The 50,702-nt window shown below is 54.4% G+C and carries 76 protein-coding genes and 2 pseudogenes (2 of these 78 cut by a window edge); 38 read left to right on the top strand and 40 right to left on the bottom strand.

Annotated features, from left to right (window positions below):
* On the bottom strand, positions 1 to 168 hold the start of the coding sequence (locus Q9R34_RS12950; protein WP_485894182.1) for a mannosyl-3-phosphoglycerate phosphatase-related protein. 642 nt of this gene lie to the left of the window's left edge; the window shows 168 of its 810 coding nt (coding positions 1-168); its start codon is at positions 166 to 168; its stop codon lies off the left edge, out of view.
* A gap of 344 nt (positions 169 to 512) precedes the next feature.
* Positions 513 to 746, bottom strand: coding sequence for a DUF2525 domain-containing protein (locus tag Q9R34_RS12945; RefSeq protein ID WP_485894180.1), 234 nt, complete (start codon positions 744 to 746; stop codon positions 513 to 515).
* A gap of 359 nt (positions 747 to 1,105) precedes the next feature.
* Between Q9R34_RS12945 and Q9R34_RS12940 the strand changes: the two genes are divergently transcribed.
* Together Q9R34_RS12940 and dsrB are read left to right on the top strand one after the other, a co-directional pair.
* Positions 1,106 to 1,264: a YqaE/Pmp3 family membrane protein gene (locus Q9R34_RS12940; RefSeq protein WP_033749833.1), complete on the top strand. Its 159-nt coding sequence runs from the start codon at positions 1,106 to 1,108 to the stop codon at positions 1,262 to 1,264.
* A 54-nt stretch (positions 1,265 to 1,318) separates the two neighbouring features.
* On the top strand, positions 1,319 to 1,513 hold the full coding sequence (gene dsrB, locus Q9R34_RS12935; protein ID WP_434123061.1) for a protein DsrB: 195 nt from the start codon (positions 1,319 to 1,321) through the stop codon (positions 1,511 to 1,513).
* A gap of 100 nt (positions 1,514 to 1,613) precedes the next feature.
* On the opposite strand, the gene Q9R34_RS12930 is transcribed toward dsrB, so the two are convergent.
* The 15 genes from Q9R34_RS12930 to fliF form a co-directional block, all read right to left on the bottom strand.
* Entirely contained in the window at positions 1,614 to 3,326 is a 1,713-nt protein-coding gene (locus Q9R34_RS12930; protein ID WP_485894177.1) for a methyl-accepting chemotaxis protein, read from the bottom strand.
* 135 nt (positions 3,327 to 3,461) lie between these two features.
* On the bottom strand, positions 3,462 to 4,097 hold the full coding sequence (gene rcsA / locus Q9R34_RS12925; RefSeq protein ID WP_033749830.1) for a transcriptional regulator RcsA: 636 nt from the start codon (positions 4,095 to 4,097) through the stop codon (positions 3,462 to 3,464).
* A gap of 635 nt (positions 4,098 to 4,732) precedes the next feature.
* The gene (gene fliR / locus Q9R34_RS12920) at positions 4,733 to 5,518 is read right to left on the bottom strand and encodes a flagellar biosynthetic protein FliR (RefSeq protein ID WP_434123063.1); all 786 of its coding nucleotides are present in this window, start codon (positions 5,516 to 5,518) and stop codon (positions 4,733 to 4,735) included.
* Positions 5,518 to 5,787 carry a flagellar biosynthesis protein FliQ gene (fliQ, locus tag Q9R34_RS12915; protein ID WP_434123064.1) on the bottom strand — a complete coding sequence of 90 codons (270 nt, stop codon included), beginning with the start codon at positions 5,785 to 5,787 and terminating at the stop codon, positions 5,518 to 5,520. Before fliQ ends, fliR begins: the two co-directional genes overlap by 1 nt.
* 25 nt (positions 5,788 to 5,812) lie before the next feature.
* The gene (gene fliP, locus Q9R34_RS12910; protein WP_434123324.1) at positions 5,813 to 6,544 is read right to left on the bottom strand and encodes a flagellar type III secretion system pore protein FliP; all 732 of its coding nucleotides are present in this window, start codon (positions 6,542 to 6,544) and stop codon (positions 5,813 to 5,815) included.
* Positions 6,544 to 6,933 carry a flagellar biosynthetic protein FliO gene (gene fliO, locus Q9R34_RS12905; protein ID WP_434123326.1) on the bottom strand — a complete coding sequence of 130 codons (390 nt, stop codon included), beginning with the start codon at positions 6,931 to 6,933 and terminating at the stop codon, positions 6,544 to 6,546. Before fliO ends, fliP begins: the two co-directional genes overlap by 1 nt.
* Before the next feature lie 5 nt (positions 6,934 to 6,938).
* Positions 6,939 to 7,343: a flagellar motor switch protein FliN gene (fliN, locus tag Q9R34_RS12900; RefSeq protein WP_033749826.1), complete on the bottom strand. Its 405-nt coding sequence runs from the start codon at positions 7,341 to 7,343 to the stop codon at positions 6,939 to 6,941.
* Positions 7,336 to 8,343 (bottom strand): flagellar motor switch protein FliM, encoded by a 1,008-nt coding sequence (fliM, locus tag Q9R34_RS12895; RefSeq protein WP_123799740.1) that lies wholly within the window; start codon positions 8,341 to 8,343, stop codon positions 7,336 to 7,338. The genes fliN and fliM overlap by 8 nt, the downstream gene beginning before the upstream one ends.
* 4 nt (positions 8,344 to 8,347) lie before the next feature.
* Positions 8,348 to 8,833: a flagellar basal body-associated protein FliL gene (gene fliL, locus Q9R34_RS12890; protein ID WP_434123065.1), complete on the bottom strand. Its 486-nt coding sequence runs from the start codon at positions 8,831 to 8,833 to the stop codon at positions 8,348 to 8,350.
* Between the two features lie 129 nt (positions 8,834 to 8,962).
* Complete coding sequence (locus tag Q9R34_RS12885) at positions 8,963 to 10,228, bottom strand: flagellar hook-length control protein FliK (protein ID WP_485894173.1); 1,266 nt, start codon at positions 10,226 to 10,228, stop codon at positions 8,963 to 8,965.
* The gene (gene fliJ / locus Q9R34_RS12880; protein ID WP_434123067.1) at positions 10,225 to 10,668 is read right to left on the bottom strand and encodes a flagellar export protein FliJ; all 444 of its coding nucleotides are present in this window, start codon (positions 10,666 to 10,668) and stop codon (positions 10,225 to 10,227) included. Before fliJ ends, Q9R34_RS12885 begins: the two co-directional genes overlap by 4 nt.
* A gap of 26 nt (positions 10,669 to 10,694) precedes the next feature.
* On the bottom strand, positions 10,695 to 12,047 hold the full coding sequence (gene fliI / locus Q9R34_RS12875; RefSeq protein ID WP_033749819.1) for a flagellar protein export ATPase FliI: 1,353 nt from the start codon (positions 12,045 to 12,047) through the stop codon (positions 10,695 to 10,697).
* A complete protein-coding gene (gene fliH, locus Q9R34_RS12870) occupies positions 12,047 to 12,739 on the bottom strand; it encodes a flagellar assembly protein FliH (protein WP_434123068.1) in 693 nt (230 codons plus the stop codon). The genes fliI and fliH overlap by 1 nt, the downstream gene beginning before the upstream one ends.
* The gene (gene fliG / locus Q9R34_RS12865; protein WP_216491743.1) at positions 12,732 to 13,724 is read right to left on the bottom strand and encodes a flagellar motor switch protein FliG; all 993 of its coding nucleotides are present in this window, start codon (positions 13,722 to 13,724) and stop codon (positions 12,732 to 12,734) included. The genes fliH and fliG overlap by 8 nt, the downstream gene beginning before the upstream one ends.
* Positions 13,721 to 15,436, bottom strand: a complete 1,716-nt coding sequence (gene fliF, locus Q9R34_RS12860) for a flagellar basal-body MS-ring/collar protein FliF (RefSeq protein ID WP_485894169.1) — start codon at positions 15,434 to 15,436, stop codon at positions 13,721 to 13,723. The genes fliG and fliF overlap by 4 nt, the downstream gene beginning before the upstream one ends.
* A 232-nt stretch (positions 15,437 to 15,668) precedes the next feature.
* Between fliF and fliE the strand changes: the two genes are divergently transcribed.
* Positions 15,669 to 15,980 (top strand): flagellar hook-basal body complex protein FliE, encoded by a 312-nt coding sequence (gene fliE, locus Q9R34_RS12855; RefSeq protein WP_434123070.1) that lies wholly within the window; start codon positions 15,669 to 15,671, stop codon positions 15,978 to 15,980.
* A gap of 35 nt (positions 15,981 to 16,015) precedes the next feature.
* On the opposite strand, the gene Q9R34_RS12850 is transcribed toward fliE, so the two are convergent.
* From Q9R34_RS12850 to Q9R34_RS12755, 20 genes are all read right to left on the bottom strand, one after another.
* A complete protein-coding gene (locus Q9R34_RS12850) occupies positions 16,016 to 17,293 on the bottom strand; it encodes an Arm DNA-binding domain-containing protein (RefSeq protein WP_485894166.1) in 1,278 nt (425 codons plus the stop codon).
* Between the two features lie 32 nt (positions 17,294 to 17,325).
* The gene (locus Q9R34_RS12845) at positions 17,326 to 17,583 is read right to left on the bottom strand and encodes an excisionase family protein (RefSeq protein ID WP_485894164.1); all 258 of its coding nucleotides are present in this window, start codon (positions 17,581 to 17,583) and stop codon (positions 17,326 to 17,328) included.
* 96 nt (positions 17,584 to 17,679) lie between these two features.
* Positions 17,680 to 17,991, bottom strand: a complete 312-nt coding sequence (locus Q9R34_RS12840; RefSeq protein ID WP_293649119.1) for a hypothetical protein — start codon at positions 17,989 to 17,991, stop codon at positions 17,680 to 17,682.
* Between the two features lie 44 nt (positions 17,992 to 18,035).
* A complete protein-coding gene (locus Q9R34_RS12835; protein ID WP_485894162.1) occupies positions 18,036 to 18,278 on the bottom strand; it encodes a hypothetical protein in 243 nt (80 codons plus the stop codon).
* Positions 18,279 to 18,483: 205 nt separating this feature from the next.
* On the bottom strand, positions 18,484 to 18,750 hold the full coding sequence (locus tag Q9R34_RS12830) for a DUF5405 family protein (RefSeq protein WP_485894160.1): 267 nt from the start codon (positions 18,748 to 18,750) through the stop codon (positions 18,484 to 18,486).
* A gap of 58 nt (positions 18,751 to 18,808) precedes the next feature.
* On the bottom strand, positions 18,809 to 19,066 hold the full coding sequence (locus tag Q9R34_RS12825) for a hypothetical protein (RefSeq protein ID WP_485894158.1): 258 nt from the start codon (positions 19,064 to 19,066) through the stop codon (positions 18,809 to 18,811).
* Between the two features lie 45 nt (positions 19,067 to 19,111).
* Complete coding sequence (locus Q9R34_RS12820; RefSeq protein ID WP_485894156.1) at positions 19,112 to 19,351, bottom strand: hypothetical protein; 240 nt, start codon at positions 19,349 to 19,351, stop codon at positions 19,112 to 19,114.
* On the bottom strand, positions 19,348 to 19,776 hold the full coding sequence (locus Q9R34_RS12815; RefSeq protein WP_485894154.1) for a hypothetical protein: 429 nt from the start codon (positions 19,774 to 19,776) through the stop codon (positions 19,348 to 19,350). Before Q9R34_RS12815 ends, Q9R34_RS12820 begins: the two co-directional genes overlap by 4 nt.
* The gene (locus Q9R34_RS12810) at positions 19,773 to 20,162 is read right to left on the bottom strand and encodes a hypothetical protein (protein ID WP_485894152.1); all 390 of its coding nucleotides are present in this window, start codon (positions 20,160 to 20,162) and stop codon (positions 19,773 to 19,775) included. Before Q9R34_RS12810 ends, Q9R34_RS12815 begins: the two co-directional genes overlap by 4 nt.
* Before the next feature lie 34 nt (positions 20,163 to 20,196).
* Entirely contained in the window at positions 20,197 to 20,547 is a 351-nt protein-coding gene (locus Q9R34_RS12805) for a hypothetical protein (protein ID WP_485894150.1), read from the bottom strand.
* A gap of 25 nt (positions 20,548 to 20,572) precedes the next feature.
* Positions 20,573 to 21,043: a single-stranded DNA-binding protein gene (gene ssb, locus Q9R34_RS12800; protein WP_485894148.1), complete on the bottom strand. Its 471-nt coding sequence runs from the start codon at positions 21,041 to 21,043 to the stop codon at positions 20,573 to 20,575.
* A complete protein-coding gene (locus Q9R34_RS12795) occupies positions 21,043 to 21,534 on the bottom strand; it encodes an HNH endonuclease (RefSeq protein ID WP_485894147.1) in 492 nt (163 codons plus the stop codon). Before Q9R34_RS12795 ends, ssb begins: the two co-directional genes overlap by 1 nt.
* A complete protein-coding gene (locus Q9R34_RS12790; RefSeq protein WP_293649104.1) occupies positions 21,534 to 22,406 on the bottom strand; it encodes an ATP-binding protein in 873 nt (290 codons plus the stop codon). Before Q9R34_RS12790 ends, Q9R34_RS12795 begins: the two co-directional genes overlap by 1 nt.
* A gap of 14 nt (positions 22,407 to 22,420) precedes the next feature.
* Positions 22,421 to 22,576, bottom strand: coding sequence for a hypothetical protein (locus Q9R34_RS12785; protein WP_293649101.1), 156 nt, complete (start codon positions 22,574 to 22,576; stop codon positions 22,421 to 22,423).
* Positions 22,573 to 22,767 (bottom strand): hypothetical protein, encoded by a 195-nt coding sequence (locus Q9R34_RS12780; protein WP_485894144.1) that lies wholly within the window; start codon positions 22,765 to 22,767, stop codon positions 22,573 to 22,575. The genes Q9R34_RS12785 and Q9R34_RS12780 overlap by 4 nt, the downstream gene beginning before the upstream one ends.
* Entirely contained in the window at positions 22,764 to 23,108 is a 345-nt protein-coding gene (locus tag Q9R34_RS12775; RefSeq protein ID WP_485894142.1) for a hypothetical protein, read from the bottom strand. The genes Q9R34_RS12780 and Q9R34_RS12775 overlap by 4 nt, the downstream gene beginning before the upstream one ends.
* A gap of 106 nt (positions 23,109 to 23,214) precedes the next feature.
* Entirely contained in the window at positions 23,215 to 23,370 is a 156-nt protein-coding gene (locus Q9R34_RS12770; protein WP_485894140.1) for a hypothetical protein, read from the bottom strand.
* Between the two features lie 18 nt (positions 23,371 to 23,388).
* Positions 23,389 to 23,637 (bottom strand): hypothetical protein, encoded by a 249-nt coding sequence (locus tag Q9R34_RS12765; protein ID WP_485894138.1) that lies wholly within the window; start codon positions 23,635 to 23,637, stop codon positions 23,389 to 23,391.
* Positions 23,638 to 23,740: 103 nt separating this feature from the next.
* On the bottom strand, positions 23,741 to 23,959 hold the full coding sequence (locus Q9R34_RS12760) for a hypothetical protein (RefSeq protein WP_485894136.1): 219 nt from the start codon (positions 23,957 to 23,959) through the stop codon (positions 23,741 to 23,743).
* A 104-nt stretch (positions 23,960 to 24,063) separates the two neighbouring features.
* A complete protein-coding gene (locus Q9R34_RS12755) occupies positions 24,064 to 24,438 on the bottom strand; it encodes a transcriptional antitermination N peptide (protein ID WP_485894134.1) in 375 nt (124 codons plus the stop codon).
* A gap of 332 nt (positions 24,439 to 24,770) precedes the next feature.
* On the opposite strand from Q9R34_RS12755, the gene Q9R34_RS12750 reads away from it, so the two are divergent.
* Positions 24,771 to 24,977: a hypothetical protein gene (locus Q9R34_RS12750; protein WP_033748118.1), complete on the top strand. Its 207-nt coding sequence runs from the start codon at positions 24,771 to 24,773 to the stop codon at positions 24,975 to 24,977.
* A gap of 285 nt (positions 24,978 to 25,262) precedes the next feature.
* Here the strand turns inward: Q9R34_RS12750 and Q9R34_RS12745 are convergent, their stop codons facing one another.
* The 3 genes from Q9R34_RS12745 to Q9R34_RS12735 form a co-directional block, all read right to left on the bottom strand.
* Positions 25,263 to 25,757, bottom strand: coding sequence for a hypothetical protein (locus Q9R34_RS12745; RefSeq protein ID WP_485894131.1), 495 nt, complete (start codon positions 25,755 to 25,757; stop codon positions 25,263 to 25,265).
* Positions 25,754 to 26,062, bottom strand: a complete 309-nt coding sequence (locus Q9R34_RS12740; RefSeq protein WP_485894129.1) for a hypothetical protein — start codon at positions 26,060 to 26,062, stop codon at positions 25,754 to 25,756. The genes Q9R34_RS12745 and Q9R34_RS12740 overlap by 4 nt, the downstream gene beginning before the upstream one ends.
* Positions 26,063 to 26,141: 79 nt before the next feature.
* Positions 26,142 to 26,774: a LexA family protein gene (locus Q9R34_RS12735; protein WP_239315308.1), complete on the bottom strand. Its 633-nt coding sequence runs from the start codon at positions 26,772 to 26,774 to the stop codon at positions 26,142 to 26,144.
* Between the two features lie 98 nt (positions 26,775 to 26,872).
* Here Q9R34_RS12735 and Q9R34_RS12730 point away from each other — a divergent pair, with 98 nt between their 5' ends.
* From Q9R34_RS12730 to Q9R34_RS12565, 34 genes and pseudogenes are all read left to right on the top strand, one after another.
* Entirely contained in the window at positions 26,873 to 27,091 is a 219-nt protein-coding gene (locus Q9R34_RS12730; RefSeq protein WP_239315307.1) for a helix-turn-helix domain-containing protein, read from the top strand.
* A gap of 151 nt (positions 27,092 to 27,242) precedes the next feature.
* Positions 27,243 to 27,521 carry a CII family transcriptional regulator gene (locus Q9R34_RS12725; RefSeq protein WP_033748108.1) on the top strand — a complete coding sequence of 93 codons (279 nt, stop codon included), beginning with the start codon at positions 27,243 to 27,245 and terminating at the stop codon, positions 27,519 to 27,521.
* Positions 27,522 to 27,560: 39 nt separating this feature from the next.
* On the top strand, positions 27,561 to 27,704 hold the full coding sequence (locus tag Q9R34_RS12720; protein ID WP_158086851.1) for a hypothetical protein: 144 nt from the start codon (positions 27,561 to 27,563) through the stop codon (positions 27,702 to 27,704).
* Positions 27,701 to 28,465: a replication protein gene (locus Q9R34_RS12715; protein WP_485894125.1), complete on the top strand. Its 765-nt coding sequence runs from the start codon at positions 27,701 to 27,703 to the stop codon at positions 28,463 to 28,465. Before Q9R34_RS12720 ends, Q9R34_RS12715 begins: the two co-directional genes overlap by 4 nt.
* Before the next feature lie 108 nt (positions 28,466 to 28,573).
* Complete coding sequence (locus Q9R34_RS12710) at positions 28,574 to 30,457, top strand: toprim domain-containing protein (RefSeq protein WP_485894123.1); 1,884 nt, start codon at positions 28,574 to 28,576, stop codon at positions 30,455 to 30,457.
* Entirely contained in the window at positions 30,454 to 30,798 is a 345-nt protein-coding gene (locus tag Q9R34_RS12705; RefSeq protein ID WP_485894121.1) for a hypothetical protein, read from the top strand. The genes Q9R34_RS12710 and Q9R34_RS12705 overlap by 4 nt, the downstream gene beginning before the upstream one ends.
* Positions 30,795 to 31,061 carry a hypothetical protein gene (locus Q9R34_RS12700; RefSeq protein WP_485894119.1) on the top strand — a complete coding sequence of 89 codons (267 nt, stop codon included), beginning with the start codon at positions 30,795 to 30,797 and terminating at the stop codon, positions 31,059 to 31,061. The genes Q9R34_RS12705 and Q9R34_RS12700 overlap by 4 nt, the downstream gene beginning before the upstream one ends.
* Positions 31,058 to 31,234, top strand: coding sequence for a hypothetical protein (locus Q9R34_RS12695; protein WP_485894117.1), 177 nt, complete (start codon positions 31,058 to 31,060; stop codon positions 31,232 to 31,234). The genes Q9R34_RS12700 and Q9R34_RS12695 overlap by 4 nt, the downstream gene beginning before the upstream one ends.
* A gap of 187 nt (positions 31,235 to 31,421) precedes the next feature.
* Positions 31,422 to 31,625, top strand: a complete 204-nt coding sequence (locus Q9R34_RS12690) for a hypothetical protein (RefSeq protein WP_485894115.1) — start codon at positions 31,422 to 31,424, stop codon at positions 31,623 to 31,625.
* Positions 31,591 to 32,046 (top strand): YbcN family protein, encoded by a 456-nt coding sequence (locus tag Q9R34_RS12685; RefSeq protein ID WP_485894113.1) that lies wholly within the window; start codon positions 31,591 to 31,593, stop codon positions 32,044 to 32,046. Before Q9R34_RS12690 ends, Q9R34_RS12685 begins: the two co-directional genes overlap by 35 nt.
* Positions 32,039 to 32,410, top strand: coding sequence for a hypothetical protein (locus tag Q9R34_RS12680; RefSeq protein WP_485894111.1), 372 nt, complete (start codon positions 32,039 to 32,041; stop codon positions 32,408 to 32,410). The genes Q9R34_RS12685 and Q9R34_RS12680 overlap by 8 nt, the downstream gene beginning before the upstream one ends.
* The gene (locus tag Q9R34_RS12675) at positions 32,394 to 32,564 is read left to right on the top strand and encodes a NinE family protein (protein WP_485894109.1); all 171 of its coding nucleotides are present in this window, start codon (positions 32,394 to 32,396) and stop codon (positions 32,562 to 32,564) included. Before Q9R34_RS12680 ends, Q9R34_RS12675 begins: the two co-directional genes overlap by 17 nt.
* Positions 32,565 to 33,156: 592 nt before the next feature.
* The gene (locus tag Q9R34_RS12670) at positions 33,157 to 33,465 is read left to right on the top strand and encodes a hypothetical protein (RefSeq protein WP_485894107.1); all 309 of its coding nucleotides are present in this window, start codon (positions 33,157 to 33,159) and stop codon (positions 33,463 to 33,465) included.
* Positions 33,458 to 34,042: a recombination protein NinG gene (locus Q9R34_RS12665; RefSeq protein ID WP_485894105.1), complete on the top strand. Its 585-nt coding sequence runs from the start codon at positions 33,458 to 33,460 to the stop codon at positions 34,040 to 34,042. Before Q9R34_RS12670 ends, Q9R34_RS12665 begins: the two co-directional genes overlap by 8 nt.
* Before the next feature lie 172 nt (positions 34,043 to 34,214).
* Positions 34,215 to 34,343, top strand: coding sequence for a YlcG family protein (locus Q9R34_RS12660; RefSeq protein ID WP_485894103.1), 129 nt, complete (start codon positions 34,215 to 34,217; stop codon positions 34,341 to 34,343).
* Positions 34,330 to 34,818, top strand: a complete 489-nt coding sequence (locus tag Q9R34_RS12655) for an antiterminator Q family protein (RefSeq protein ID WP_485894101.1) — start codon at positions 34,330 to 34,332, stop codon at positions 34,816 to 34,818. The genes Q9R34_RS12660 and Q9R34_RS12655 overlap by 14 nt, the downstream gene beginning before the upstream one ends.
* A gap of 365 nt (positions 34,819 to 35,183) precedes the next feature.
* Positions 35,184 to 35,426: a phage holin gene (locus Q9R34_RS12650; protein ID WP_033772838.1), complete on the top strand. Its 243-nt coding sequence runs from the start codon at positions 35,184 to 35,186 to the stop codon at positions 35,424 to 35,426.
* A 3-nt stretch (positions 35,427 to 35,429) separates the two neighbouring features.
* Positions 35,430 to 35,939: a lysozyme gene (locus Q9R34_RS12645; protein ID WP_485894098.1), complete on the top strand. Its 510-nt coding sequence runs from the start codon at positions 35,430 to 35,432 to the stop codon at positions 35,937 to 35,939.
* Positions 35,923 to 36,393 (top strand): lysis protein, encoded by a 471-nt coding sequence (locus Q9R34_RS12640; RefSeq protein ID WP_485894096.1) that lies wholly within the window; start codon positions 35,923 to 35,925, stop codon positions 36,391 to 36,393. The genes Q9R34_RS12645 and Q9R34_RS12640 overlap by 17 nt, the downstream gene beginning before the upstream one ends.
* 671 nt (positions 36,394 to 37,064) lie before the next feature.
* The gene (locus Q9R34_RS12635) at positions 37,065 to 37,556 is read left to right on the top strand and encodes a DNA-packaging protein (protein WP_377795235.1); all 492 of its coding nucleotides are present in this window, start codon (positions 37,065 to 37,067) and stop codon (positions 37,554 to 37,556) included.
* Positions 37,525 to 38,973 carry a phage terminase large subunit family protein gene (locus Q9R34_RS12630; protein WP_485894093.1) on the top strand — a complete coding sequence of 483 codons (1,449 nt, stop codon included), beginning with the start codon at positions 37,525 to 37,527 and terminating at the stop codon, positions 38,971 to 38,973. The genes Q9R34_RS12635 and Q9R34_RS12630 overlap by 32 nt, the downstream gene beginning before the upstream one ends.
* Before the next feature lie 2 nt (positions 38,974 to 38,975).
* Complete coding sequence (locus Q9R34_RS12625) at positions 38,976 to 39,248, top strand: hypothetical protein (protein WP_325954673.1); 273 nt, start codon at positions 38,976 to 38,978, stop codon at positions 39,246 to 39,248.
* Between the two features lies 1 nt (position 39,249).
* Positions 39,250 to 40,905: a portal protein gene (locus Q9R34_RS12620; RefSeq protein ID WP_485894091.1), complete on the top strand. Its 1,656-nt coding sequence runs from the start codon at positions 39,250 to 39,252 to the stop codon at positions 40,903 to 40,905.
* 17 nt (positions 40,906 to 40,922) lie between these two features.
* Complete coding sequence (locus Q9R34_RS12615) at positions 40,923 to 41,207, top strand: Bbp19 family protein (RefSeq protein ID WP_485894089.1); 285 nt, start codon at positions 40,923 to 40,925, stop codon at positions 41,205 to 41,207.
* On the top strand, positions 41,200 to 41,880 hold the full coding sequence (locus tag Q9R34_RS12610) for a hypothetical protein (protein WP_485894087.1): 681 nt from the start codon (positions 41,200 to 41,202) through the stop codon (positions 41,878 to 41,880). Before Q9R34_RS12615 ends, Q9R34_RS12610 begins: the two co-directional genes overlap by 8 nt.
* A 14-nt stretch (positions 41,881 to 41,894) precedes the next feature.
* A complete protein-coding gene (locus tag Q9R34_RS12605; protein WP_485894085.1) occupies positions 41,895 to 42,893 on the top strand; it encodes a major capsid protein in 999 nt (332 codons plus the stop codon).
* 11 nt (positions 42,894 to 42,904) lie between these two features.
* Positions 42,905 to 43,303, top strand: a pseudogene (locus tag Q9R34_RS12600) (Bbp16 family capsid cement protein); the annotation flags it as partial.
* 54 nt (positions 43,304 to 43,357) lie between these two features.
* A pseudogene (locus Q9R34_RS12595) lies at positions 43,358 to 43,606 on the top strand (Ig-like domain-containing protein); the annotation flags it as partial.
* 52 nt (positions 43,607 to 43,658) lie between these two features.
* On the top strand, positions 43,659 to 44,261 hold the full coding sequence (locus Q9R34_RS12590) for a phage connector family protein (protein ID WP_485894083.1): 603 nt from the start codon (positions 43,659 to 43,661) through the stop codon (positions 44,259 to 44,261).
* On the top strand, positions 44,262 to 46,571 hold the full coding sequence (locus Q9R34_RS12585) for a phage nozzle protein (protein ID WP_485894081.1): 2,310 nt from the start codon (positions 44,262 to 44,264) through the stop codon (positions 46,569 to 46,571).
* Positions 46,568 to 47,011 carry a hypothetical protein gene (locus tag Q9R34_RS12580; protein WP_485894079.1) on the top strand — a complete coding sequence of 148 codons (444 nt, stop codon included), beginning with the start codon at positions 46,568 to 46,570 and terminating at the stop codon, positions 47,009 to 47,011. The genes Q9R34_RS12585 and Q9R34_RS12580 overlap by 4 nt, the downstream gene beginning before the upstream one ends.
* Positions 46,986 to 47,465 carry a hypothetical protein gene (locus Q9R34_RS12575; protein WP_485894077.1) on the top strand — a complete coding sequence of 160 codons (480 nt, stop codon included), beginning with the start codon at positions 46,986 to 46,988 and terminating at the stop codon, positions 47,463 to 47,465. Before Q9R34_RS12580 ends, Q9R34_RS12575 begins: the two co-directional genes overlap by 26 nt.
* 7 nt (positions 47,466 to 47,472) lie before the next feature.
* A complete protein-coding gene (locus tag Q9R34_RS12570) occupies positions 47,473 to 50,079 on the top strand; it encodes a hypothetical protein (RefSeq protein WP_485894075.1) in 2,607 nt (868 codons plus the stop codon).
* Positions 50,076 to 50,702, top strand: the start of a protein-coding gene (locus tag Q9R34_RS12565) for a hypothetical protein (protein WP_485894073.1). It continues 1,044 nt past the right edge of the window; 627 of the gene's 1,671 nt are visible here — the first part of the coding sequence; the start codon lies at positions 50,076 to 50,078; its stop codon lies beyond the right edge, outside the window. The genes Q9R34_RS12570 and Q9R34_RS12565 overlap by 4 nt, the downstream gene beginning before the upstream one ends.

Below are 50,702 nucleotides of genomic sequence, written 5' to 3'. Positions count from 1 at the left end.
CGGCGCGATTTCCGCAGCGGTTTTACTGGAGCAGAGCACGACCGGTACCTGCTGGCGCTGCAGCTCGGCCAGCCAGTCTGCGGCGGCATCCCAGCGGTAGGTATGATGATCGAGCAGGGAACCATCCAGATCGGTAATCACTAACAGCGGCTGTTGCAAACTGGGCATAGCAGGCTCCTTGCGACATTAACTGGCGGATTTTCAGTATTATAGCTGATGGAGAATTGCGCCTGCTTTTCTCCTGACGGGCGGCACTTCCAGGATAATTCTTAAAACGCAGCGGTAAAGCGAAACGGGATGCACAAAAAACGCATGGTGCAAAGCGCCTGAAGTCAGGCTGTTTCCGGTAACATCAGAGGGTATAAACAAAAAGGGCAGCAGTATTGTGCATAGCCAGGAGTTGTCTTAATGCCGGTCAGGCGTATTCTGCAAAGGTATTAAGTATTTCCTGATGTAACGAATTTACGTAATTACTTTCCCGGCGCTCCCTGCCGGGTTTTTTTGGCCTGCGGTTAGCGGTTCATCTCGTTACAGGTACAGTCGCGAATATCAAGTTCATATTCGTCCGCCAGCTCAATACTGCTTCCCCAGGCTCGGCCGCCGGTTCTGAGATGGCGGCTGTTGTCCGCCTCGGGAAGGGGTTGCGTGAGAACCGCCGTGCTGCGCGGCAGGCTGTCGAGCAGCGATTCCACATCAGAGTTTTCATCGGGCTGAAGGTCAGGGCTACCCTGTTTGGTTTGCGCCATCATCGCTCTCCTTTTGTCTAAAAGGATAGTTTGCTTCTCTCCGACCACAGAGTGCGACGGATCGACTAAGTATAGACGGCGGTCTGGGCAGGCGAATAACTTTGCGGCGGGAAAAGCAGCAGGCAAAAAAAAGCCCGCGCTGCGCGGGCAAAATCCTTGTTACTTTTAGGTTGACTGCCCCTTTGGGGTGGAGCAGTAAAAGAAGTGTAAAAGGTTACCGTGTCAGAACTCTTGTAGCGAAACGTTAAGAAAGCGAAAAAGTGCCCGCTTACGTAAATTTACCTGGTTTTTCCTTTGTAATCAGCGGCATCGTCTATAGTTACAGGCGAAGTTAACCCATAACGCGACAAGGAGAGACCATGGATCTGTTACGCATTATTATCGCCATTATTTTGCCGCCGCTGGGCGTATTTATGCAGGTCGGTTTTGGCGGCGCCTTCTGGCTCAATATTCTCCTGACGCTGTGCGGCTATATCCCCGGCATTATTCATGCGGTTTGGGTGATTGCGCGTCGCTGAGGCGGGCCTCATCGTTTACACTGATGCACAGGAAAATCATCAGGAGCAACGCGCATGAAGGTCAATGACCGCGTCACCGTGAAGACCGATGGCGGCCCGCGCCGCCTCGGCACTGTTCTCGCCGTAGAGCCATTCAACGAAGGGGTTATGTATCTGGTGGCGCTGGAAGATTATCCGCTCGGCATCTGGTTTTTTAATGAGGGCGACCATCCGGAAGGAATATTTGTTGAGCCTTATCTGGCGGAATAGCGGCACAGCGCTTTGCTTTTATTCTCTCTGAACATTGCAGCAATAATAAGGCGCCTGACGGCGCCTTATTTTATGCTGATTCAATACGGATAAAGGCGCCTCAAAACGTTTCCCAGTTATCGTTGCCGGGCGTCGCCAGCGCCGGGCGTGGCGACAGGCCCGGCGATTTCAGCGCGGGCGCGGCAGCGGCGGCCGTTGCCGTTGTCAGCGTCGGGTTGTCCTGCAGACGAAAAGCGGCGACAGCCCTGGTGAGTTTGCCCGCCTGATCTTCCAGCGATGCGGCGGCTGCCGAGGCCTCTTCCACCAGCGAGGCGTTCTGCTGCGTGACGTTATCCATCTCGGTAACCGCCTGGCTGACCTGCTGAATGCCGCGGCTCTGTTCATCCGAGGCGGCGGCGATTTCCGCCATAATATCGGTCACGCGGCGTACCGCTTCGACGATCTCACCCATGGTTTCGCCCGCTTCACCTACCTGATGCGAACCGTCTTTAATCAAATTGACCGACTCAGCAATCAGCGACTCAATCTCTTTGGCTGCCTGGGCGCTGCGCTGCGCCAGGCTGCGCACCTCGCTGGCCACGACCGCGAAGCCCCGGCCCTGCTCGCCCGCGCGCGCCGCTTCCACCGCGGCGTTCAGCGCAAGAATATTGGTCTGGAAGGCGATACTGTTGATGACGTTGGTGATTTCGGCGATTTTCTTTGAGCTGCCGGAGATATTGGTCATGGTTTTCACCACGCCGCTCACCAGCTCGCCGCCGCTGCGGGCTTTGCCTGAGGCATCTGCCGCCAGCTGGCTGGCGTGATGCGCGTTTTCGGCGTTTTGTTTTACCGTGGCGGTCAACTGCTCCATGCTGGCAGCGGTCTGCTCCAGCGCGGCGGCCTGCTGTTCGGTACGGGAAGACAGGTCGGTATTCCCGGCAGAGATTTCGCCGGAACCCTGATAGATCGCCACCGCGCCTTCACGCACCGTGCCGACGGTTTTCACCAGCGAATCCTGCATCAGCTGCAAATTATGCAGCAGCGTGCCAATTTCACTGCGGCCGTGCGGTTCCGGCGGGGCGGTGAGGTCGCCCTTGGCAATGCGCTCAATACGCGCGACCGACTGGCGCAGCGGGCTGATCACCACGCGACGCAGGAATACAAAGGTCATCAGCGTCAGCAGCAAGGCGATGGCGAAGGCGACCGCCATCGCGATAAAGCCGATACGCGACTGATGCTCCGCCATGGCGTTAATCGCCTCGGCGCGCTGAGTACGCAGTTTGATCGCCTGGAGCAGCACCTCGTTATAAGCATTATCGAGTTTGCGCGTGACGTCGGTCTCCTGCGCAATAATGCCTTCGAAGCTGCCCTGCTTGCCGGCGTTGATCATCGGCTTCAGCCCCTTTTCGACATAGTCGTTGAAGCGCGCCGTCAGCGGGGCATCAAGTGCAATATCTTCGGGGTTTTTAATTTTACGTGCCAGATAAATCTTAAAGCCCTCCTGCGCCTGCTGAATACGTTTCTCAGTAGCGGCGACGCTGGCTCGAAACTCATCCATCTCGCCGATGCGGGCGGCGGCGCCCGCCTGAATAATATAGAGGCGCGCGGTGCGCAGGTGGTTAGAGCTGTTAGAGAGCCCCATACGCACCTGGATTTCGTCAGTGGCATCCTTAAGCGACTGATTGCTCTGGATGAGAAAATAGCTGGCAAGGGCGATACAGAGGGCAAACAGCAGCAGAATACCGCCGAAAATCATACTGAAAAGCGGCACCAGGCGCAGGTTGCGCCAGAGGCCAGCTTTGGACGGCGTGGATGAATCCAGTAGTGTGTTCATATCCTTGATCTCATGTCGGGGTTATGAAACTAACATCGGCAGAGAAGGGGAAAGGGTTAGGGAGCGGAGTGAGATCTGGCTCGCAAAAAAGGCGAAAAAAAAACCGGCCTGGCGGCCGGTTCTTTCGCGAGTTGATTATCTCACATTGACATAGATACCTGACGTCACATTGTCAGTTAAACGCACTACATGATAGATAACCTGTTTGTTATGGGTTTTAATCTTGCGTTTAATATTTCCTTTGTGTGACGAAACCGTCTTGGCCTTAATTTGCATCTTGTCTGAGATCTGAATGGTGTCATGGCCTGACATCCACATTTTCAGCATATTTGACTCCGTCTGACTTAACGTCAGAGGGTGTACATCCAGACCTGAAGAAATACGGGTAGACGCATTGAGCTTTTTCTGCAAATAGGTGCTGAGTAATGAGTCAAGTGTCGTTGTTTTTATCGATTTTGATGTAATAATCAAGTTCTTACGAACGTAGAGGTATTCCTCAAAATGGATATTAGAAATAGCCATGAAGATGAAAAACAGCGTTTCCGGGTGCTGCATAATAATATTTCTAATGCGGTCGCTGGAATCGGATTCATGGATGAAACATTCTTCGTTAATAAACACTACGCCAGGTTTTAACTGTTCGCAGCGCTGCTGTAATTGCTCAATATCGGAGACAGAAAAGATGTTTTTCTTTTTGACTCCCTTACAGGACATATAGTCCGATAATCCCAGGCGTGTGTAGTTGCATGAATCCATAATAATCGTTGGCATGTTTAGCGACCCTCACCAATTTGTTATCCGTTTAAATCAACGATGAATTACGCGTTGCGGTACGAGAGAGATTTCTAAGACACTTTTTTATTCTGCTCAGCAGTCTGGCGACAGGCCATACGCCTGCCAAAAGTATTCTTCCCTGACCCGTTTCTGCAAAGTTGTTTTTGTGCTGCCTTGACGTCACTTATTCCGCCAGTGATAGCGGGAATCGCTGGCGGTTTGCAATAAGCGTGCATAACACCCTGTTTTGAGATCCTCGTCACTATCGCGCATATCAGAGTCAATGCTGATAGGACGATTCTTAAAAACATTTGATTCGCGAAAATGTGACGTTTTAGCGAGTGTTGACAATGCCGGAAAAAAATGGTCCTGACAAGAAAAATCGTTAAAGGATTTTTTTTGTTCCAAAACAACCTGTTGCCGATATTGTCAATGATTCCACCGGGTTAGCTGTGCCGGGAATCTGTGAAATAAAATACTTGAAGCGGGGTTTAATAAGAATAATTTTCAGAGTCGCTTCTCAATTATCAGAATTTCCTTAGTTGATTTCTGAGAAAACTGGTTTGAAAAATGCACAGAATGTTTTAGCTGGCTTAAGTATCACTTCAGAGTGATAGTAAGATACTTAATCATCAGGGGTGAGAGAGTTCCGAAAGAAACTGGGCGAGTAAATCAAAGACTTCGCTGAACAGATGCTCACAGAAGGGCGCAACCAGAGGCATCATCAGCCCCATAGTCAAAATTCCCACTGTTAAGGTAATCGGGAAGCCCACGGCGAAAATAGAGAGTTGAGGTGTAACACGGTTTAACAAACCCAGTACCAGGTTTACCAGAAGCAGCAAAACGATTAAGGGTAGCGCTAACATCATGCCATTAAGGAAAATTAAACCGCCTGCTTTGACCAGTGCGTTAAAGGCGTTGGCGTTTAACGGCTGTCCGCCAATTGGCAATGTATGAAAACTATCCGCCAGCAACGAGATCAGCCAGAGGTGCCCGTTGAAGGTAAGGAACAGCAGCATCGCCAGCATGTCGAGAAAACGGGCCAGAACCGGCATATTTAAACGACTGCCTGGATCGAAAAAGGTGGCGAAAGAGAGGCCCATCTGCAGACCAATCACCTCGCCAGAGAGGCGCACTGCAGCAAACGCCAGCTGCATCGTGAACCCCAGCCCGATACCAATCAGCATCTGCTGCAGCAGCAGCCAGAAGCCAGCGGGCGAAAACAGCGTGACCTCGACGGAAGGCAGCGTTGGCACCATTATCCAGGTGATTAACGCCGCCAGGCCAATTTTGACGCGTTTGCTGATAGCACGCTCGCTCAGCAGTGGCGCCGTGGCGAACAGCGCCAGTATACGCGCCAGCGGCCAGAAAAACTGACTGACCCAGTGAACCAGCTGGCCGCTGTCGAGAGTAACCATTAGCCGATCATATAAGGCAGGTTGCTGAAGAGGGTGCGGATATAGTCCAGCACCAGATTTAGCATCCAGGGTCCGGCAATCACGCCCGTCGCTGCAACGGCCAGCACTTTCGGTATGAAGGAAAGTGTCTGCTCGTTCACCTGGGTTGCGGCCTGCAGCAAACTGATAATCAGGCCGCTGACCAGCGCCGCCAGCAGCAGCGGCGCGGCGAGCATTAGCGCCAGGCGCAGCGCATCCTGGCCCATTGACATCACGGATTCTGGCGTCATTTGTTTCTCCGGGAAATCGGAATAATCAGGAATAGAAGCTCTGTGCCAGTGATCCGACCAGCAGTTGCCAGCCATCCACCAGTACAAACAGCATCAGTTTGAACGGCAGCGAGATCGTCGCTGGCGGCACCATCATCATCCCCAGCGCCATCAGCACGCTGGCGACCACCAGGTCAATAATCAGAAACGGGATAAAGACGGTAAAGCCGATCTGAAACGCGGTCTTCAGCTCACTGGTGACGTAGGCGGGCAGCAGAATGCGCATCGGCACCGCTTCCGGCCCGTCGATAGGCGGGGTATTCGCCAGTCGGGCGAACAGCGCCAGGTCCGCTTCGCGCGTCTGACGCAGCATAAAGTCGCGTAGCGGCTGCGCGCCTTTCTCCAGTGCGACGTCCATGCCGATCTTGTCCTGGCTAAAGGGCAGATAGGCGTCGTTGTAAATCTTGTCGAAGGTCGGCGCCATAATAAAAAAGGTCAGAAAGAGCGCGAGGCCGAGCATCACCTGATTCGGCGGCGCGGAGGGCGTGCCGAGGGCGTTGCGCAGCAGGCCGAACACGATGATGATGCGGGTAAAGCTGGTCATCATCAGCAGTACGGCAGGAATAAAGGTCAGCGAGGTAATAAAAACCAGCGTCTGCACCGGCAGCGACCAGCTTTGTCCACCGTTGGGCAACGCATGGCTTACCAGTCCCGGCAGCTGGGCATGAGCGACCGGCGCCAGCAGTAACAGCGGCAGAAGAGAGAGCAGTCGACGCATCATTGGGGTTTTCCGGGACGTTTAACCAGGTTTTGTAACAGCTGACGGAAATCTTGCGGCGCGGCCGCGGCGGCCGGACGGGCATCCGGCGCGACCGGCGGCAGCGTGTGCAGATGGGTAATCTGCGCCGCCGTCACGCCCAGCACCAGGCGCGCCTCAGCGGTATCCACAATCACCACGCGTTCGCGCTGGCCGACCTGCACGCTGGCGCTCACCTTCAGCGCCTGGCTGCTTACCGTCTTCGGCGCGAAGCCGAGGCGGCGCGCCAGCCAGGCGCAGGCGAGGATCAGCAGAACAATCACGGCCAGCACGCTGCTGACCTGGGTCACAACGGAACCGCCAGAGATAGCCGGTGCGGCGGGCTGCTGCGTGTGGGATTGGGTATTCATCATATTTAGCGGCTCAGACGACGCATACGTTCAGACGGCGTAATAATGTCAGTGATGCGTACGCCATATTTATCGTTAACCACCACCACTTCGCCCTGGGCGATCAGGTAGCCGTTGATCAGGATATCGAGCGGCTCGCCCGCCAGACCGTCCAGCGCTACCACGGAACCCTGCGTCAGGCGCAGCAGCTCTTTGATGGTCATTTTGGTGCGGCCCAGTTCGACGGTCAGCTTGACCGGGATATCCATAATCAGGTCGATGTCCTGCAGCGAGCCGGCGGCGGCGCTGCTTTCGAACGTTTTGAAGACGTCGTCGGCCTGCGGCGCGCTGCTAACGGCCTGCTCATTCATCGCCTCAGCCCACAGATCGTCCGCAGAGATGTCGTCGGACGGTTTATTGCTGTCACTCATTGGGCTGTTCCTCATTCAGCGAATTCAAAATCGGGTTAATCAAATGCTCGACGCGCAGGGCGTACTGGCCGTTCATGGTGCCGTACTGACTGGTCAGTACCGGAACGCCATCGACGTGCGCGATAATGCGCTCTGGCTTCTCAATCGGCAGCACATCGCCGGGCTTCAGCTGCAAAATGCGCGACAGCCGCAGCGAGGTTTCAGCAAAGTGGGCGATCAGCTCCAGTTCCGAATGCTGCACCTGTTTCACCAGGTTCTCACGCCAGTGGTTATCCTCGGTGCGGGAGTTCTCCAGCGGCGGGTTAACCAGCAGCTCGCGCAGCGGCTCAATCATCGAAAACGGAATACAGATGTTGAACTCACCCACCAGGTTGCCAATCTCCACCTGGAACGGCGTGTTAACCACGATATCGTTCGGGGAGGTGGTGATATTGGTGAACTTCACCTGCATTTCGGAGCGAACATATTCCACCTCTAGCGGGTAGATCGCCTTCCACGCGTCGCTGTAGCCTTCCAGCGCCAGCTTTAGCATGCGGCGGATCACGCGCTGCTCGGTATGGGTGAACTCCCGGCCTTCCACCTTGGTGGGGAAGCGGCCGTCACCGCCGAACAGGTTATCCACGGCGATAAACACCAGGCTCGGCGAAAACACCACCAGCGCCGTTCCGCGCAGCGGTTTCAGGTGGATAAGATTCAGGTTGGTCGGCACCGGCAGGTTGCGGGCAAACTCGTGATACGGCTGAATCTTGATCGCACCGACGCTGATATCCGGGCTGCGGCGCAGCAGGTTAAACAGCGCCATACGGAAATGTCGGGCGAAACGCTCGTTAATAATCTCCAGCGCCTGAAGACGCTCGCGCACCACGCGACGCTGGGTATTAGGGTCGTAAGGACGAATGTCGCCTTCCGGCCCGCTTTGACTCTTTTCATCTACCGCGCTGTCACTGTCGCCATTAAGCAGCGCGTCAATTTCAGCCTGGGAGAGAATGCTATCGCCCATTGGTTTACCTCAAAATGAAGGCGGTAAACAGTACGTCATTTACCACCTGCGCAGGCTGTCCTTTCACCAGCGGAGGTGACAGCACCTGCTTAATCTGTTCAATCAGCGCTTGCTTTCCTTGCTCCGACGCCAGCGCGGCGGCGCTCTGTCGCGAGAGCAGCAGCAGCAGGCGGCTACGCACTTCCGGCAGATAATCACTCATCCGACGACGGGTATCCTCGTCCGGCAGACGCAGGGTAAAGCCTACGTACAGCACGCGGTCCGGATCGTTGTCGGGATTGACCAGGTTGACCGTAAAGGTGTCAAGCGCAAAAAAGACGGGAGCGGGTGGCGGCTCTACTTTCGCAGCTTCCGGGGTACCACTCTCATGTTTATTCATCATTCGCCAGACTGCATAGCCTGCCACGCTACAAGCGGCCAGCGTTACAATGAGCAACACCGGAATTAAGAGTGAACGTTTGCGGCCTTTTGCTTTCGCGTTATCAGACATTTTTGCAGTAAATTCCTGTGAATTATGGGCAAACCTCTCGGTTTGCCTGGACAGATTATCCCGCGTCTTAAGTCAAACAATGGGAAGAAAAGACGCGGGTTTTACGCTTACCTTCAGCGTTTGTCGCTGTCAGGCAAAAGTATCGACAGCGCCGGTGCCGAGGATGCGCGCCTGAAGGGCGGCGGGAACGGCGATCGGCGTTATCTCGCTATCGTCATTCTGGGAGAGAGAGAAGGTGCCGTGCTGTCCGTCGCGGCGCGCCTCCTGCTGCTGTTGCTGCTGCTGGAAGCCCTGGCTCTGCGCGAAGCTGTCACTGCTTACCTGACTCTGTCCCAGGTTAATGCCGCTTTCCGCCAGCGCGTTACGCAGCTGGGGAAGGGCGGCTTCCAGCGCGGCCCTGACGTGGCTGTGGCTGGAGGCCATATTGATTTGCGCCTGGTCGTTATCCAGCTTCAGGCTGATCTGGATGGCGCCCAGGTCAGCCGGATGCAGCCGCAGCTCGGCGTTTTGCTGGCCGTTGCGGGTGAACATGACAATCTGCTGGCTCAGAGCCTGCTGCCATTCGTCGCTGCCCAGCTGCGCATTGAGCATCGGCGTTGACGGCGTGCTGGTCGTGGCCGAAGCGGTCTGCGTCATCAGCGGCGCGGCGCTGCTGCTGATCGGCGCGCTGGTCAGCGCATTGCTGTCCGTTTGCGTCAGCGGCGCGCTTTTTTCATCCTGTCGGCTGATGTGGCTCAGCGCCTGCTGAAAGCTGCCGTCCAGCGTCAGCGGCACACCGGCGCTGGCCGTGTTCGCTGCCGCGCCCGCTGATGCGGCGTTCAGCTGCGTTGGGCCCGCCTTCGTCTCAGCGTGCGCTGGCGCGCTGGTCGATGCCGATGGCGACGCGCTTAGCGCCTGGCTCAGCGTGGAGAGCGCATTGCCAGCGAGCGCGCCGCGGCGCGCGTCGGCACCTGACTCGGCGGTGACGGATGCGGCGGAAACATTGCTCTGCGCAACCGGCGAGGTCGGCAGCATGGCAAACAGCGCCTGCATCGCCTGCGCCTCTCGACTGGTTAAGGTTTCTACGCTCGCCTTATCCTTATCATCGGCGGATTTGGTGGCGGCTTTAATATTTTCCGGCGTCAGCAGCGCATTCAAATCCGCTTTTTTACCAAAGGCGTTCAGCAGGGCGTCAAGCTGGCCCTTCGCTGCAGGCGCATCTTCAGTTTCCTCTGCGCTTTCAGCAGATTGCGCTACGTTTCCCTGCTGTTTCGCCATCGTCAGCAGGCGGTTGCCCAGCTCGGTCAGAAACGCCTGCGGCAGCGATTTGACGCTGTGCAAAACCTCAGCGGAATCTGAACTTTTCAGCTCGCCTTTCGCGCTGGCGGCGGTGACAATATTTGGCAGCGTAATCATTCGCCTTTCCTCAATGCGGCCCGTTGGGCGTATTCATCCATCCGTTTCTGATCGAGACGGTTTTCTACTCGTAATGCGTTGTCTGCCGCGCGGCTAATCAGCGTCTGATAGGCATTAAGACGCTGCTGCTTTTCGCGCCAGCTGGCGAGCGCCTGATCGAGGCGCTGGTTCCACTGTCTCAGCTGAGCGCGATGCTGCTCGATCGCCTGCTCCAGCGTCTGAATAAACTGGTGGTAGTTGGTCCAGCGCGTCGTGGCGATGCCGCCCGACATATCGCTGTTTAGCTTGTTGCGGTACTCATCCTGGTAGTCGAGCAGCATGGTGAGCTGCTCGTCCGCCTGGCGCACGCCGCGGCGCATATCGCCGAGGTGGATCACCGCTTTTTCCAGATCCTGCTCCGCTAAATCGCGCAGCGTGTCGATGGCACTGGCGCTCTTCATTGCTTACTCCTCCCGTTACGCCGCCGTTAGCCGAACAGCGCATGCAGATGCAGGCAGGCGTCGTCATAGTGGCTGCGCTCAAAAATGCCCTGTTGCAGAAAAGCTTCCATCTGCGGATAAAGGCGGATCGCCTTGTCCAGCATGGGATCGCTACCTGCGGCGTAGGCGCCGACGCTCACCAGATCGCGGTTGCGCTGGAAGCTGGAGAGCAGCTGTTTAAACTGACGCACCCGTGCGTAGTGATCCTCGTCGATCAGGGCGGTCATGGCGCGGCTGATAGAGGCCTCAATGTCGATCGCCGGGTAGTGGCCCGCTTCGGCCAGCCGACGCGACAGCACGATATGACCGTCGAGAATGGCGCGCGCCGAGTCGGCGATAGGATCCTGCTGATCGTCGCCTTCGGTCAGTACGGTATAGAAGGCGGTAATTGAGCCGCCGCCGTGCGTGCCGTTGCCGGCGCGTTCCACCAGCGCCGGCAGTTTGGCGAACACCGAAGGCGGATAGCCTTTGGTGGCGGGCGGCTCGCCGATGGCCAGCGCAATCTCACGCTGCGCCATGGCGTAGCGCGTCAGCGAGTCCATGATCAGCAGCACGTGCTGGCCGCGATCGCGAAAATCTTCGGCGATGCGCGTGGCGTAGGCGGCGCCCTGCATGCGCAGCAGCGGCGAGACGTCCGCGGGCGCGGCGATCACCACCGAACGCGCGCGGCCTTCTGCGCCGAGAATATTTTCAATAAAGTCTTTTACTTCGCGGCCGCGCTCGCCGATCAGCCCGACCACGATGACGTCCGCCTGGGTATAGCGCGCCATCATGCCGAGCAGCACGCTCTTGCCGACGCCGGACCCGGCGAACAGGCCCATACGCTGGCCGCGACCCACGGTCAGCAGGGCGTTAATGGCGCGGACGCCGGTATCCAGCACGTCGGTAATCGGCGTGCGCTGCAAGGGGTTGAAGGGCGGCGTGATCAGCGGCGCGCGGTAGCCGGTATCGGGCGACGGAAGGCCGTCAAGCGGCTTGCCGCTGCCGTCGAGCACCCGGCCCAGCAGCTCCGGGCCGAGCAGCAGCTGTTTGCCGCTGTGGCCGCTGTCGCGTGCATAAACGCGGGCGCCGGGCAGAATGCCGTCGACCTCTTCCAGCGGCATCAGAAAAAGCTTCTGGCCGTTGAAGCCCACCACTTCGCTTTCGACTTCGGTCAGGTTCTTGCCGTCGTTGCGTTCGATAACGCAGGTGGCGCCGAGCGGTAGCTGCAGGCCGGTCGCCTCCAGCACCAGGCCGGTGGCGCGCGTCAGGCGGCCATAGCGGCGCACCGGCTGCACCTGCGCGATACGGGTTTCAAAGGCGTCGAGCGCGCCCAGCCAGCGAGAGAGTCGCGAGGTCATTAAAATTCTCCAGGCGCGGCGAGACGGCAGAGCTCCTGCCAGCGCGTCGCCACGCTGGCGTCGAGATCGCCATCCTCAGCGCTCAGCTTGCAGCCGCCAGGATGCAGCGTGCTGTCGGCCAGCAAACGCCAGCCGTGCAGATCGAGCGTTGGACCGAGGGTCTGCTCAATACGCTGCAGATCGTCAGGATGCACGCGCAGCTGCGGTTTGCCGCTAAACATCGGCTCCTGCTGCAGCAGCTGCTGAATTTGACGCAGCAGGGCGCTGCCGTCCACCGTGGTCGCCTGGCCAATGACCTGACGTGCCGCCTCCAGTGCGAGCTGCATCAGGCGCGAAGCGATCACGCTGTCGAGCGCCTCCAGCGAGTGCTGAAACTCAGTGACCAGCTGCTGCATACGCGCCTGCAGCGGTGCCTGCTGCTGCTGCGCATCGGCCAGCCCCTGCTGAAAACCGGCGTCGTAGCCCGCTTTCTGGCCTTCAGCGAAACCCTGCTGATGGCCTTCGTTATAGCCCTGCGCCTGCGACTCTTTGCGGGCCTGCTGCTGCATATGCTCGAAGTGCTGCTGCTGTTCGTCGACCTCTGATTCGAATGCCTCCGGCTCCGGCAGCATCTCCGGCTCCGGTTCGTCGCGGCGACCTAAATCATCAGGCTGCCAGAGCTGCCACGGGCGGGCGGAAAAAGCGTCAGACATAGGTTTCCTCGCCGCCGCCAATCACCATCTCGCCCGATTCCGCCAGACGGCGCACGATAAGCAGGATAGCTTTCTGTTCGTTTTCCACCGCCGACATACGTACCGGCCCGCGGTTGGCGAGGTCGTCGCGCAGGATATCGGCGGCGCGCGCCGACATGTTCTTGAGGAACTTCTCGCGCAGCGGCTGCTCGGCGCCTTTCAGCGCGACCAGCAGCTGCTCCGACTCCACTTCCTGCAGCAGGCGCTGGATGCTGCGGTCGTCCACTTCCACCAGGTTTTCGAACAGGAACATCTCGTCGATAATTTTCTGCGCCAGCTCGCCGTCGAAGTCGCGAACCGCTTCGATGACCGCCTCTTCCTGCTGCGTTTTCATCAGGTTGATGATTTCCGCTGCGGTTCTCACGCCGCCCATCTTGGCGCGCTTGAGGTTGGTGCCGTCCAGCAGGCCGTTGAGCACTTCGGTCAGCTCCGCCAGCGCCGCCGGCTGTACGCCGCCGAAGGTGGCGATACGCAGCATGACGTCGTGACGCAGGCGCTCGTCGAACAGCGCCAGAATATCCGCTGCCTGGCCGCGTTTGAGGTGCACCAGGATGGTCGCGATGATCTGCGGATGCTCGTCGCGGATAAGATCGGCGGCGGCCTGCGGCTCCATAAAGTTGAGCGTTTCCATGCCGCTGGTGGTTTCGCGGGACTCGAGAATATCCTCCAGCAGGCTGGCGGCGCGCTCTTCGCCCAGCGCTTTGGTCAGCACCGAACGCAGATACTCGTTGGAGTTGAGGCTCAGCGCCGCGAACTGCTCGGCGTCGCTCTCGAACTCACGCAGGATCTCGGTAAGCTGCTTGTGCGACACCTGGCGCATATTCGCCATTGCGGCGCTCAGGTGCTGCACTTCACGCTGGTTGAGGTGCTTGAACACCTCGGCGGCGCGCTCTTCGCCGATGGTCATCATCAGGATGGCGCTTTTTTCAGTTCCGGTCAGACTCATAGTTCTTTACTCATCCATTCGCGGATAACCAGCGCGACGACGCGCGGATCGTTCTCGGACATATCGCGGATGCGCTGGCTCATCACCTCGGCGCTCATGCGGTTGTTAGACTTACGCTCGGCATCCTGCTCATCTTTGCTGAGCTGTACGCTATAGGCTTCTTCTTCCTGCACGGCGGCGGCACGCTGTTCTGCGGCTTCCACAGCGGCTTTTTCCGCTTCGCGTTTACGCATCAGCTGCGGACGCACCATTTTGCGGTAGAGGATGAAGGCGACCAGCGCGATCAGCAGCCATTTGCCGATGTTCATCATCTGATCGAAGAAGGCCTGCTGCTGCCAGAAGGGCAGGTCGCCGCTGGTCGGCTCGGCGGCGGTGAATTCCGAGTTCACCACGTTGACGCTGTCGCCGCGCGGCTGGGAGTAGCCCATCGCCTCGCGCGTCAGATCTTCCACCTGCTTCATCTGCTGTTCGTTCAGGGCGATCGCCTTGCCTTTATCGTCGGCGCGATAGTTCACCACTACCGCGACCGAGAGACGCTGCACGTCGCCAACGTTCATTTTGGTGTGGCGAATGGTGCGGTCCAGCTCGTAGTTCACGGTATCGTCGCGACGCGAGTTGGTCGGCACGCTGCTGCTGGCGGTGCTGGTAGCTGTGCCGTTGTTCGCGTTGTTCTGCTGGCCGTTCTGCGCGTTTTGCCCATTTTGCGCGTTCGGCGCGTTGACCGGCGCGGTGTTAGCAGGCGCTGGCTGGTTAGAAAGGGCGCCCGGCACGCCGCCCGGATACGGGCTGCCGGTCTGATCGCTGGTGCTGGTCTGACGCGAGCGAATAGCGGTGTTGCTCGGATTGCCGTTCGGCTGATACTTCTCGTCGGTCTGCTCGCTCTTGTCGAAGTTGATCTGCGCCGTTACCTGCGCGTGTACGTTGCCCTGGCCGAGAATCGGGTTCAGGATCGCTTCGATGCGCTGCTGGTAGCGCGCTTCGACTTCGGCGGTATATTTCAGCTGTGCGTCGTTAAGGTCGCGGCCTTCGCTGTCTGAACGCGTCAGCAGACGTCCGCTCTGATCGACCACGGTGACGTTGCCCGGCGGCAGGCCCGCCACGCTGCTGGAGACCATATGCACGATGGCCTGAATCTGGCCCTCATCGAGCGCGCGGCCAGGCTGCAGGTTCAGGGTGACCGAGGCGGAAGGCGCTTTCTGCTCGCGCACGAACAGCGTCGGCTTGGGCATCGCCAGATGCACGCGCGCGGTTTTTACCGGCCCTAAGGTTTCGATAGTGCGCGCCAGCTCGCCTTCCAGCGCGCGCTGGTAGTTGACCTGCTCGCTGAACTGGCTGATGCCGAACTTCTCCTGATCGAGCAGCTCGAAGCCCACTGAGCCGCCTTTCGGCAGTCCCTGCTGTGCCAGGCGCAGGCGCAGTTCATGCACCTTTTCCGCCGGCACCATCAGCGCGCCGCCGTTGTCGGCGAAGCGATAGGGGATGTTCATCTGGGTGAGCTGGGTAACAATCGCGCCGCCATCTTCATCAGAGAGATTGTTGTACAGCACACGGTAATCGGGCGCTTTCGCCCACAGCACCAGCGCCATCACGATGGCGATAGCGGCGGCGGCGGCAACGATAAGGGGGATACGCGGATTAGCGCGCAGGCGAGCGATAAGGTCACCGAAACCTTTTTTGGCTGAATCCTGTGGGGCGGCTGCGCTCGCGTTCATGACCTATTCCTGCCTGACATAATTGACCGGGTTTGTTGTAGTGACAAAACAGACTCCCTGACACTGCGTAAATGAAACTCCACTTCAATGCATGGCATTATTTTCTTTATCGCAAAATTCGATGGGCGAATAAGCCGGGTTTTTTGCTGTTATTTAGCGCCTTTGTCTCATTGACATTGTGATAAATTTTTGAGCGTAGAAAATTCCATCTCTCTTTCAATGAGGTAACGGCATGTCCATTCAGGCAATCGACGGCGTTTTACAGCAGCTTCAGCTGACTTCGCTGCAGGCCAGTAACAAAAACAGCGAGGCGACGCAGCCGGTCGACTTCGCCGCCACCATGAAAGCGGCGCTGGATAAGATCAGCGAAACGCAGAACACCGCCCGTACGCAGGCGCAGGATTTTGAAATGGGCAAGCCAGGCATCGCGCTCAACGATGTGATGGTGGATATGCAGAAGTCTTCTATCTCGATGCAGATGGGGATTCAGGTGAGGAATAAGCTGGTGGCGGCTTATACCGATATTATGAATATGCAGGTTTAGGTCAGCTAACTAACTAATTAATATAAAATTAAAGGTTAGATCGCTTTGGTGTGGGGCATGGATGGGACAAACTCGTTCAGTTTTTCGTTGAGCAGGCTCCTTTGTGCTTCGTCATTTTCCTTCATCCAGGATCCGTATACCTGATACACCATCTGCGCATTAGCATGCCCCATCTGACTGGCGATGAAGTTGGGGTTTGCTCCTGCAGACAATGACCAGCACGCGTATGTGTGTCTGGACTGATATGGCTTTCGGTAAGTAATGCCGGCGCGTTTGATAGCAGAACGCCACGTCTGAGGAATAGACGCTACCGTGTAGTAATCGTCGCTGGCTTTATTGACGGCGGTGACTTTGGGATTAAAAACGAAGGTAAGCTCTTCTTTGCTGCTTTTACCGTACTCGCGGGAAAGCATAGTGACCGATGCCGGCGGCCGCATGCGCGTCAGTTCTAACTGGTCTTTCAGCACCCTGACCGCTGAATCAACCAGGAAAACTGTTCGCTCTCCGGATTCCGTCTTAGGCGGGGTAAAATCGTCCTGAATGGTCAGGTTGCGTCTCACCGTAACCGTTCCCTTAATCAGGTCGATGTCTTCCCATGCCAGCGCGCAAAGCTCACCGTGTCGCATGCCGCTGTAGACCGCGAGTGACCAGAAGTTTTTCAGCTGGCGAGACTGGCAGGCGTCAATCAGCCTGGTAAATTCCTCCCGGGTTAACGGGTCAGGCTGCGGCTTGTCCTTTTTAAGAGGCGACAGAGTAGAGATTACATTGCGATCGGCATAGCCGTTCTCGTGAGCGAATTTGAATAGCGAATGCAGGTCTGACATGCAGGTATTGACGTAAGCCACTGACCGACCCTTACCATGCATATTCTTGCCGCGCCCGTAGACGTAGCTGCCTTTCAGAAGCTCCATGCGCATGCGCTGAATATCTTCTGTCCTGATGGCGCGTATCATCCTGTCGGCGCCAATTATGCCGATGGTTGTGCTCAGCCTCGTTCTGTATGAGGCCAGAGTGTTGCGGCTTATCTCTGACTCCTTTATTGCGAGCCAGCGCTCTGCCATCTCTTTTACGCTGAGCTCTTCTTTTATTGCGCAGAAGCGAGAAAGGTTGGCTGATTCGGGAAAGGTCTTCTGATAACTGAACGAGCCGGTCTTTATCTCGTAGACGATGTTAGCCCGCAGCTCGCCGGCCGACTTCCTGTTTTTGGCAGTATCGGGAATGCCGAGCGACTCTCTCACTCGCGCCCCCTGATACTGGAAGCTGATGCGCAAGAACCCTCCGTGGTTCTCAACACCTTTTGGGTATGCTGCCATTTTTTATCCTCTGGGTGAAAAGGGCGATCAGGTTATGCTTTTTTTCGCTCTCTCGCATCAGGCTGCTTCTTCAGCTGCGACTCGATCCATTTGTCGATAGCCTCGCGGTTATACATGCACTGACTGTTCAGCCCCGGCTCACCCTCAGGTGAGAACAGCAGATATTCCCTTCCTTGCATCCACGCCTTCTCGCGCGCCCGCTTAATCGTGCCGGGACGCATCCCTGTTACAGCCATAAGCACTGATTCAGTCACCCACTTATTGGGAGCTAGCTGAATTACGTTTTGCATATCACTCCTTATCCGGCCATAGACAGGCCAGCGCAATACAAATAAAAACGGCGAGCCACAGAGTGAACTCGCCGGGGGAGATGTCGTTGAGGGTATTCATAGCCATTTACCAACGCTAGCAGCGAGATGGGTAATCGCTTTTCTTGTAAGGCTCATGATGTTTGGACCATCAATCTCGACTGTATAGCTGCAGGCGCCTGCTGGCTCGGTTACAAGGATGACGTCAGGTCCGTAGTGAATACTCATATCCATCTGTCTGGCCAGTTGAAAGGCGTCGACGTTCATTCTCAGGGGGTTCCATGGCGTGTAAACCACAGGGTCGATAAGTATGCTTCCTTGCTCATCGAATCCGAATGTACGATGCCCTGCAGCCTTAGCCGCCAGCTCTAATACCTCTTCGTCAGACATAACAACTCCTCACGCAGAGCGCGATAGTGAAAGTGAACAGGGGATTACTCGGAGATTAAGTTGAGCCTGCGGAAGATATCAAAGTCTTCCTTAGAGGGATTTTCTTCGAAGAATTCATTTAGGGCTTCTGTGATTAAATCGCAGTCTTCTTCGCTGAGGTAGTCATCCTTGTAATCATAAAATGCGGCTGAGCAAAGCGTTCCGCCACTACCCATAAAATTCTCAGTGAAACTGACCGGGGGCTCCTTTCCATCTTCATACTCAACAACAAACGTCATCTTGCTCATGCCACGCTCCTCTGCTTCTGCGCCCACTGCACCCGGCTATGGTCTTCTCTGCACTCAGCCGAGCAGTAATGCCCCTTGCTTATCGACTCCTCGCAGTAGTGACACTTGCCGGTGAACTCGACCGCCGGCCGCGGTCTGTTTGCCAGCGCTACCTCTATCAGCTGCTGCTCTCTTGCTGCTGCTTCATCTGCTGCATCTGGAAAATTCATACAGCCTCCTTGAATGCCTGTTCGCACTGCTCAGATACGCGGCGGATATGCTGTTCCATCTCCTGCAGCGACTGCACATCTGACATCTGCACATCGAGACGAATCAGGCCGGCAATTGCCTGGCTGAGCTTCGGGAAGTAGCCGACCAGCGAGAGATATTCACCGCCAGCCTTCTTGCCTTCCTTAACGATTTTCTTCTCCTGTACGATGAACTGGAACTGGTCAGCGGTCAGGACGTACTTGTCACCGATATCAATTTTCATGGTTATCTCCAATGTTCAGGCGTTAAAAAACCGCCTCATTGGGCGGTCATCTCTTTAACTATTTTCGTCGCGCTCTGTCCTGGTCATCGCAGAACTTCTCATACGCGAACACGAAGGCTGCGTTTTCTGAGTCGAAAAGTTCGTCAGTTAACCGAAACCACTCATTCCCGACGCGCTCGAGCACGTCCCACTTATCGCCGCGCGGCCAGATGACGAAGCGAACCGGGTCGTAGCGGTGAAACAGCTCTTTTTTCGTGAGCTTTTCACCTCTGTCGAGCATGTAGAAAGCAGCGCCGGCACTAACGAATTTGCGCATATACCAAACCATTAACTGTATATGCGGACAGTATATCAGAGGTTGTTAGTCGGAGAATGGTTTGCGGTAGAGTGGAACCTGCAACCATCTGTCACCGTCATCTTCCCTTATCCATTCACTAACGGCGTAGTTTGATGTCTTTATCTTACGCAGTGCGAATTCTGATAGGTGGCAAACAGGCTCACTCCACGCCTTGCGATGCGCCAGTAGCTCCTTTGCTATCTCAGCCTGCTCACGCATCGTTTCCTGCGCTGCCAGTTGCTTCAGCCTCTCATTGCTAATCATTGTGGCTTCTCCTGTGCTGCTGCCAGCTTCCCGATTATGCGCTTAACGTCCTCAATCCTTACGTCGTCAGCCTCGTCAAGAGTGTCGATTCGGTCCAGCATAACTAGCGCGGCATCAGCGTCTAAATTGCAAGTCCAGCCATTGGGCGATACTGGCGCGGTGGCGTATAGAGGTTGACTGTCAACTCCTATTGGTTTTATTCCTTCAAAATAAAGGCCGTTATTTTTCTCCCAGCGCCAAGCTACAGGTTTCGCCGTCAGCGCCGCTAGGGCGATTTCTTGACGCTGTAATTGGCTTTCATATCCCGGAACCATAAAAATATTCCCAGTTTTCTTGTTATTGGCTATCAGCAACTTAAGAGCCTCAATCTCTTCAATTGCTGCATTTATCAGCGCCTTTCTCTGCTCTTCGGTAAGTTGCATCATTTGGCCTCCTGTCCGGCGCGGAGTTGGGCGGCGAACTTAGCAACCATATCGGCGCAGTCAGCATAAGCAACGGCCTGCTTGCTGCCAGAATCAAGCGTGCGATTAAGCATTGCGCCAGCGAGATTTCCTAGTCCGCTAGAAATCGCATCCAGCTTTTGCTGCATTGCTTGCCATTCAGCATCGTATCTTTCCTTAAGAAGTTTCAGTAAAATCTGGGCAGATTCGTCAGCATCACCTTCGAAGGTCATTTGCCCGTCTACGACAGATATTCTTCCTGCCTCATGGCCGAGGGCTCTGTTTACTACAAAGTGATGGCTAACTGCTTTTGCAACGCCACCCATTTCTAAATTAACGTACGTCGTTTGCGGACTGCTTTCTTCACTCATCTGTCATCTCCTGTGCCGCTGAGCGGCGAAATAGTTAGTCCTGCACCACAGCGCCAAACTTACCGCGCCGCTCTGTCGTGTAATCCATCCACAGCACTCCCGGCTTCGTGACGATTATGCGAGGCAGAGGAGGGCGTACAGCCGTCTCCCTGGCTACCTGACGCAACCGGCGCTTTTCCATGAGCTGAAACTTCCTTTCCGGCGTTAACCTGCGCTCGTGCTCCTCACCAAGTTTCGCCGCCTGCGCTGCTTCTGCCGCGGCTAAGGCAACCTGCTGACACTTCCTCTGATGCGGCGTCATCTGCTCTGTACGCCACAGAAACCTTTCCTTTTGTATTTCTGACAGGCGTGCGTAATGCGCCGATTCGAGCGGTGTTAAAGTCATACAGGTGCCTTATTGGAGGGTTAAATCAGAAGGGGATATCGTCCGAAAAATCCATCGGCGGCTCGTTACTTGCCGGTGGAGTAGATTGCCCAGCCTGCTGCGGCGGACGCGGTTGCTGATTTTGCTGAGGTCGGTTTCCCTGGCTGGCCTCCTGCTTGCCGCCCAGCATTTGCAGTGTCCCGCCGACGTTTACGACGATTTCCGTTGTGTAGCGGTCTTGCCCGCTGTTGTCCTGCCACTTGCGGGTGCGCAGCTGACCTTCGATATAGACCTGTGAGCCTTTACGAAGATGCTCGCCGGCGACTTCTGCCAGCTTTCCGAACAGCACCACGCGCATCCATTCTGTGTGCTGCTTCTTCTCTCCCGTGGTCTTATCCTTCCATTGCTCACTGACCCCTACAGACAAGTTCGCCACTGCTGAACCTGATGCGGTGTATCTGATTTCTGGGTCCTGCCCCAGATTTCCGATAATTATGACCTTATTGATTCCTGCCATTAGGCAGTCCTCCTTGTTTTGAAGTGAATGATGCTGAGAATGTTTGAGGGTGTGACGCCAAAGTCGCTTGCAATCTTTTTGGCAGTAACGCCTCCGCGACTATGTAGGCTGCGTATTTCACAAACCTGATCCCAAGTTAATTTCGCGTTGACGTTTCTGGATCCGATTGCCTTGTTCTTTGCGAACTCTTGCCTTCCTTTACTCACCATGTCTGTAAAGTTTGCGCGAGCATTACCTAAGAGAAGATGAGAAGGATTGCAGCAGGATGGGTTATCGCAGGCATGGCAGACGAAGAAACCTTCCGGTATTGGGAAGTTCGCTAATTCCCATGAAGCACGATGTGCCAAAAGGTATTTACCGTTTATCCTTACGTTGCCATAACCCTTTGGCTTTTTGGCTCCCTGCCAGTTCCAGCATTCCGATGCGCTCCCTTTCTTAACCTTGCTCCAGAAAAACTCCTGCTGCTCAGCGCTGATTGGGCTTTCTGCCATTATGCTTCCTCGCTTTTCTGCTCAAGTTCCGCTTTGCGGATGTCATAAATTTCTTTGGCCTTAGCCTGATATTCGGTGCCGCGCAGGGTGCGCCACGCTTCTTCGAAAAGCGTCTTGAGGTCATCAATGCTGGCAGCCTCAGCTGCTGACTGCGTAAATACCTTCAGCGACTCCTCTGCAGGGTTAGCGCCTGACTCAAGCCAGTTGAGTAGCTGCTTACCAGTCTGCTCACTGAGAACAACCGGGTCGGCATTGCTGAACAGCTTCGTCCTGTCCTTACTGGCGATCGCATGATGCGTTTCATGTCCGATATCGAGGACGGTAGTGAACTCGTATTCAACGCCATCACGCTGCTCTGACTTCATGCCGAGCTTTGCGACCTTCTTGCGGCCATTCTCTTCAACCTGCGCCGTTTCCGTCTTGCTGCGCATAGTGGCGATGATGTGCATTGAGGAGCGCAGAATCGCATCCAGGAACGAGCGGTGACGTGGGTTAATCTCGCTCCATGCTGACCATGAGTTGCCGCGGTATTTCGTTTTGGCGATGGTGTCGACCAGCTCCAGACAACCTCCGACTCCACCCCATTCGTGGGTGATACTGTCGATAATGAGGCTGTCGTAACCGGCCTTCTCAGCAGCGCTGATAGCTTCAATGAAGCGCTCAGGAGTGAATGGCGGATCTAACTCGAGGACGTCGAACTCTGCGACGTCAGAGTAGAGCGATGCGCTGCCTTTCTCCGTATCGATAACAGCGATGCGTCCGCCGATGCCTTTCGCTACCAGCAGAGCGCTGTACGTCTTTCCTGAACCACTTGGCCCGGTAAGTGCCAGCCGCAGCTTGGCTTTCTTCCTCATGGCTTTTTCAAATTTCATCTCACACCTCAGTGTCAGTTATGGGCGCACCAGTCGATGCGGTTCTGTTGTTGCTCCGTACGGTAATCAGCAATCGCGTCCATTGCGGCTTGCTCTGGTGTCATCTCTTCAAGCACAGGCTGTAAGATGGCTTTCATCATCTCGATGAAATACATATCCGGGTCAATCATGCTGCTATCTCCTGGCGAATCGTGTAACCCTGCTCTGTAAGCCACTCCATGACGTCTTTGATGTCGAACTGGTTGAGTAGCTGCTTGCCGTTGAAGTCGAGCAGAGACACTTCATCAGCTTCGATAACCATCATTCCGGGGCGATATCCGGCGCGGGTCTTGACCTCGCCGCACTCGATTTTCATCTTCATCTCTTAACCCTCAGGCCTAGTTTCTGCAGGAGCATGCGGGTGAAGTCGAAGCCTGCCAGTCGCTCTTCTTCGCGACGCTGACGCTCCAGCTCTTCCTGCTGCTTTCGGTACTGCTCAACTGCTGCCGGCGCGCTCATGGCTGGCCTACTTGCATTACTGACTGAATCAGGCGCTCTACAAGTTTCTGCAGGCGGCTCTTCGGCTTCCAGGACATAACGTCTGCGCCGGTTAATTTGAATGCGAACATGGTGTTTTGTGGGCAGCCCGATGCCGCCCCTGCGATAGATAAGCGCATGGGATACCTCATTGAATTTGGTTGGTGTCAAAAAGACGGGCGCCATTGCGGCGCCCATAGGGAGCACTACTGTCTGGTTGTAAGGATTTATCAAACCTAGCGTTGGTGACTAGCACCGAAATGCCAACCGGATGGAAGGCATTGCGCTGCTATCAATCCCAGGCTTTGCTCCATGCCTCTTCTGGAGTCAGGCCAGCGTCATAATCTTCCTCCCATTCATCTGGAAAGTTTGCTGCACCGCCTTTCTTGGCCGCATGGTCACGAAGAAAATCCATCCATTCCTCAAAGCCAAAATTCTCGTTTGTCATCCTCTTCTCCTGTAGTGGTTACTGGCCCCGCGCTGCAATCATGGCGTCGGCCATAAAGTAAGCCTGTTCAGCTACGTCAATAAATTCAGGAGAATCAGCATTTCCACCAAACCCCATTCCTTCATATCGATGTATCACTGACTGCATCGCCTTACCTGCGAAGTAGTCGCGCAGCGTCATGCCATGGCTATCAATGATTTGGTTTTCTTTCTCTGCCTTGTGAACTCCCGAGTAAGGAAACGCCGGGCCGCCATTTTCATTAATCATCTCACCCCCTCGATAAATAACCCGCCACCATGAGACCCACGATGACTATCCAGCAGATAATCCAGTCTGTGTTGCTCATGGTGGGCTCCAGTAAAAAGGCCGCCTAAGCGACCTGTTTGAATTTGTTTTCTTCGCACCAACGCTTAGCAGCATTTAGTCCTGCCATCTGCATATGGCAGATATCGTTCTGCACAACATCAAAACACCCGGCCCGGTAGTAAATATCGAAGCCGTAGTGAGAAGTTACTTTGCGCTCTGCTTCGTAATAGGCTGGCCCATAACCTTTGCCGCCTTTGTGCCACGGGTTGCGGTAATCATTCATGTAATCCTCTGCTTTATTTAACAGAAATCACTCGGATCTTGCGCCATACGAAATTAGTACGGATAGACCAGTGTTTTTCGATATTTGAAAAAATCATGCCTTCCTCACTTAACGATGTGTGTTGCGTCCTTGCGTACTTTGCGATGACCTGCCTGATAGAGCGCAACATCTGGTATGCACATCCCGCTGCTGATTTCACCGCCGATGTACTTCGCTGCGCCCGCCAGAATCTGCTTGTGATACTCCGTCTCTGTTTCTACAGCCTTGACTACGCGGTCAGTTGCCGGCCGTTTGCAGGCAATCTCAGCGCGGCTCAGTTCCACGCGACGCTGCGGCGCTTCCTGACTAAATGCGCTCGCCAGAATCGCTTCAATCTCACGCGCCTTAATAGCCTCTTCAGCCCGGCGAGCGTTGCGACGTGACTTCGCGTTATCTTTTCCAACAGGGTTAAGTGATTTGCCATAGACGACGTTCGCCATAAATCCTCCGGTTAGTTACTGGCTGCACTGTCGCAACAATGCACACAGTAACCACTGTTTGAGTTCGGTGCGTTCTCGGCACCTTCCGTAGAGCTTCCCGCTCGTTGTTACAAAGAGCTGCTATCCGTTTCGTACTGCGCCAGCGTCCTGCTGATGGATTAAAGATACAGATAAAACTGTATTACCGTCAACAGATAAAACTGTAAAATTGATATGAAAATACATATATATATGTATTTAAACGGAAATAAATTTTCTACAGCCGCAAAAATCCCGCACAAAGCTGGACTCAGTGCTACGATTTCATGGCTTAACAGGAGGAGGTTGGTGGCATGAGAAACAAAGATGTGGCTGACTTGCACAGGAAGATGATGCCTGAGGTGGGAGAGGTTCTTGGTAGGGGGACTATGGAGCTGCTGAGGGAGGGGCGGGCGATAACTAATCTGGCAATAAAGGAGAAGATAACAGGTCTTTATGCTGATAAAGCAGATGACATAGTAGTGCAGATGGCGCTGGCTCTGCTGTCGACGACGCACTGACGGTGCAGGTCAGGATTGCGGGCAAAAAAAACCGCCAGACCAGCGCTGGCGGTAACTTGTCGAGCAACAAGCAAAGTGATGGATATATTTCACTTTCATTATTGGCCGATATTTTTTTACCTGCAAGCGTAAGCGGCAAAAAAAGCCCGCACACGGCGGGCAAGAGTGATGCGGACAATCAGCTTGTTCCGGCCCTGAGGCCGTGTCTCTCTGGACATTAGTGTTATCGGCACGGCAGGAGATAGCTTTAGGGGTGGGCATGAAAAACCCGGTGCGGTGGCCGGGTTATTTATCTTTTGAAACCTTTCCGTTTAATTCGGATAAGCTGTAAGAAATACTCTGAAGTTGAGATGTAATGGCGGCATTGTCGGCTTTAGACTCTACTCTAGCCGCCTCAAAATGAGCGCGTGTTTCGCTGCCAAGAGATTCTATTTTACCGTCAAGGTTTGCTCTCGCCGCTTCAATGCGCGCTTCAGTACCAGACCGATAGGTTTCAAGCTTGTTATCTAAATGGGTGTACATGGCCCAAGCTCCGCCTAACGCCACGGCCAAAAAACCAATACCCATCCACATTGCCGATTTGAAAGTGAGAGGGATTTTCAGATGCGGGCTTTCTGATGTAGTCACGATCTCCTCCTCAAAATCAATGGTGACTGTTTCAGCAACTAACATATGGCTGCCATCTTGATTATCAAGTATACCAGCTGCTTTGTTTGGTTGCTGTAGATTAAAATGCGCCTCGCGGAAGAAGAAATCATCGTCAAAGCAGGGTGTAATCATTTTCTTTTCTCATGCAGCCACATTGCAATTTTACTAGTGTGGAACAGTTTGATTTCACCACATGTAAAACATACAACGTAAAATGCCCAAACCCCTGATCCGTTAACCAAAGGAAGTGGCATTGTGACTATCACAGGCTTAGTCTTATCATTTGGGCTGCTGTTGATTTCCCAACGAGTTCCTTTGCAACAAGAGCATTTTAAGTCGTGATCATTTTCTTCAAAGCTCTTCAAAAAATCCTTTAAATCATTGATCGTTATTGAAAGAACAATCTCGGCAATGTTAATTTTTTTATCGTCTTCCATAAGCCCTCTGAACTTTAAAGCCTAACCAAACGTCTCTTCCGGCCACTGAGCCTTAACCACCTTACCGATGATGCGTATGCTATCTTTTGCGGCGGTAAATGCGGTGCTCAACCATGGTACCGATGATCTGGATGCGCTTTTCAATGCTGCGCATTACTGGGTAATCATCATTCAGGGGGAGTAATTCAAAGTGCTGTCTGCCATCTTCTGCAAGAGTAGTTGGGCGGTACTTTTTAAAGGTGGCTTCATGCTCGCCGTTCTTCGCAACAACAAATTCTCCAGGTGCAGGCTCTATTTCCGGATCGACGATAATGACATCGCCAGCCTTAAAATCAGGCTCCATAGAGTCGCCTATAATCTTTAATGCAAAGGTATATTGCGACCAGTCCATATCAGTCATGACGTACTCACACGAGCCATCAAGCGCTTCTATAGGGCCTTTAGTAGCCATCTCTCCAGCTTGTACATAGCTGATCAATGGAATCCTCCTTGTGTTCACCTCGCTAACAGGCTGGAAGTTACCACCATTAACTAGCCATGACGGATCACAGCTAAGAGATTCAGCAATACCCACAATGTTGCGCGGCTTTAATGTTTTACCTTCCTCAATACTCGCCCAAGACTGCTGCCTGATACCAGCCCTTTCTGCGGCTTCAGCCTGAGTTAGGCCCAACTCGGCCCTTCTTTGCTTTACTCGTTCTGCAAGGCTCATAGCATCCTCTCCATTTCCTTACATCCTCACAGTTAAAGCTGTATTTGACAAACAGAAGTAACTGTTAGACAATACAGATAAAACTGTGGAGGTGAGTAATGGACACAATTTCTCAACGCCTCAAACAGAAGCGCATGGAGTTAAATCTGACACAGGCGCAATTAGCTGAGAAAGCTGGAATGAAGCAGCAATCAATACAGCAAATTGAAGCAGGTTCCACACAACGCCCGCGCTTCTTGTTTGAACTTGCCGCAGCCCTCCAGTGCGACCCGCTCTGGTTACAGTACGGCAAGAAACGCGGCTCTCGAGCCGCTTAAGCAACACCGCTCTTTTTACAACGGACATGAAGTCCTACGGAAGCCACCGAGAACGTGGCGACTAACTCAAACGAAACAACAAAACGTTCGTGGCAATAGCTGCGGCTTTGTCACGTCTGAACAACAACTTATCACCAAGGAATCATACGAAATGGATCATGCAAAGAAACGCAACGAGGCATTGCGCATTGAAAGCGCCTTGCTCAACAAAATCGCCCTGTTAGGCACTGAAAAGACAGCAGCTGCTGTTGGTGTCGATAAGGCGCAGATAAGCCGCTGGAAACGAGACTGGATACCGAAGTTCTCGATGCTTCTGGCAGTACTGGAATGGGGTGTCGTGGATGACGAGATGGCTCATTTAGCCCGGCAGGTGGCGCAGCTTCTCGCAAAAGGAAACGCCCCAAAGAGCAATGAACTCTTTGAGGCGTAGGGTGGGGCAACAACCACGATGCATATCCCGGAGATGATTATGCCAAAGAAACACGTTTTACGCCAGGCAGAAATGCGCAAAAACCTTGCCCGCATCGAGTTCTGCAAAGGCTTTAACCCGACGGTAGCTGAGAAACTGAAGCACATTCTGGAAGAGGCCAAAGCGAAGGAGAAGGGCAAATGAGCAATCTGGCTGAAGTACACGACATAACGCCTCATATTGAGGCAAGAGAGATCCGCGTGGCTGAGATTGAGAACGGCTTCACAAGGATTGCGAACGAGCTTTTAGAAGCTCTTGTCATGGCCGACTTAACATCGCGTCAGCTTAAAGTCGCTCTTTCCGTCATGCGAAAAACATACGGCTTCAACAAGAAAGAGGACCGCATTGCTGACTCGCAAATTGCTGAGATGACCGGAATACACCGCACTCATGTTTGCAATGCGAGAAACCAACTCATCAACATGAATATCCTGACAAAATCAGGAAACAAGCTGTCCATAAACAAAGTGGTCTCTGAGTGGTGTATCCAAAATGGCGACACTGTAGCTAACTCAGCTACAAAAAAAGTAGCTAACTCAGCTACAGGCGATGTAGCCACCTCAGCTACACACAAAAGACATTCTTTAAAGACAGAAAGACAAAAAAGAATTAACACCCCCGGCAAGCCGGGAGGCAACCCTTCAAAGTATGCTTTTGAAGGCAATGTTATCCGGCTGAATCACGACGACTACTCAGCATGGAAAAGCCTTTACTGCTACGTCGATCTCGATGCAGAGCTTCAGCGATACGACATCGAGTTTCAGAACGAGCAGCCTAAGAGCTGGTTCATGGCTCTCAGTGCGAAGCTGAAATATCAGAACGACCGCGAGAAGCAAAAGCGGCAGGCCGCTGCCAAATCACCGGTAACAATCAGCAAAACCGGCTACGTGTTCTTCGACAGGTGATCACATGAAGCCACAGATTAAATCATTGCTGATTGCCGGATATAACCACGGCCTGTTGAGCGAAGAGTTTGTCCGGTACTGGTTTGAGAAACTTCACCTGAGGGCCGTATGACACCATCAGAACTGAGTGACATGCTCTGGAATCATGTCGACAGGGTAGCGAAATACCTGTTGCCGAACGGCAAAAAAGAATCGCATGAGTGGGTAGCAGGAAGCGTTAACGGGGAAAAGGGCCAGAGCCTGAAGGTGAATCTGGCAGGCAAGAAAGTCTGGCAGGACTTTGCTGAAGGAAGCGGTGGTGACCTCCTCGACCTGTGGGTAGCCGTGAAAGACTGCGGGTTGCACCAGGCGATGACAGAAGCCAAAGAGTTCCTCGGCATCAAAGACGACGACCACCACTTCGCAGCAAAGCAGCAGAAAAAGTTCTCCCGGCCCGACCGTAAGAAAATCAGTAAGTACCTCACCAAAACCGAAAAGCACCTCGAATACCTGGCATCTCGCGGCATCACCGCAGAGACGGCAAAGGCGTTTGAAGTCGCCGCGGCGAAAGTATGGAATGGCGAGCGCGAGCTGGATGCTCTGGCGTTCCCGTACAAGCGCGATGGTGAGCTGTTGCAGGTCAAGCGCATCAGTACAGAGCGCCCGAACGGCAAGAAGGTCATTATGGCTGAAGGCGAGTGCGAGCCGTGCCTGTTCGGATGGCAGGCAATGCCGAAGAACATCCGCCTGGTGGTCATCTGCGAAGGCGAAATCGACTGCATGACGTATTTCCAGTACGGGTTGCCCGCGCTCTCCGTTCCGTTCGGAGGTGGCAAGGGAGCCAAGCAGCAGTGGATTGAGTTCGAGTATCACAACCTCGACCGCTTCGACGAAATCTGGATCTCCATGGACTCAGATGAAGTCGGGCAGACTGCCGCCAAGGAAATCGCATCACGCCTCGGCGAGCACCGCTGCAGACTGGTTAACCTGCCACACAAGGACATCAACGAGTGCTTACGGGCAGGAATGACCAGCGACGAGGTTATCGACGTACTGGAGCGCGCTGCTTACTTCGACCCCGAAGAGCTGTACAGCGCCCGCGAGTTCTATCAGGACACCATCAACGCTTTCTACGGCAAAGAGCAGTGCATGTTCCGCAGCCCATGGGAGACGCTAAATCACAACTTCGCATTCCGTGAAGCCGAACTGACCATCGTGAATGGGGTGAACGGGCACGGTAAAACCGAAGTCGTGGGGCATATGGTACTCGAGGCTATGCGACAGGGTGTTCGTTCCTGCGTTGCGTCTCTGGAGCTTAAACCGGGAGCGTTACTGAAGCGCCTCACACGACAGGCAACTTGCGTAAAGCTACCACCTCAGATGGAAATCGACTCTGCATTCAACTTCTACGATGACCGGCTGTGGCTTTTTGGCCTGACAGGAACGGCGAAGGCTGACCGCTTGCTGGAAATCTTCGAGTACGCCAACCGACGCTACGGTATTCAGTTGTTCATCATCGACAGCCTGATGAAGTGCGGGATTGGGGAGGATGACTACAACGGCCAGAAAGCCTTTGTTGACGCTATCTGCGACTTCAAAAACCGCACCAACAGCCACGTCATCATGGTTACTCACAGCCGGAAATCTGACAGCGAAGAGAAGCCCACCGGGAAGATGGACGTGAAAGGAACCAGTGCCATCACGGACCTTACCGACAACCTTTTCATCATCTGGCGCAACAAGGTCAGAGAACGCGCTATCCAGAAACAACACGCTGGGGAGCCGCTGAACGAGAAGGAGCAGGCCGCGCTGGCAACCTCGGCATCAGTCCTGATGCTGGAGAAGCAGCGTAACGGAGAAGGCTGGGAAGGTGGCATTCCGCTTTACCTGCATGAGCAATCGCACCAGTTCCTGATGATGGACGGCGCGACACCTTACAACTACATCGCCAACATGCCGTCCGACGAATACGACCACGCATGGGCGAGTGAAAACGTTACGGAGTATGCATGATGAGCAAGCTAACTGCTGAATGGTGCAAGTGGCACATCGAATCAATGAAAGCCAACGGAATGAGCCTGCTTGAGGAGAAATACCTCGAAGCCCTTGAGATTGCACTCCCTGTACTGGAGCAGCAGGAGAAGGGCGATGATGCCTGGATTGAGTGGGGTGGGGGTAAGTGTCCTGTTGATGGTAACGCGAATGTTGAACTTAAACTTCGTAATGGTTGCTTCGGTGGCGGCATTAGAAAAGCTGGAGGTTACTATTGGGGGCATAGTAAGACATCTTACGACTCCGACATCATCGCCTATCGGGTTGTGCAGCAGGAGCGCGAGCGAGGAGAGGAAGAATGAGTGACGCATTGAAAGTTACAGTCTTTTTCTCAGGCGGTGATGAGCCGTTCATCTGTCACGCTAACGGGGTGTGTACTATCGAGGATCTACAAGAAATCGAAAGGGAAATTGCTTCAGATTTTAGCGATTTCAACGAGGATGGCAGCTACACCTTCAACTGCAATTGGTATGGCGGGCTGATTGGTGAAAATGGAATACTTGAGACACCATCCGGATGGGATCTATCCCTTGAAGCCTTTACGCCAGTGTCGGAGGAAGCATGAGCGACAAAGATGAGATGGAGCGGCAGCAGAGAGAGCTATTCGCTGAGAGCTTCGAGGACCACACCGGCTGGCATCCGGACGACTATCCAAGCCCTGACATTGTCGAAACCAGCTGGGAGATTTGGCAAGATGGATGGCAAGCAGCGTTAAGCAGCAAGCAGGAGGAAGAATGAAGACTATCGCATGGAATAAATCACGCAGAGCATTCTGGTTCCGCTTCTTCGGGTATGGACTCAACGTCATCGATCGCAGCATCTTCCCGCCCTTATACAGCGCGAGAATCGGTCTAAGAAAAGAAATCAGGATAGGCAAGTTTGGCATCCATATTCTGACGCGGTCACAGCTAAGCAAGAGGTCCGCATGAGCAACGTAATCCCTCTCAAGAAATCAACCTATCTCCTGCCAGATGACGAATTCGAAGCCCTCCTGCAGGAAGTAATCATCCACGGCCGCAAGTTCCACGACTTCACCTGCTACCCCGCGGTGATGCGCAAGGTGCTGGGCGACGCACTGAAGAGAGACAAGCGCGATGGAGATACCGAAAGAGGGCCTGAGGCTTCATAAGACAAACTTCAACGCCATCGGGCAACAGCTTCAACCTCTGCTCGAATCCGGCGACTGTTACCGGCTCATCCTGAAGCCGTGGAAAGAAAAACGCAGCCTTTCACAGAATGCACTATCTCACATGTGGTACGCCGAAATCAGCGCTTACCTGATTAAGTCAGGACGCACTGACGCGACGCCAGAATGGGTAAAGCGAAACCTCAAGCGCACATACCTGGGCTGTGAAGAGATTACCTACACCGACTTCGTCACCGGCGAGAAGGTCATCACCTACGAACCCCGACACACCTCAAACCTTGATACGGGAGAGATGCACTTCTTCCTGAATCAGGTTGAGCGGTGGTGCGCGCAGTTCGGGCTGGTGCTGACTATCCCGCACGATAGCGAATACCAGAAGCTGAAGGATAAACAGAATGACTAAGGTTCCGTCCATCAAAGAGCGCATAGCAACCATCCGTAGCCTGTTAGCTATCGAAGGCTCTGCCACATCCCGGGAAATCTACCTGCACATGATCCCGATGGGGTATGACTACCGCCACATTGAATCTGCTATTCAGATGGCCTACCGCGAAGGAACGCTGCACCGTCGTAAAATTAAGTTCAGATGCGGGTACGAATATCGGGTAGCAGAAAAATATCCGCGCTGGGGAACCCGGTACGTAGCAGATGTTAAGCATCACTCCTGCCAGCGAAAAATCACAACCATCTGCAAGAAGAACAGCAAGGTTTATCAGTTCGATCAGTTGCTGAAAACTGCGAGAGGTGGACATGCGCCGGCAAATTAGCATCACCTTCTTAGCATGTGAACACGCCAAACTGAAGTATCCCCGCCAGAAACGCCGCCGCCACAAAATCCCGACTGAATCCGAAGTCACAACCTGCAATTACGTTGCACGGTTGCGCCGGGCTGTGTCCGACAGAATTAGGAAGACGCGATGAAGATTAAGCAGGAGTTTTCGTTCGATCTAAGTAAGACCGGAATCGTAGGAACGACAGTCTACATCCGGACATATATGCGAAAGCATGTTTGGCAGCGATGGAAGCTGTTAGATGAGTACAGCGCATCATGCACAGGCAAAAACCCATTCACAGGGGCAGAGTGGACCGGCCCAAAATCACGTCGAATCCCTGTTCAGACAGAATGTGAGATAAATGAAGCCGCTCAGAAAGAAATCGACAGGAGGCGTAATGCGTGAGCGCTGTCACCGCTGCTACACCATCCTCACCTCTGAAGACAAACATCACTACGGCATTAGCTGCGAAAGTTGCGAGTGCGATATGGAGTGGGAAGACCATGAAAGAGACCGCCCCGTTAAATCCGCCTACTGGCGCTGGCGAGCCACCTGCTTCTGCATGCGCTTTCTGTCAGGCATTGCTGGAGCCGGTCGAGACCTACTGCTGCAGCGACTGCGAAATCGAGCTGCTAGACGATCCGAACTATCGCATGCACGGAGGGGTAGATGACTAACGCCGATCGGATTGGGTTATTCGTATTGAGTGTCATCATCGCGGTCTGCATTGGAGGAAGACGATGAGTAATTTACGTGATGAGATAAGAGGGTATGACCTCCATCAGCTAAGGGCGCTAGAAGAATTCATGCAAGGGCTGATAGCTGCCAAGAAAAAAGAAGACAGAAAAACGGTGTGGCGACTTTGTGATAATTCCGGCATATGCCATGCAAACTTCAGAGAAGAGGAATACCTGAAAGCGGCCGAGCATTTTGCTGTAATCGCAAAAGAACTGGATGCTGACCCTCACAACACCATCAGAGACAGAGAGCTACGCCTGATAGCTGAGCGCGTTCCTGAGTCGGAATATGAGGGGTACTTTAATGGCTAAAGGCACCACGCCGAAGCCGTCCAAGCCAAAGAAGTGCAAATGCTGTCCTGAGAAGTTCATCCCCCGCAATAGCCTGCAAACCGTCTGTTCTCCCAAATGTGCCATCCAACTCGCTAACCAGCTGTCCGAGCGCAAGCAAAAGCGCCTGGAGAAAGAGCAGCGCGCGGCATGGAACAAACGCAAAGCAGATGTGAAGCCGTTAAGCCACTGGATCAACATGACTCAGCGAGCTTTTAACGACTATATCAGAGCGCGGGACGGGGATATCTGCATCAGCTGCGGCAGCACAACGGCGGTCATCTACCACGCTGGACATTACCGGACAACGGCAGCGGCTTCACAGTTACGATTCAACGAAGACAACGTTCACAGCCAGTGTGCAGCATGCAACGTGCATCACTCCGGCGCTATCGGTCCTTACCGCATTAACCTCATCACCAAAATCGGCCTTCAGCGCGTCTTGGCGCTCGAATCCAACAATGAACCTCACCGATACACCCGTGAAGAACTGGACGCCATCAGAGCGCGTTACAGGGCTTTGCTTCGTGCATTGGTAAAGCAGAGGGAAGCGGCATGAATCTTCAGAATGTTATATCCACCCTAAATCACTATCGCAATCGAGGCGTAAACGCAGTCAGAACCCCTTCCGGAGTTGTTTTCATGGGTATACGAAACATCACCCCTGCTGAGCGCCAGAGGCTTTTAGACATTCCCCAAAGTTATTTAGACAAGGCTATCAGGTGGCAAAAATGACCCAATACCTCAGAGAGAAGTGGCAGAAACTCCGCATCTACAAACGCAAAGGTGGCTTTGCTGTGGATTACCGGATCATTCATAACATGTCGAAAATGATGGGGGTGAAGAATGCCGGTGCGTGAACTCAACCTGACGAAAGATCAGCACGACTGGCTGAATAACTGGCTGGAACTGTGGGGCGCGTGGGTTTACTCAGGAAGACTGGAAAAGCGCCAGAGCAGTGTCATAGCGCAATACATGGCGACTGTAGAGCCGCAATCTTATCCTTCCCGGCCAATGTGCAACGATGATGACGGACTCTTGATTTCTCAGGTCGTGGACTCCGTCATGTTCATCGATAAAAAGGCTTTCGGCATCCTGCTAAGTTACTACTCGCACGGCTCATCCAAGCACGCCATTGCATCCTACTACCATAAGGTCGCAAGTCCCCGCAAAATGTCAGGGTCAGCAGAAGGAAAAATCAGAAAGCCATCTCTGGCTACGTGCCGGAGAGAAGTTGACGAAATCCTTAATGCCAGCCTGTTTATTTTGTTTTCTCCGCTGCAAAAAGCGTTTAACGATCGCAAACGTGTTGTTAAATTGCAAAGAGTGGCTTAGAAGGTGTTGACTTACTTGAGCAGTTGAGCAACAATTCAGATATAAGATGCCGTAAGTGTTCTTAAGGATGCTGCGGCACTTAAATCCAGTCAGTTCCATCGATTTGTGATAGTCAAAGCGCCCTGCGGTCTCACCAACTGCGAGGGCGTTTTTTTATTTCTATACCCTGCAGGGGATAAGCAATTCTTCATACCCTGTAGCGGATAAGTAGCATCACTAAACTATTCCAAAAGGTCGCCATTAGAGCGGCCTTTTTTCGTTTATCGCCCATGCCAATCAAAATCGACGCTCACCTTTTCCTGTGTGGCATCGGGCGATCTTTTCTTCTGACTACCTGCAGCACCGACCGTAATCACGGAGGTGTTATGAGTATCGATATGAGCAAACTGGCTTCAGGCGCAGCTTATGGCGCATCTGCCGGGACAATCGCCAATGGTCTGCTGACGCGGCTGAGTCCCGATGAATGGAGTGCTGTAGGCGTCCTGGCCGGTATTCTGGTCGCGCTGTTCACGCTCGGCATCAACTGGTATTACAAGCGCAAGGCTACCCTGGCGCAAATCAAAGCCCTTCAGCGCTGGCCCACTGCACCAGACATCAACGAGGATTAACTCATGGCTATCTCAAACAGCCTGCGCAATAAGCTTATTGCTGTCGCGGGTGGCGGAGCTATGGCTATAGCTACGGTATTCCTCGGCGGTAAGGATGGGGTAGAGGGCAGGGTGTACGAGCCTTACAAAGATGTGGCTGGCGTCTGGACTGTCTGCGACGGTCATACCGGCACCGATATCATCAAAGGAAAAAAGTACACAGACCGGGAATGCGATCGGCTTCTATGGAATGACCTGCAGCCGGTTAAGAAATCGGTAGACGGCCTGGTAAAAGTGCCGCTGGGTGAATATCAGCGCGCCGCCCTTTACAGCTTCACCTACAACGTTGGCTCCAGCGCGTTCTCCAAATCCACTCTGTTAAAGCGCCTGAACTCAGGTGATGTTGATGGTGCATGTGAAGAACTCCGCCGCTGGGTGTATGCCGGTGGCATGAAATGGCGGGGCCTGATGAACCGGCGAGACATGGAGCGCTCATTGTGTCTGGCGGAGAGTGTCGATGACCTTAAAGGCTAAGCTGCTACTGGCGCTCGCGCTGCTGGCCATCGTCGCTATCGCCACCTCGACGGTGTTTGCGCTCTATTATCGCGGCAATGCCATTGACTACAAAGCGCAGCGTGACACTGCTACCGGCAGCCTAAAGCTGGCGAATGACACCATCACCGATATGCAGACACGCCAGCGTGACGTGGCCGCACTCGATGAGAAATACACGAAGGAGTTAGCTGATGCTAAAGCGACTATCGATCAGCTGCATGATGATGTTGCTACTGGCAAGCGCCGGCTGCAGCTCAACGCCACCTGCGCGAAGCAATCCGCCTCCGGCACCTCCAGCCTGGATGATGCAACCAGCGCCCGACTTACTGACGCCGCTCAACGGGATTATTTCACCCTCAGAGAGCGAATCGAAGTCGCCGGGAAGCAAATAGCCGGGCTGCAGCAGTACGTAAGAGAACAGTGCCAGAAGTGAAAGTTAGATTAGTGCTGCAACAGGTTTACTGAGTGATTCGGAATAGGGCCTGCTCAGCCTCATTCAGACTCATGCCGCCATGTACGTTAGCCGGAAAGACTGTGTCACTCCCTGATAGTACCCATATCCCTCTATGCGCGTGGTGGCGTGACAACTCCTGACCTTCCACTATCGGGAATGACTTATCAACCACGCAAACACAATATCCATTGATGCTGTGGAGCACGAGCGCCCACTGTGGCCGCGAGCTGATTGAAGCTCTTCTGACTACAACTGCATTATCCATTCTAATAGTTTAAGCATGTTATCAATGCGCAAATGATAACTGATGTCCCGAATCAGTCACACACCAAAAGAAACACTCCAGCCAGTCCCTCTGGAACAAAGCGCCCTGACTTAAGTACGAAGCGTCCGCATAGCGGAATCCTCCCGTGGATTCGGTCAGCAAGCGCAAGGGGCAAGCAGGGTTATAGGCGAAAGCCGACTTCCCCGACATGCGGTGAACGCCCACCGTGCGAGTTGCAGGCGTGGCACTCTGAGAGAGGAGGCTATACAAAATTCTGCAAAGGGCATTCAAAGAGTGCTTTTGACAGAATAAATACACTGAATCCTGATGTGGTGATAACGCTACATCTCGGCAAAATATCCCATTAAATAGCAGGAAATTCTAAATGGCCGCACCAAAGGGCAACCGATTCTGGGAGGCTCGCAGTAGTCATGGGCGAAACCCGACATTCGGCTCGCCTGATGAACTGTGGCAAGCCTGTATTGAGTACTTCGAATGGGTGGAGGCAAACCCACTCTGGGAGATGAAGCCATTCGCTTATCAGGGTGAAGTGGTTCAGGAACCCGTCGCCAAAATGCGTGCGATGACTCTGACCGGCCTATGCCTGTTCCTCGATATCGGCGACGAGACATGGCGAAACTACAGAGCGAAGCAAGATTTTATTGGGGTCGTCACGCGAGCAGAGAAAGTCATTTACGACCAGAAGTTCTCTGGCGCTGCTGCTGACCTGTTAAACCCAAACATCATTGCTCGCGACCTTGGCCTTGCCGATAAGCGTGAGGTGCACAAGACAATCACTGACCTGACTGATGAAGAGTTAGATCGCAAACTCCTGGAGCTAACCAATGCAAAATCTCAGCCGGGAGCAGAAGATTGAGCTGGTAAAGCTTCTGGAAGAAAAAAAGCGACGCGAGAACGTTTATCGCTATCGTGGCTTCTATCAGTCACGTCATCCCTGGCAGAAGCGATTCATTGCCAGCACCAAAGAATATTCACAGTCAGCACTCATCGCTGCTAACCGTGTTGGCAAGACAGAGACGGCGACATACATCGACGCTATCCACGCTATGGGTGATTACCCGGATGAATGGACAGGCCACCGGTTTGATCATGCGCCGCTTATCTGGGTTCTTGGATACTCCGGCGAGAAATGCCGCGACCTGCTTCAGACGCCAATCATCGGGCGCAAGACAGATAATGGCTGGGAAGGCGGACTGATACCCGGTGAGCTGATTACCGGCGTTGAGGCCATGACCGGCACGCCAAACGCTGTCCGCTCCGTGTACATCAAGCACAAGTCAGGCGGCACAGCAAAGATTCAGTTCTGGTCCTACTCGCAGGGCCAGCACGCATTGATGGGTGACAGCGTCGACTGGTTCCACATCGACGAAGAGCCAAAAGATCCCGACATCTTCCCGCAGGTTCTGACGCGTACGGCGACCGGTGACCGTGGGAATGGCGGGCGTGGCATTCTGACGTTCACGCCAGAGAACGGACGAACCGACCTCGTTATCGGCTTCATGGACACACCCAGCGCCGCACAGACGTGCATGAATGTTGGCTGGGATGATGCTCCACACCTCAGCGAAAAAGTGAAGACAGAGCTTCTGGCATCATTTCCTGCGCATCAGCGCGACATGCGAACCAAAGGCATACCGATGCTAGGCCACGGTCGAATTTATGACCTCGCCGATGATGCAATCATGTGTCAGCCGTTCCCATGCCCCGATCACTTCTTTGTAATTGACGGTCAGGACTTCGGCTGGGACCACCCGCAGGCGCACGTTCAGCTCTGGGAAGACAGGGATGAAGACGTCATCTATATCGCTCACGTCTGGAAGGCCAGAGAGAAAAAGGCTGATGAAGCGTGGCGGATGGTTAAGCGCTGGGCCGATGGTGTTCCGGTTGCATGGCCTCACGATGGACTGCAGCACGAGAAGGGCGGCGGTCAGCAGCTTAAAGAGCAATACAAAGCTGAAGGCTTCAGGATGCTTGCAGAGCACGCGACATGGCCGGACGGCAATTACAAGGTTGAGCCTGGCATCCATGAGATTCGCGAGCGCATGCTTGATGGCAAGTTCAAAGTGTTCAGCACATGCCCGGAGTTCTTTGAGGAGTTCCGCATGTATCACCGCGATGAGCACGGCAAGATTGTGGCGATCAATGATGACGTCCTGTCAGCCGTTCGCTACGCCTACATGATGCGCCGGTCAGGCAAGCAGATGTTCAGCATCAAATCACCCCGCAAGAAGGCTCGCGTAGCCACCACAGAATACAACCTATTCGGGAGTTAACCATGGGTATCGAAACCGGCGCGCTGGCTGCTTACGCTGCCATTGCCTCTGCTGCCGTAGGTGCAGGCACAGCCGTTTACTCGGCAACACAGAATAAAGCGCCAGGGGTCAAAGGCGCACTGGCTCCAAACGCTGACGCCGCAACAGCGCAAGCAGATGACCTGCTTCGCAAGCGTTCACGTCAGGGCATCAATGCGAACATCCTCAGCGGCTCCGGTGGTGCAGGCAGCGTGGGCGCATCTTCTACCGGACAGAAATCACTCTTAGGCGGTTAGCATGGCGAAGGAAAACGACGAACTGCTTGACCAGATACTCCGCGACCAGTCGACAATGGAAACATCCCGGTCAGCATGGGAGCAGCTCTGGCAGGAAGTAGCAGAGCGTTGTTTACCCCGCGGCGCTGACTTCAAGGGTGAGATTCGCGACGGGCAGAAGAAATCTGACAAGGCTATCGACTCAACCCCCATTGTTGCACTTGAGAGATTTGCTGCTGCCATGGAGTCTGTAATTACGCCCCGCACACAGACGTGGCACGGCCTGCAGAACGAGCGGTTCAGCGAAGACACTGAAGTTCAGGAGTACTTCGAGGAAGTCACAAAGGTTCTGTTCCGGCTGCGTTATGCGCCTTGGGCCAACTTCGCCAACCAGATGAGTGAAAACTACATCTCGCAGGGCGCATTTGGCAATGGCTGCATGTACGTGGATGAGCTGCCGGGCAAAGGGATGCGCTACCTGACGTATCACCTTCGTGAGATTTACTACGAGGAGAACTATCAGGGTATTGTCGACCTCGTTCACCGGAAATTCAAACTCAACGCCCGGCAGGCTGTGCAGCAGTTTGGCAAAGACAATCTGCCGGAGAGCATTCAGCGCGCCTCTGAATCAGCGCCGATGAGCAAGTTCGAGTTCATCCATCGCGTTTGCCCGAACACAGAAATCCAGTTCACCGAAGACGGTAAGCCTAAGCAGGACCACACCGGGATGCCGTGGGCGTCCTATTACATCTGCAAGGAAGGGCGGAAGATTGTCCAGCAGAGCGGCTATCACACAATGCCGTACTGCATTGGTCGCTACTACAAGTCACCCGGCGAGACATACGGGCGCGGCCCGGGCATGACAGCGCTGCCTGACATCAAAGTCCTGAATGAGATGAACAGGGAAACGCTGATTGGCGCGCAGCTTGCAAACCGTCCGCCGATTCTTGTGGCTGATGATGGCGTGCTGGACACGTTTAACCTGACTCCAGCGGCAATCATTCCCGGCGGCATGAGTTCCAATGGCTCACCACTGGCCGCGCCTTTTACGTCCGGCTCTCAGCCTAATCTCGGGCTGGAGATGATGGACCAGAAGCGCCAGCTGATTAATGACGTCTTCCTCGTCACGTTGTTCCAGATTCTCGTGGATAACCCACAGATGACGGCGACAGAAGCTATGCTGCGCGCTCAGGAGAAAGGCCAGCTCATGGCCCCTACCGCCGGGCGCATTATGTCAGAGCAGCTTGGCCCGATGATTGAGCGTGAGATTGATATATGCGCCCGCAACGGCCTGCTGCCCGATCCGCCTCAGCAGCTTATCGATGCCGGAATGGAATATGACATTGACTACAAATCCCCACTCGTGCGTATGCAGCGCGCAGAGCAGGGGCAGGGCATTCTCACTACGCTGGGTGTTGTCAGTCAGGCAGCGCAGTTCGATCCAAGCGTTCTCGGCCTTGTGAAGTACGGCAAGGCAATCAGGGAACTGGCTGACATCAACGGAATGCCGCTTTCCCTGCTACTCACCGAAGAGGAAGAGCAGGAGGCCAAGGCGGCTCAGGCACAGCAGGAGCAGCTGAACAACCTGCTTAATGCTGCACCGAACATCGCAACCGCAGCTGACAAGCTGGCATCTGCCAACCAGAAAGCCAACACACCACTACCCGCACCGCAATAACCACCTGAAGGGATGACATGAGCAGATTAATTCTGAGGCGTGCACGTGCCTTCAGGGCGGTATTCGGCACCACTGGCAAGCGCACCAAAGAGCAGGAGATTGTTCTCAAGGTGCTGGGTGACTTCTGCCGGGTGAATAAGTCCAGCGTGACGGTATCACCTATTCACCGGCAGGTAGACCCGCTGGCAACGTGCGTGGCTGAAGGCCGCCGCGAAGTGATGAGCCGCATCTCCCAATATCTTCAGCTCGATCAGGAAGAGCTGATCCGAATTATCAACGAGGCAGAGAAAACCGATGTTTAACATTCGTGACCTTATTCGCGCTTACATGAACGAAGCCGGTGAAGCCGATCAGTCTGGCGCAGGTGACATTCTTCAAGCGGGCACTGAAGGACAGGCACAATCAATCAGCACCAATCTGCTGGGCGGTGACGAACAGCAGCAGGCCGCAGAGCCATTCCTCTCAGCTCTACCTGCAGAGGGTGATGCAGAAGGCTGGGGCAACGTCTGGAACAAACTCGGGCGACCTGAGACGGCTGATGGCTATGAGCTGCCAGTGCCAGAAGGTGACAGCGGTGAGTTTGCCGGCGCGGCCAGCGGCAAGATGCATGAGCTTGGGCTCAGCAAGTCTCAGGCTCAGGGCATCGCTGAGTGGTACAACACCCAGCAGTCGCAAATGGTTGAACAGTTCAATCAGCAGCGTGAGCAACAGGCCACAGAGAATGTTGCTGCCATCCGCAAGGAGTGGGGCAATAACTTCGACACCAATGTTGCAGTAGCCAACAAGGCCATCTCTGCGTATCTGGCACCTGAAGCCATTCAGGCGCTGAAAGAGAGCGGGCTGGGTAGCAATCCTCACATCGTCAAAGCATTCCACAAAATCGGCCAGTCGCTTTCCGAGGCGAAGGTCATCAATGGCGAGCCGTCTCAGAGCGGACCCAAATCAACAGAAGACATCTTCTACGGAAGCAACTAAAGGAACCATAACCGATGGCTATTATTGGTAACACGGCCCTTACCCTGGCCGACTGGGCTAAGCGTCAGGACCCCGACCTGAAACAGGCTCGCATCATTGAGATGCTGAACCAGAAGAACCCTATCCTGCTGGATATGCCGTTCATCGAATCCAACGCGCCAACTCACCACCGCACCACCGTTCGCACCTCGCTGCCCGCCGCTCAGTGGCGCCGCATCAACAAGGGTGTGAGCAAAGGCAAGTCGACTACAGCGCAGGTCGATGAGGCTGTTGCGATCATGGAAACCTACTCTGAGGTCGACAAAGAGCTGGCTGACCTGAACGGCAACACCGGCGCATTCCGCCTGTCTGAAGCTCAGGCCTTCATTGAGGGCATGAATCAGCAGATGGCATCAACCCTGTTCTATGGCAACAAGGCGAACGACCCGGCTTCATTCGATGGCTTTGCGACTCGTTATAACGACAAAGACGCAGAGAATGGCAAGAACATCATCGACGCTGGCGGCACGGGTAGCAATCTGACCTCAATCTATATCGTGGGCTGGGGCGATCAGACAGTTCACGGACTGTATCCCAAAGGTTCTAAAGCCGGGCTCAGCCATACCGACAAAGGCCAGCAGACGCTTTTCGATGCGGATGGTAATCCGTACGAAGGCTATCGCGATCACTTCCAGTGGAAAACCGGCCTGGCTGTCCGGGACTGGCGCTACGTGGTGCGAATCGCGAATATCGACGTAACCAAAATGCTGGACGAAAAGGCCAACGGCAAGTTCGCGACAGACCTGGTGCGCCTGATGATTGCAGCAACGCACATCCTGCCAGACCGCAGCGCTCGCATGGGCATCTACATGAACCGCACACTGGGTGGCTTCTTTGACATGCAGGCGGTGGAGAAACCATCTCTGGGCTTGAACATCATCAAAGACACCGAAGGCCGACCATGGACTGATTTCCGTGGCATGCCGTTCCGCGAAACCGATGCCATTATCGATGGCGAAACTGCTGTAGCGTAAGGAGCTAAGCAATGGCAATTCTTGATAATGAGCTGACGTTCTCGAACGCTCAGGCGGTCACTGCGACCGCCGTATCAACCAACGTGGTTGACCTCGGTGTCGACCGCGATATCGGCATCGGTGAGCCGGTTTATCTGGCTGTGCAGGTTGGTGCGACATTCGCTGGCCTGACTTCACTCACCGTTACCCTCCAGACCAGCCCGGATAACAGCTCTTGGTCAACCCTGTATCAGTCTGCTGCTATTCCAGTAGCTGACCTGACGGCAGGCGCACAGCCAGTACGTGTTGTTGTTCCGTCACGCACTGAGCGCTATCTGCGAGTCAACTACACCGTAGCGGGTACCGGCACCGCAGGAACCGTTACAGCATCACTGCTGCTCGGCCCGGATGGCTATCGCGCCTACCCGGCTGGCTCACCAACGCCTGACTTCTCAGCGGTCACTAACGTTTCTGTTACTGGCGTAAGCGTCAGCCCGACTACGGCAAGCGTGGCTGTAGGTGCGAACGTGACCCTGACCGCCAGCGTTTCGCCTTCTGACGCGAGCAACCCGGCGATTTCTGCAACCTCATCTAACACAGCAGTGGCAACCGTGACTCGTTCCGGCAATACCATCACGGTGAAAGGTGTTGCTGCAGGCACGGCGACCATCACCGTCACCACCGCAGACGGCGGCCACACGGCGACCAGCACCATCACAGTTACCGCAGCCTAACTCTGATGTATCAGATACAGCCCTCTCCGGAGGGCTTTTTTAATGGTGAGATATGACTACCAAGATAATCGTCATAAACCGCGCTTTAGTGAAACTGGGCGAAGAGCGCCTGATGAGCGAGACGGACAACAATAAAGCTTCCAGAACGATCGAGGCGATTTATGACGGTTTGCTTGAAAGCCTTCTGCGTGACTATCGCTGGGCGTTCTCCATCAGGCGGGCAAAGCTTGCGGCCCTGAGTGAGTCGCCAGCTTATGGATACTCACACCAGTATCAACTTCCTTCTGATTTCCTCCGGATGGATGAGGTGCTGAACAACTGGTCGATGAACCCGCTGTCAGGCGCTATTGACCAGCTTCGTAATTCACCATGGCAGATTGAAGGCCGGAAGATACTTACCGACATCGAGGCCCCGCTGCACCTCCGCTACGGCGCTAAAGTCACAGACCCGTCGCAGTGGGATAGCTCATTCGCTGAAGCGTTTGCCTGTTTGCTTGCTTATGAGATGTGCGAATCCATCACGCAGTCCTCAACCAAAAAGCAGGCGGCCGGACAGGACTTCGAAACGGCGATCAAGGCAGCACGCGCTGCCAGCGCTATTGAGCGCCCCCGCATTAAGCAGCAGGAAACATCCTGGTTAACATCGAGGTTATAAATGCCATCAGCTTCCCCATCACTCAATAGCTTTAATGCCGGCGAGTTCTCCCCGCTGATGATGGGGCAGACCAACTTTGAAAAGTGGTCATCCGGCGTTAAGTCGATGCTGAATTTCATCCCCCGCTCTCAGGGACCTGCAGAGCGCCGCGGCGGCACCTACTTCGTTTCTGAAGTGAAAGGATCAAACCAGCGAGTCTGGCTGGCTAAGTTCGAGTTCAACACTACGCAGGCTTTCATCCTGGAGTTCGGACCGCAGTACATCAGGTTTTATTCTGACCATGGCGTTGCATTAAATGCATCCGGGGAAACGCTTGAAGTTGCCACTCCATTCACGGCTGATGAGCTGACCAATAGTGATGGCGGGTTTGGCCTGTCAATGGTGCAGAGCGGGGATGTCATCTACATCTGCACGCACACCGGCAACCTACCGCCGTATAAGCTGTCGCGGGAGTCAAACACCAACTGGACGATTGATTCCTTCGATTACGCCGGAGCGCATGGGCCGTTTCGGGATATCAACTCAGATCGCACCATTACAGTACACACAGACCAATTCCGTATCTGGTCAGCCAATGGGGCAACTCGCCCGGACGGGACGCCTACCACGACCACTCAATGCACCATCACTGCCAACTCGGGCATTTTCGATGCGGCACATGTGGGCGGCTTATTCTACATAGAGTCGAGCACTGATGCCGTTACGGATGGCACTGGTAAAGGTGGCTATATACCGGCATGGGAAGCAGGAACAACATCAACATTTGCCGTAGGCATGTTTTGCAGAAGTGATGGCAAATACTACGAAGACCTGGACGGTTCGCAGACTGGCGCAACTCAGCCAACGTGGACGGCAGGCGCTCATCGTGACGGGCCATCAAACGCATCACTCTGGCGGTATTCGAATGGCGGCTGGGGAATTATTCAGATTACCTCTGTCGTCAGCAGCACACAGGCTGTTGGCAAAATCCTGACAGAGCTTCCTCCGAGCGTTCGTGAGTCAACCGGCAATACATATAAATGGGCATTTGGTGAGTGGTCTCCCAAATACGGCTTCCCAACAAAGGTTGCTTTCTATAAGAACCGCCTCCTGTTCGCGGCCCGTGGCAAGCTGTGGTTCTCCGTAGCTTCCGACTATGAGAACTTCACCACCATGACGAATGGGTATGAGGTTCAGTCTGACGATGCAATTAACGTTCAGATTGAAGCCGATTCAACCAACACCATTCAATGGCTGGCACCCGGTTCATCTCTGTTGGTTGGAACTGCGGGCGGCGAGCACACATGCTCACCATCAACCACAACGGCTGCATTCGGTCCTGACAATATTCAGATAACCAAAGAGTCATCTTATGGCTCGAAGGGCGTCAACGCAGTGCAGGTTGGCGCTACGTCGATGTTTGTTCAGCGCGCCGGATGCAAAGTCAGGGCAGTCCTGTCTGACTTAGAGAGCGGCTCATACAGCACCAGCGACGTGACGATCCTTGCGGAGCACATAACCCGTGCGGGCATTATTGATATGGCCTGGCAGCAGGAGCCGGACTATGTGCTTTGGGTCGTGCTCGCTGATGGCTCGCTGGTCGCAATGACCTACAACGATGAGCAGAAAGTTACCGCGTGGCATCGTCATGATTTGAATGGCGATGTGGAGGCTGTCTCCTGTATCCCAGACCCTGACGGTATCAGGGATGACTTGTGGGTCGTGGTGAAGCGAAACATCAACGGCGTGACGAAACGCTATGTCGAGTACCTGAGGGCGGCCTGGGACGCCTCTACTGAATCGCTATCAGAAGCGTTCTATGTTGACTGCGGCCTTAGTTATCGTGGCGAGCCAACCAAAAGCATCTCAGGCCTGTCGCATCTTGAAGGTGAAAAAGTATCAGTGGTCACTGACGGGGCGGTCCATACAGAGGTCGTTGTGAGCGGTGGTAGCATCTCCCTTGAGACATCGGCATCAGTCGTTCACGTAGGCCTGCCATACCGATCTGAACTTGTCACCCTGCCACTGGAGGCGGGCGGAACGGCCGGCACCTCGCAGGGTAAAACCAAACGCATCAGCAAGCTGACACTCAGATTCGTTAATACGCTGGGTGGAAAGTCAGGCCAGTTGGGCGGCAAATATCTGGACACCATAGAGAGCCGTGACTACTCAGACCTCATGGATAACCCGCCCGCAGCCTTTACTGATGACCGGGATATCGATTTCGCCGGAGGTTATGACACTCAGGGGTGCATCAGGGTGGTTCAGGACCAGCCCTTGCCGATGACACTGGTTGCGATTTATCCCCGCTCATGGACAACTGGCGAATGAAAATAATCCCGTTTGAACCTCAGCATCTCCTGGAAATTGTTCCGCAGAAAAGCCAGTCGTCACTGGAGAGAACGCCAGAGCGTGCGCAGCAGTTGGCCGGCTACCACAGCTTTACAGGCGTGATTGATGATCGCGTTGTCGCTATCGGTGGGCTGGTTGAACTTAACCCCATCCGGGCATATCTGTACCTGATTGTCACGGAAGACATCCCCCATCAGTGGACTCAGTTATACCGGGCGGCACGGCGACTTATTGCTGCGGGTCTGAATGACTATGTCAGGCTAGAAACCATGTCCTCCTTTCCGGAGGCTGAAAGGTGGCTTGAGTTGATCGGTTTTGAGTATGAGGGAACCATGCGCCGCGCAGGGCCAGATGGTGAGGACGCCAAAATGTACAGCATAGTGAGGTCTGGCGATGCAATTTACACAGGCAGTAAATAACAACCCAGCCGCATGGTCATCCGTTGCTTCATCCGGCCTGAACAGTGTGAGCACGATGGCTCAGGGCTACACGGCATCACGCAACAGCAACTACAACGCGTCACTGCTTGATCAGCAGGCGCGTACTGTTGCACTACAGACCGGCTCACAAACTGCGCAGATTCGCAGGCAGAGGAGCCAGGCTCTTGCGGGTCAGTCCGCTGCGTTTGCTGATAACGGTACCGGGAGCGGCGGGAGCAACGCACTCATTCAGCGCTCAACTGCTATCGACACGGAAATGGACGCGGCAACTGCTGACTATAACGGCAGAATGCAGATGGCTGAGCTGCAGAATCAGGCGGCAGCACAGCGGGCTCAGGCAAAAGCACAGCGTCCCGGTCTGGTCAGTCTGCTGGGTGGCATCAGTGGCGCGGCAGGAAGTTACTACAGCACTTCGGCAATGACAAAACGGTAGGTTAATAATGGCAAGAATTCCGGTATACGATCGTCAGGTAGGGTTACGCGCTGGCGGCCCATCTCCGGTTAACCTGCCGTCGCAGTCAACTGATACTCAGATGCTCCAGCAGGGCGTCAACTCCTTTGCCGACGCGGCTGTCAGACTGCAGCAACAGCAGAACTCAGTTCGCGGCACGCAGTACATGACTGACTTTGTTAACTCTCAGTCATCACTCGGCAAGGCGCTGAATGACGCACAGCAGCAATCAAAAGACGGCATCGACTACATCCCGGCTGCACAGCAGCTGATTAAGCAACACCAGGAAGATTTCTTCTCCCAGCACCCCGGCATGAGCGACACCGAAAAGCAGGACTACACCCTTCGCTGGGCGCAGTCACGCGGCCAGCTTGAGAATCAGGCGATCAACTGGGGGCAGAATCAGGCCAAGCAGATTTCAGTCGCTAATCTGAATGACAGCGCGGCTGCGGTTGGGAATGCGATTCTGCAGGACCCTAACACAGCCAAAGCGCTTGCCGTTGCTCACCTGCAGGCGATTGACCAGAGCGATCTGGACCCGGCAACGAAGGCTGAGATTGCCAGTCGCTCCCGAAACATGTGGGCACTGTCTGCAGCGCAGTACGGCATCCAGAAAGATGCTCAGCATGTAATCGACCAGCACGGTGCATTTCAGGCAGCCCAGACCATTGGTGCCGGAGATGGCACATCAATGCCATCAGGCTCGCCTTCCACTTTGGCTACCCGAAATAACAACCCGCTGAATATCCGCTTCAGCAATACGAATAACTGGGCGGGAAAGGGCGGCGATAACGGCACTGGCTTTGAGCAGTTTGACACGCCTGACCACGGATTCCGTGCGGGACTAAAGCTGATGCGTAACCACATCAACAATGGCAGCGATACCCTCTCCAGTTTAATCAGTAAGTGGGCTCCGGCAGGAGACAACAACAACCCTGTCCAGTATGCGCAGTCAGTGAGCCAGCAAACCGGCATTCCTGTCGACGCAAAACTTAACCCTAATGACCCGCAGCAAATGACGGCTGTCGCCAAAGCAATGGCGCGGCAGGAAGGATATGGCGCTCCGGTGAGCGACTCTCAACTGAGCCGGGCATGGTCATCACAGAGCGATCCGAATCAGCTTGCCCCTGGCGTTCCATGGGGCCAGCTAACCCCTCAGCAGACAAATGGGATCATTAATCAGGCGCAGGCAAAGGTTGATCAGCAGAATACGCAGCGCCGCCTGCTGATGCAGGACCAGATGCGCAACGACACAGCCCTGATTGAGTCTGGCAATCCGGTCGCGAACCCGATTAGCCGCGAGCAGTGGATGAGCACAGCGCCGCATGACGCCACACCTGAGCAACTGACTATTTTGGATAGGCAGTTCCAGCAGTACGCACTGCTTAATCAGCTGCAGCCCATCTACTCCGACATCAATACGAAGTCGGCGGGTGAGGGGCTGGCGTCAGTGCAAAGCATCAGGCCAACTGGAAGCGAGGACGATTTTGCTTTCCGCCAGCAGCGTTACCAGCAGGCTATCCAGAAATATCAGCAAGTAATCGGCGCTCGTGAAAAAGATCCGGGCGGCTGGCTGGCCCAGAACTCCCCTGAAGTGAAGGCAGCTTACCAGACCTACCAGCAGGATCCGTCTCAGGGTGTGTTGCTGGCTCAGGCTATTCTGGTGGACAAGTCACGGCTGGGAATAAAGAGCAAGGACGTTCTTCCGGATGCGCTGGCTGATGGCATTCTGCAGCAGATTGACACCAGCAAGGAGCAGAGCGTGGCCGCGATTCAGAATATCGCCGGTCAGTTCGGCCCTTATGCAGATCAGGTTATGCAGCAGGTGCAGAAGAAAGCAGGTCCCGTTCTGCAGGTTGTCATGGCAACGGATAATCCGCGATCGGCAAACACGCTGTGGCAAAACCGCAATGTTAAAACTGGCGATATCAAAGACGCCATCAACACGGATAACAAGGGCGCATCTGACTCTGCAGACAGTGAGTGGGCCAGACAGTCAAAGGACTTTGCAACCACGATGGTTAATCAGCCTGGTGGCGTTGGCGCCTGGAATAACTTCAACGAGCAGGGCCGCCGTCTGACTTACCTCAATATTCAGAAGGGTATGAGCCCGGGCGATGCAGCAAAGCAGGCCTATCAGGATGTTCTCGGTTCTCAGTATCAGACGCAGGGCTCATGGCGCCTGCCGGTTAAGTACGGACTGGATTTGAGTGATGTACGAGATGGCGCAAATCATTATCTGGAAAACCTGAAGGCAGACCAGATTATGCCTTTGCAGGGTGACCCGCGACTGGGTGATGAGATCAACCGGCAGCAAAGTCTGTCGCGCATTCGTGATAACGCCGAGTGGGTTACAAATGCAGACGAGTCCGGCCTGCTTTTAACCCTGAATGGACTTGTTGTGAATGGCAGTAATGGCGCGCCTATCACTGCGAGCTTCGATGACCTCTCTAAAGCGGGCCAGCAGAATCGCGGATTGCTCAACAGCATCGGCAAGTTCTTCTCATCGCCAACCAAGTTTGACGCGGAAAAAGGCGGCATGACGCCGGAGCGCGCATTGTTCGGTGATAACTTTCAGCAAGGGGTACAGCGTTGACGATTTACACACAAGACCCGGGTCAGGGTATTAACCAGCCAATCGGCAATGCCGCGTCAGGTCTTGGTGAATCGCTTGCTGCTACTTTCGAGCAGGGGTTTGATGAGGGGCCGTTTAACTCGGCATTACGTCTGAACCGCGCTTACGGGCAGTTGAATGATTCCTCATCTGCAGTGGTTCCTAAGGCTCAGGCTGACGCGACGCTGAAGCAGTACGGTGTCAAAAGTATCAACATCCCGGATGAGGGAGTTACCCAGACATATCTTGATAATGTGGTATCGAACAGAAAGGACGCGCTGGCGAAGCAGCAGATCGCCGCTGCAGCTCCATCTGGCTTTGTTGCCACGCCTCTTAACGTGATGGCAAACCTCGCTGGCGCAATGGCAGACCCGGGCAACCTTGCTTTGGCTCTGGTGCCGTTCGCTGGCGAGGCGCGCGCAGCGACATTGCTTGGGCGTGCCGGAGAGAGATTTCTGCAGGGCGCAGCAATGGGCGGCCTCCAGACCGGCGCAACTCTTCCGACCATGGCAATGGCATCGGCGGCGGAGGGTGATGATTTCACGCTGGGAAGCGCTATGGAGAACCTTTTCTATGGCACGGTCGGCGGCGGCTTGCTTCATGCC

The sequence above is a fragment of the Enterobacter sp. BRE11 genome, assembly GCF_031844285.1.
In the GTDB taxonomy this organism is placed as follows: Bacteria; Pseudomonadota; Gammaproteobacteria; order Enterobacterales; family Enterobacteriaceae; genus Pantoea.
This window is presented reverse-complemented; position numbering and strand designations above follow the sequence as displayed.

What these genes read in the sequence shown, in the direction of transcription:
- Q9R34_RS12945 (WP_485894180.1), bottom strand. Translation starts at nt 746, where the DNA reads ATGGCGCAAACCAAACAGGGTAGCCCTGACCTTCAGCCCGATGAAAAC.
- Q9R34_RS12940 (WP_033749833.1), top strand. Translation starts at nt 1,106, where the DNA reads ATGGATCTGTTACGCATTATTATCGCCATTATTTTGCCGCCGCTGGGC.
- dsrB (WP_434123061.1), top strand. Translation starts at nt 1,319, where the DNA reads ATGAAGGTCAATGACCGCGTCACCGTGAAGACCGATGGCGGCCCGCGC.
- Q9R34_RS12930 (WP_485894177.1), bottom strand. Translation starts at nt 3,326, where the DNA reads ATGAACACACTACTGGATTCATCCACGCCGTCCAAAGCTGGCCTCTGG.
- rcsA (WP_033749830.1), bottom strand. Translation starts at nt 4,097, where the DNA reads ATGCCAACGATTATTATGGATTCATGCAACTACACACGCCTGGGATTA.
- fliR (WP_434123063.1), bottom strand. Translation starts at nt 5,518, where the DNA reads ATGGTTACTCTCGACAGCGGCCAGCTGGTTCACTGGGTCAGTCAGTTT.
- fliQ (WP_434123064.1), bottom strand. Translation starts at nt 5,787, where the DNA reads ATGACGCCAGAATCCGTGATGTCAATGGGCCAGGATGCGCTGCGCCTG.
- fliP (WP_434123324.1), bottom strand. Translation starts at nt 6,544, where the DNA reads ATGCGTCGACTGCTCTCTCTTCTGCCGCTGTTACTGCTGGCGCCGGTC.
- fliO (WP_434123326.1), bottom strand. Translation starts at nt 6,933, where the DNA reads ATGAATACCCAATCCCACACGCAGCAGCCCGCCGCACCGGCTATCTCT.
- fliN (WP_033749826.1), bottom strand. Translation starts at nt 7,343, where the DNA reads ATGAGTGACAGCAATAAACCGTCCGACGACATCTCTGCGGACGATCTG.
- fliM (WP_123799740.1), bottom strand. Translation starts at nt 8,343, where the DNA reads ATGGGCGATAGCATTCTCTCCCAGGCTGAAATTGACGCGCTGCTTAAT.
- fliL (WP_434123065.1), bottom strand. Translation starts at nt 8,833, where the DNA reads ATGTCTGATAACGCGAAAGCAAAAGGCCGCAAACGTTCACTCTTAATT.
- Q9R34_RS12885 (WP_485894173.1), bottom strand. Translation starts at nt 10,228, where the DNA reads ATGATTACGCTGCCAAATATTGTCACCGCCGCCAGCGCGAAAGGCGAG.
- fliJ (WP_434123067.1), bottom strand. Translation starts at nt 10,668, where the DNA reads ATGAAGAGCGCCAGTGCCATCGACACGCTGCGCGATTTAGCGGAGCAG.
- fliI (WP_033749819.1), bottom strand. Translation starts at nt 12,047, where the DNA reads ATGACCTCGCGACTCTCTCGCTGGCTGGGCGCGCTCGACGCCTTTGAA.
- fliH (WP_434123068.1), bottom strand. Translation starts at nt 12,739, where the DNA reads ATGTCTGACGCTTTTTCCGCCCGCCCGTGGCAGCTCTGGCAGCCTGAT.
- fliG (WP_216491743.1), bottom strand. Translation starts at nt 13,724, where the DNA reads ATGAGTCTGACCGGAACTGAAAAAAGCGCCATCCTGATGATGACCATC.
- fliF (WP_485894169.1), bottom strand. Translation starts at nt 15,436, where the DNA reads ATGAACGCGAGCGCAGCCGCCCCACAGGATTCAGCCAAAAAAGGTTTC.
- fliE (WP_434123070.1), top strand. Translation starts at nt 15,669, where the DNA reads ATGTCCATTCAGGCAATCGACGGCGTTTTACAGCAGCTTCAGCTGACT.
- Q9R34_RS12850 (WP_485894166.1), bottom strand. Translation starts at nt 17,293, where the DNA reads ATGGCAGCATACCCAAAAGGTGTTGAGAACCACGGAGGGTTCTTGCGC.
- Q9R34_RS12845 (WP_485894164.1), bottom strand. Translation starts at nt 17,583, where the DNA reads ATGCAAAACGTAATTCAGCTAGCTCCCAATAAGTGGGTGACTGAATCA.
- Q9R34_RS12840 (WP_293649119.1), bottom strand. Translation starts at nt 17,991, where the DNA reads ATGTCTGACGAAGAGGTATTAGAGCTGGCGGCTAAGGCTGCAGGGCAT.
- Q9R34_RS12835 (WP_485894162.1), bottom strand. Translation starts at nt 18,278, where the DNA reads ATGAGCAAGATGACGTTTGTTGTTGAGTATGAAGATGGAAAGGAGCCC.
- Q9R34_RS12830 (WP_485894160.1), bottom strand. Translation starts at nt 18,750, where the DNA reads ATGAAAATTGATATCGGTGACAAGTACGTCCTGACCGCTGACCAGTTC.
- Q9R34_RS12825 (WP_485894158.1), bottom strand. Translation starts at nt 19,066, where the DNA reads ATGCGCAAATTCGTTAGTGCCGGCGCTGCTTTCTACATGCTCGACAGA.
- Q9R34_RS12820 (WP_485894156.1), bottom strand. Translation starts at nt 19,351, where the DNA reads ATGATTAGCAATGAGAGGCTGAAGCAACTGGCAGCGCAGGAAACGATG.
- Q9R34_RS12815 (WP_485894154.1), bottom strand. Translation starts at nt 19,776, where the DNA reads ATGATGCAACTTACCGAAGAGCAGAGAAAGGCGCTGATAAATGCAGCA.
- Q9R34_RS12810 (WP_485894152.1), bottom strand. Translation starts at nt 20,162, where the DNA reads ATGAGTGAAGAAAGCAGTCCGCAAACGACGTACGTTAATTTAGAAATG.
- Q9R34_RS12805 (WP_485894150.1), bottom strand. Translation starts at nt 20,547, where the DNA reads ATGACTTTAACACCGCTCGAATCGGCGCATTACGCACGCCTGTCAGAA.
- ssb (WP_485894148.1), bottom strand. Translation starts at nt 21,043, where the DNA reads ATGGCAGGAATCAATAAGGTCATAATTATCGGAAATCTGGGGCAGGAC.
- Q9R34_RS12795 (WP_485894147.1), bottom strand. Translation starts at nt 21,534, where the DNA reads ATGGCAGAAAGCCCAATCAGCGCTGAGCAGCAGGAGTTTTTCTGGAGC.
- Q9R34_RS12790 (WP_293649104.1), bottom strand. Translation starts at nt 22,406, where the DNA reads ATGAAATTTGAAAAAGCCATGAGGAAGAAAGCCAAGCTGCGGCTGGCA.
- Q9R34_RS12785 (WP_293649101.1), bottom strand. Translation starts at nt 22,576, where the DNA reads ATGATTGACCCGGATATGTATTTCATCGAGATGATGAAAGCCATCTTA.
- Q9R34_RS12780 (WP_485894144.1), bottom strand. Translation starts at nt 22,767, where the DNA reads ATGAAGATGAAAATCGAGTGCGGCGAGGTCAAGACCCGCGCCGGATAT.
- Q9R34_RS12775 (WP_485894142.1), bottom strand. Translation starts at nt 23,108, where the DNA reads ATGGCGCCCGTCTTTTTGACACCAACCAAATTCAATGAGGTATCCCAT.
- Q9R34_RS12770 (WP_485894140.1), bottom strand. Translation starts at nt 23,370, where the DNA reads ATGACAAACGAGAATTTTGGCTTTGAGGAATGGATGGATTTTCTTCGT.
- Q9R34_RS12765 (WP_485894138.1), bottom strand. Translation starts at nt 23,637, where the DNA reads ATGATTAATGAAAATGGCGGCCCGGCGTTTCCTTACTCGGGAGTTCAC.
- Q9R34_RS12760 (WP_485894136.1), bottom strand. Translation starts at nt 23,959, where the DNA reads ATGAATGATTACCGCAACCCGTGGCACAAAGGCGGCAAAGGTTATGGG.
- Q9R34_RS12755 (WP_485894134.1), bottom strand. Translation starts at nt 24,438, where the DNA reads ATGGCGAACGTCGTCTATGGCAAATCACTTAACCCTGTTGGAAAAGAT.
- Q9R34_RS12750 (WP_033748118.1), top strand. Translation starts at nt 24,771, where the DNA reads ATGAGAAACAAAGATGTGGCTGACTTGCACAGGAAGATGATGCCTGAG.
- Q9R34_RS12745 (WP_485894131.1), bottom strand. Translation starts at nt 25,757, where the DNA reads ATGATTACACCCTGCTTTGACGATGATTTCTTCTTCCGCGAGGCGCAT.
- Q9R34_RS12740 (WP_485894129.1), bottom strand. Translation starts at nt 26,062, where the DNA reads ATGGAAGACGATAAAAAAATTAACATTGCCGAGATTGTTCTTTCAATA.
- Q9R34_RS12735 (WP_239315308.1), bottom strand. Translation starts at nt 26,774, where the DNA reads ATGAGCCTTGCAGAACGAGTAAAGCAAAGAAGGGCCGAGTTGGGCCTA.
- Q9R34_RS12730 (WP_239315307.1), top strand. Translation starts at nt 26,873, where the DNA reads ATGGACACAATTTCTCAACGCCTCAAACAGAAGCGCATGGAGTTAAAT.
- Q9R34_RS12725 (WP_033748108.1), top strand. Translation starts at nt 27,243, where the DNA reads ATGGATCATGCAAAGAAACGCAACGAGGCATTGCGCATTGAAAGCGCC.
- Q9R34_RS12720 (WP_158086851.1), top strand. Translation starts at nt 27,561, where the DNA reads ATGCCAAAGAAACACGTTTTACGCCAGGCAGAAATGCGCAAAAACCTT.
- Q9R34_RS12715 (WP_485894125.1), top strand. Translation starts at nt 27,701, where the DNA reads ATGAGCAATCTGGCTGAAGTACACGACATAACGCCTCATATTGAGGCA.
- Q9R34_RS12710 (WP_485894123.1), top strand. Translation starts at nt 28,574, where the DNA reads ATGACACCATCAGAACTGAGTGACATGCTCTGGAATCATGTCGACAGG.
- Q9R34_RS12705 (WP_485894121.1), top strand. Translation starts at nt 30,454, where the DNA reads ATGATGAGCAAGCTAACTGCTGAATGGTGCAAGTGGCACATCGAATCA.
- Q9R34_RS12700 (WP_485894119.1), top strand. Translation starts at nt 30,795, where the DNA reads ATGAGTGACGCATTGAAAGTTACAGTCTTTTTCTCAGGCGGTGATGAG.
- Q9R34_RS12695 (WP_485894117.1), top strand. Translation starts at nt 31,058, where the DNA reads ATGAGCGACAAAGATGAGATGGAGCGGCAGCAGAGAGAGCTATTCGCT.
- Q9R34_RS12690 (WP_485894115.1), top strand. Translation starts at nt 31,422, where the DNA reads ATGAGCAACGTAATCCCTCTCAAGAAATCAACCTATCTCCTGCCAGAT.
- Q9R34_RS12685 (WP_485894113.1), top strand. Translation starts at nt 31,591, where the DNA reads ATGGAGATACCGAAAGAGGGCCTGAGGCTTCATAAGACAAACTTCAAC.
- Q9R34_RS12680 (WP_485894111.1), top strand. Translation starts at nt 32,039, where the DNA reads ATGACTAAGGTTCCGTCCATCAAAGAGCGCATAGCAACCATCCGTAGC.
- Q9R34_RS12675 (WP_485894109.1), top strand. Translation starts at nt 32,394, where the DNA reads ATGCGCCGGCAAATTAGCATCACCTTCTTAGCATGTGAACACGCCAAA.
- Q9R34_RS12670 (WP_485894107.1), top strand. Translation starts at nt 33,157, where the DNA reads ATGAGTAATTTACGTGATGAGATAAGAGGGTATGACCTCCATCAGCTA.
- Q9R34_RS12665 (WP_485894105.1), top strand. Translation starts at nt 33,458, where the DNA reads ATGGCTAAAGGCACCACGCCGAAGCCGTCCAAGCCAAAGAAGTGCAAA.
- Q9R34_RS12660 (WP_485894103.1), top strand. Translation starts at nt 34,215, where the DNA reads ATGACCCAATACCTCAGAGAGAAGTGGCAGAAACTCCGCATCTACAAA.
- Q9R34_RS12655 (WP_485894101.1), top strand. Translation starts at nt 34,330, where the DNA reads ATGCCGGTGCGTGAACTCAACCTGACGAAAGATCAGCACGACTGGCTG.
- Q9R34_RS12650 (WP_033772838.1), top strand. Translation starts at nt 35,184, where the DNA reads ATGAGTATCGATATGAGCAAACTGGCTTCAGGCGCAGCTTATGGCGCA.
- Q9R34_RS12645 (WP_485894098.1), top strand. Translation starts at nt 35,430, where the DNA reads ATGGCTATCTCAAACAGCCTGCGCAATAAGCTTATTGCTGTCGCGGGT.
- Q9R34_RS12640 (WP_485894096.1), top strand. Translation starts at nt 35,923, where the DNA reads ATGACCTTAAAGGCTAAGCTGCTACTGGCGCTCGCGCTGCTGGCCATC.
- Q9R34_RS12635 (WP_377795235.1), top strand. Translation starts at nt 37,065, where the DNA reads ATGGCCGCACCAAAGGGCAACCGATTCTGGGAGGCTCGCAGTAGTCAT.
- Q9R34_RS12630 (WP_485894093.1), top strand. Translation starts at nt 37,525, where the DNA reads ATGCAAAATCTCAGCCGGGAGCAGAAGATTGAGCTGGTAAAGCTTCTG.
- Q9R34_RS12625 (WP_325954673.1), top strand. Translation starts at nt 38,976, where the DNA reads ATGGGTATCGAAACCGGCGCGCTGGCTGCTTACGCTGCCATTGCCTCT.
- Q9R34_RS12620 (WP_485894091.1), top strand. Translation starts at nt 39,250, where the DNA reads ATGGCGAAGGAAAACGACGAACTGCTTGACCAGATACTCCGCGACCAG.
- Q9R34_RS12615 (WP_485894089.1), top strand. Translation starts at nt 40,923, where the DNA reads ATGAGCAGATTAATTCTGAGGCGTGCACGTGCCTTCAGGGCGGTATTC.
- Q9R34_RS12610 (WP_485894087.1), top strand. Translation starts at nt 41,200, where the DNA reads ATGTTTAACATTCGTGACCTTATTCGCGCTTACATGAACGAAGCCGGT.
- Q9R34_RS12605 (WP_485894085.1), top strand. Translation starts at nt 41,895, where the DNA reads ATGGCTATTATTGGTAACACGGCCCTTACCCTGGCCGACTGGGCTAAG.
- Q9R34_RS12590 (WP_485894083.1), top strand. Translation starts at nt 43,659, where the DNA reads ATGACTACCAAGATAATCGTCATAAACCGCGCTTTAGTGAAACTGGGC.
- Q9R34_RS12585 (WP_485894081.1), top strand. Translation starts at nt 44,262, where the DNA reads ATGCCATCAGCTTCCCCATCACTCAATAGCTTTAATGCCGGCGAGTTC.
- Q9R34_RS12580 (WP_485894079.1), top strand. Translation starts at nt 46,568, where the DNA reads ATGAAAATAATCCCGTTTGAACCTCAGCATCTCCTGGAAATTGTTCCG.
- Q9R34_RS12575 (WP_485894077.1), top strand. Translation starts at nt 46,986, where the DNA reads ATGCAATTTACACAGGCAGTAAATAACAACCCAGCCGCATGGTCATCC.
- Q9R34_RS12570 (WP_485894075.1), top strand. Translation starts at nt 47,473, where the DNA reads ATGGCAAGAATTCCGGTATACGATCGTCAGGTAGGGTTACGCGCTGGC.